Below are 49,411 nucleotides of genomic sequence, written 5' to 3' on the forward strand. Positions count from 1 at the left end.
CGCATAAAAATTTACATCAATGCTTTTTTAAGCATATTAAATTAAGACAACATTATAATGCAGAAGAGTGTCGCTTCACTTTAACCCGTTCAGATAATGAGATTTGGTTAAACCAATTGTTTGATAACATGCAAAGAAAATACCCTCAATTGGTCATTATAGATCCTAAAAAAATTCAATGCCGCGATAATGTTTGTGATTCTGATTTGAATGGGATTCCAGTGTATCGCGATGAAGGGCATATTACTGATTACGCCTCATACCAAATGGGCTATTTATACTTGCAGAACTTTGACAATCCTTTGACTTAAAAAGCTAGGGTCTGTTTTGATTTCCAGGCACCCAGCTCGAGGCTACAAAACGATATTACAAATTTTATTCTTTATTTTTACGATACAGAACCAGTGTATTCCCTATCATCTGAACGAACTCGGCATCCAGCTGTTCACAAAGCGCCTTGGCCATTTGCATTCTGTCTTCCTTTTCAGCCCCATTAATTTTGACTTTAATTAATTCATGCACTAACAAGGCGACATTGGTTTCTGCCAATATAGCCTCAGTTAAACCTTTGGCGCCAAGAAGTACAACGGGCTTTAAATGATGAGCCTTGGCTTTAAGTGATTGTTTAAACGACGTATCCACTACGATATCCCAGATAATAAAATGGTAAATTATTGCACGTTTTGCTGGGAAAAGGTAGTAAAATTCTGTATCATAGGAAAAATTGTTTTATCTTTATTCGTTATGAGTCGTACTAAAAGCAGTAAACGCTGGTTGCAAGAACATTTTGACGACGTTTATGTAAAAAAAGCGCAGGCTGAAGGATATCGAAGTCGTGCCGTATATAAACTTAAGGAAATGGATGACAAAGAGTCTCTCATTAAACCAGGCATGACGGTGGTTGATTTAGGAGCAGCCCCTGGCGGCTGGACCCAATACGCTTCAGAAAAGATGAGGGGAAGTGGTCGTCTTGTTGCATTGGACATTTTACCTATGGACGCTTTGCCTAATGTAGAGTTTATCCTTGGGGATTTTCGTGAAGATAATGTTTTGCAAGAATTAATTAATTTGATTCCGCAAAGGACTTTAGACTTGTTATTATCGGATATGGCCCCAAATATGAGTGGAAGCTCTGCAATAGATATTCCAAGAGCAATGTATTTGGTAGAGTTGGCTTTTGATTTTGCGGAAAAAATGTTAAAACCCGGTGGTAATATGCTAGTTAAAATTTTTCATGGCTCAGGTTTTGATGAATTAGTCAAACAGGCACGAGCGTCTTTTGAAAAAGTGGTAATCCGTAAACCATCTGCTTCAAGATCTCGTTCAAAAGAAACCTATTTGCTGGCAAAGGGCTATAATTTATAGTAGTTTTATATATATTTATAAATACATTTAGCGTTATTTTGGATGATATGAACTGTGCAAGAGCTATTTTGGGTCTCGCAACAAAATTGTAAGTAACTAACGAGGTTAATACATTGAACGACATGGTTAAAAATTTATTTTTATGGCTGATAATAGCGATAGTTCTTGTCTCTGTTTTCAGTAATTTTGGTCCTCGTAACTCAGTTGCTGAGAAAATTTCTTATAGCCAATTTTTGCAGGAAGTGGATCAAGGGATGGTTAACTCTGTTACGATTGAGGATAACAAAATCATCAAGGGCGTAACCAAAAATAATAAACGTTTTGTCACCTATATGCCGATGCAAGATAACGCTTTGCTAGGTGAGTTGTTGAAAAGCAAAGTAGATGTCAGTGGGCAGGAAAAACAACAGGAAAGTTTCCTTTTGCATTTATTCATTAACTGGTTCCCTATGTTGTTATTGATCGGTGTATGGATATTTTTCATGCGTCAAATGCAAGGCGGGGGCGGTCGAGGCGCTATGTCTTTCGGCAGATCAAGAGCTAGCTTATTAGGTGAAGATCAGGTTAAAGTCACCTTTGCGGATGTGGCAGGTGTTGATGAAGCCAAGGAAGAAGTTAAAGAACTTGTCGATTTTTTACGTGATCCAACAAAGTTCCAAAATTTGGGTGGACGCATCCCCCGCGGTGTTTTGCTGGTTGGTTCCCCTGGTACAGGTAAAACTTTATTAGCCAGGGCAGTTGCCGGGGAAGCAAAAGTTCCTTTCTTTACTATTTCAGGTTCTGATTTTGTTGAGATGTTTGTTGGGGTAGGTGCGTCCCGAGTACGTGATATGTTTGAGCAAGCCAAAAAACATGCTCCATGTATCATCTTTATAGATGAAATCGATGCAGTAGGTAGACACAGAGGCGCCGGCTTGGGTGGTGGTCATGATGAGCGCGAGCAAACACTTAACCAATTGCTTGTTGAAATGGATGGATTTGAAGGTAATGAAGGAGTTATTGTCGTAGCGGCAACTAACCGTCCCGATGTTCTGGATCCTGCGCTTTTACGCCCTGGCCGCTTTGACCGTCAAGTCGTTGTTCCTTTGCCTGATATTAGAGGTCGTGAGCAAATATTAAAAGTTCATTTACAAAAAGTCCCTGTAGACAGTCATGTCGAAGTAAAAGCTATTGCTCGTGGCACGCCTGGTTTTTCAGGAGCGGATTTAGCCAATCTTGTGAATGAAGCCGCATTATTTGCTGCAAGGGCTAATAAACGCAAAGTAGGTATGATTGAACTGGATAAAGCAAAAGATAAAATTATGATGGGAGCTGAAAGACGCTCTATGGTAATGGATGATAACGAGAAAAAACTTACCGCGTATCATGAAGCAGGTCATGCTATCGTTGGCCTGTCAGTTCCTGAACATGATCCGGTTTATAAAGTATCAATAATTCCTCGTGGACGAGCTTTGGGTGTCACTATGTTTTTACCTGAACAAGACAGATATAGTCATAGCAAACGCCGTTTAGAAAGTCAATTATGCAGCTTATTTGGTGGCCGAATTGCAGAGGAATTAATTTTTGGTCCTGAAAGTGTAACAACGGGCGCTTCTAATGACATTATGCGGTCTACAGAGATTGCTCGCAAAATGGTTACAACTTGGGGATTATCGGCTTTAGGTCCTCTAACTTTTGGTGAGGAAGAGGAAGAAATATTTTTAGGACGTTCTGTGAATAAACATAAGGAGATGTCCGATAGAACAGCGCAGCAAATTGATGATGAAGTTCGTGCCATTATTGATAGGAACTATCAAAGAGCAAAAGAAATATTGGAAACCAATATGGATAAATTGCATTTAATGGCGCAAAGTCTCATCAAATACGAAACGATAGATACCAATCAAATTCAAGAAATCATGTCCGGGAAAGAACCTACCCCTCCGGAAGATTGGGGATCAACAAAACCGATGGATAAGACTGAGTCAGTTAATGATACTCCTGCAAAACCTGTTAATGGTGAAACAATAGAAAATCCGGCAGAAGAACATTAATTTTATCAGTAGCTATTTATCGAGAGTACTCTGTGAATCCTGAACAATTCCTCGGTTGGCTTGAGCGAAAGAGCCAACCTAAGCCCTCATTAGTTTTTGAAAAGCCATTGATTATGGGTGTACTGAATGTTACTTCTGACTCATTTTATGATGGTGGCAAGTACCTGTCTGTGGATAGAGCTTGTGAGCATGCTTTTCAATTAATCGCTTGTGGTGCTGATCTCATCGATATCGGTGGAGAATCAACTAAACCTGGTGCTCCATCTGTCCCTTTAGAGATTGAGCTATCAAGAGTTCTTCCCGTAATCAAGCAACTTCGTGGACTTGCCGATGTGTGTATTTCTATTGATACCAATAAGCCTGAAGTGATGGAAGCGGCAATTGATGCCGGTGCGAATATGATAAATGATGTTTATGCTTTAAGAAGAGATGGTGCTCTTAAGGTCGCTGCTCAATTAGATGTTCCTGTTTGTTTAATGCATATGAAAGGAGAGCCGCGAACTATGCAAGAAAATCCTTCTTATCCAGAAGGGATAATAACGGAATTACAGCATTTTTTTGAAGAACGCATCGATAAATGTCAGAAAGCAGGGCTGAATAGGAATAAATTAATTCTTGATCCAGGCTTTGGTTTTGGAAAGCGTGTTAAAGATAACCTAGAATTAATTTATCATCTGAATGAATTGTGTTCTTTTGGGTTGCCAATTCTTTTAGGTGTTTCACGCAAAAGCACAATTGGTGCTGTGTTAAACAATGAGGTTGAGCAACGTTTGATTGGAAGTATTACGCTAGGAATATATGCAGCTCTTAAAGGCACTGCAATTATCAGGACACATGATGTAGGTGAAACGAATCAAGCATTAACTATGATTAATGCAATTTATCAGGCAGGTGAAGAAATCAGTTAATAGCTCCTGAGATTATCAGAAGATGACTGAGACCAGAAAAATTAAATAATAAGGTAGGTAAGGATGAATCAACGTAAATATTTTGGTACGGATGGAATACGGGGTCACGTTGGATTATCAAATATTAACCCTGAGTTTGTTTTAAAATTAGGCTGGGCAGTAGGCTGCGTTCTTGCAAACGGAGCAAGGAAAAAGGTAGTGATTGGTAAGGACACCAGAGTGTCTGGTTATATGCTGGAGTCGGCTTTGGAGGCAGGATTGTCTGCAGCTGGGGTTGATGTGGCGTTATTAGGGCCAATGCCTACCCCTGGAATAGCTTATCTAACGCAAACGTTGAGGGCTAATGCAGGTATCGTCATTAGTGCTTCCCATAATTTATTTGAAGATAATGGAATTAAATTTTTTTCAGCTGACGGAGGAAAACTTCCGGATATTGTAGAGCTTGCGATTGAAGCCCAATTAGAAAAACAGTTGCAAACGGTACCTTCAGCCAAACTGGGTAAAGCAACACGTATTAATGATGCGGCGGGTCGTTACATAGAGTTTTGTAAATCTACTATACCTTCCCTATCTCGACTATCCAATTTGAAAATAGTTGTGGATTGCGCCAATGGAGCAACCTATCATATCGCTCCAAATGTATTCGCTGAATTGGGCGCTGATGTAGTTCCTATAGGGGTTAAACCGGATGGCTTTAATATTAATCAAGAGTGCGGTTCGACAGCGCCTGAATTATTAAGAGAAAAGGTGCTTGCTGTTGGGGCTGATATTGGTATTGGTTTGGATGGGGATGGAGATAGAGTCATTTTAGTGGACTCTCTGGGAAATCTCGTTAATGGAGATCAAATTATTTATATCATTGCCAAGGACAGACATCAACGAGGTGTGCTGCATGGAGGTGTTGTAGGTACGTTGATGAGTAATTATGGTCTTGAATTAGCAATTACCTCATTGGGAATTCCTTTTCAACGCTCAAAAGTAGGTGACAGGTATGTTCTTGAAACGCTAAGAGAGAAAGATTGGAAGATTGGAGGTGAAACCTCAGGCCATATTGTTTGTTTGGATAAAACGACAACAGGTGATGGCATTGTAGCAGCACTACAAGTTCTTTCAATTATGGTGAAACAAAACAAAGCACTTCATGAGTTAACTGCAGGCATACAATTATTACCTCAAGCTTTAGTGAATTTAAAAACGAATAATGCTGCTTTGTTAGCGTCTAATCCTGATGTAATCCAGGCGGTTAAAAACTTGGAAAATCATCTTAATGGAGAGGGTAGAGTGTTACTCAGACCTTCTGGCACTGAGCCTTTACTGAGGGTTATGGTGGAAGGTGCTAATGAATCGATAGTTAAACAACAAGCACAAATGTTATGTGATGACATCAGTCAGATCGATAAAAAATTAACTGAGAGCCTAGCTTCCATTTGAGGATCTGCTTTTTAAAACGTGTAATGTAGGGGCTATTTCCAATAGCCCCTCTGTTTCACAGTATTAAGGTATTAATTACTTGTAAAAGTCCTGGAGTGGATCATTGTGTCTGCTTCTTCAAGTAATTGGTGAGATCTTGTTTTGAAAAAACAAGGCTTTTTTGAATATTCATATTCTTCTTGTCCTATTAACTTGCCGATTAGCATTCGGAAAAAATCTTCTATATATTCCCATGCTCGCATAAATCCTCTATGCCGTTTTAAAGGTTCATATCGGGGATCCTGGGTAATGAGAGGGATGGCTTCTTGGTTTGAGGTTTTTGAACCTGGTTGTACCATCAAATGTTTAATTGAAATAAGTGAATGGGTTGCCTGAATAAATAATTCCGCTTCCAAGGGATGACCTGTTTTTAATTTTATATACTGCTGATGAAATTTTTGTAATTCTTTTGGCCAATTCTTAAACTGTTGCTCTTCATCGACAGGTTCATCGAGAATAGGCAGAGCAGGTTTTAAGCAGAGAATGTTTTGTATATCTTGCAATGGATTGTCACACATGCGCTTGTATGCCAGTAACACGGATAAATCGTTTTGATTTTTTAATTCAAACAAGATGTCTTTTAAAAGTTGGAGTGCCTTGAGACTAGAAGTCTCATCTACAGCTGAGCTTTGTACGGCTTGATATAAACTCTTATACCACAGCTGTATTTCTTCTGGATATTGTTTTATATATCCCATGTTTTGTACATGAAATGAATCTATTTTTTGTTTAAGCAGGCTGGAAGATTGTGGCGAAGGGGTAATGTTGGGAGCAGATTCCTGGAGTTGAGGATTTGATAGCTTATCTGATTCATAGACTGAAGAAACCGACTTTTCTTTGGATGTTGTACCAATTACTAAGGAATTTACCTTTCCTCTGTCGATGGCAAGTGCCTCAGAATCTTCTTCAGATGAAATACTGATTTGATTACCTGCCTCATCAAAAAAGGATAAAATATTATCTTCTGATGATTCGTCGTGACCATAGAATAATGACAGGCCATTTGGTTTCCTGGATGCAACCGGAACCTCAGGAGTTGATGGCCTCAATGGTTCAGATGGCCTTGACTTCAGATCAACTTGTATTTCTCGCCCTTTCTCTATTTCCTGCTGTTTAACTGCATGAGCAGATTGTGTTGATTTCACGACAACTGGTGTTTCTTGCTCATTGAGTGCTTGTTGTTCTAAGCTAGACTCAGAATCTTGCTGAACCACTTGGGTGGGGTGCGTTGACTCCAGGATGACTGGTATTTCTTGTTCTATCTCTATATGCTGCTTTTTACCCGAAGATTCGGTGTCTTTCTGAATCATAGGAGAGGGGCGTGATGATTCTAGGACGATTGATCTTTCCTGCTCATTAGTTATTTGTTGCTTTTCTACAGTAACCTCTGAGTCCTTTTGAACCATAGGAGAGGGTCGTGTTAACTCCAGTACGACTGGTATCTCTTGCTCTACTTCTACATGCTGTTTTTTATCAGTAGATTCAAAGTCTTTCTGAAGCACTTGAGGAGGACGTATTGACTCCAGAACAGCCGGTGTTTCTTGTCCATTGCCTAGCTGTCGTTTTTCTAAGGTAGATTCAGACTCTTGGTGAATCACTTGATGAGGTCGTGTTGACTCCAGAACAACGGGTGTTTCTTGTCCATTATCTGACTGCCGTTTTTCGATGGGAGAAGCAGTGCTTTTCTGAACTACTTGGGTAGGGTGTATCAATTCCACAGTAAGAGGGATTCCTGTGTTGGCTTCTATTTCCTGTTTTTCCAATGGAGGATCAATTCTCTCGCCAGTCAGATTAGGTAAAGGTAATTGATTTAATTCAGACACAAGCGATTGGATTTGATTTGCGAGAGTAGATAAATCTTCTTTGATAGAGTTTATATCTTCGTTCTTTAGTGGCTGATTTGAAAGCAAACGCAATCGCTCGATAAGTGCTTTTGCTTCATTGGTTGTTTGCCCATGTTCTTTCAGAAAAAGATCAATTTGCTTGGCTGTTTCAAGATAAGATTGGCATAGTTTAATTTGGTTTTTTAACTCTTCTTTATGAGGATCACTTGTATTCAGGGAATCCTTATTTTCTTCAGCTTCTTGCAAACTTGGAAGTTGGTCATCCATTGTTGCAGGTAATTCGTATTCACTTCTTAATTGGCATATTTGTTTGCCAAGAGTAGGCATTTCATGAAGTTTTTCCAACGCTTGTAAATATTGTTCCTTTCTTTCCGAAACTTTTGGCATGAGAATGAGGAGAACCAAATAAAAATCAGCAGGTGAAGAGTCATAAGAAAGGCCACTCGGCAAAACAAAAGCGGGTATACTTTCTATCGGTATTTCATTTATCAGATCAATGGCATCGGGAACTAACTTCTTGTAAATAGATATATCCTCTTCATTTGAAGGAGTTTCTGGGATTGCTTTAATCAATAATTCTTGTTGTTTCACAAGCTCATGATGTTTGATCTTTAACTCTTTTTGTTGAGCTAATAATTGCAGGAAGCTAACGGAATCCTTAAGTTTTTGTTGGTTTTCAGAATAATTAGAGTCTGAATACCATGAAAGCCAGGAAGATGGGTTAAAATTAGATAATATTCCATCAATCTGATTTTGGTATCCCTGTATCAATCCTTGATGGTCTTCACTTTCTTGAAATTTCCTGATTAACTCTGCTTTTAAATCAGGTATCAGAGAGTGGTTAGTGACTGCAGTTTCAATGCGACTCAGTTCTTTAAGCAATAGTTCAATTTGTTTTTCTAACTCAGTCTCTTTTTTATTAATATCAGTTGCAGATAATTGCTTGGCGAATCGCTTTTGCAATTCATCCCATTTTTCGGAAGCGCGAGTTAATTTTTTGGTTTCCAGTTCTACTGCAGCTATAAATTTTTGTAAATTATCAACAGCATCTTCTTCTACATGGGGCTGGATGCCTAACTGAGATAAATCTGTCATTAAGGCATTCCATTGGTTTTTTAGCAAAACCAGATTTAATTTGGCACGAGCAGTGTCTATTTCCTTGCAGGTCTTGAAGAGATAACTGTAATGCCCGACTACGATTGATTTCTGAACCTCTCCGTATTCAGGGAATTTATAAGGAGGCGCTAATGGATTTTGTTTGGACAGGACTTCATTTGCTTTAGGTTCAATTTCTTTGTATAAAGGATTTAATTCACTTTTTGCGAGTTCAATTTTTTTAGCCAAATCAGAAATTTTCCTTTGCAGCTCTTCTCCTTTTTTCATTACCTCATCAAGTTTTTGCTTCTTCTTTCTATACTCTTCTTGCTCTTCAGCCAAACTGGAATATTCATCAACATATTTTTTAATTAACAATAAAAGACCATACTGGGATTCAAATTCTACAGGGGCTTTTCCTTCTGGCAGTAGGGTTGAACTAAATATTTGCTTTAAATTTAAGGGATTAATTGGTGGAGTCAAGCTAGAGATTTCATTCATTAAATGCAGTATGATTTCGTTCATTATAAAACCCTCCTGGTTAAATCATAGTAGGATTCTATCGGAATCAAACGACTAAGCAAGTAGAAAAATGTAATTTTTGCAAAAAAAATGGATAAATAATTCTGAAAAAAAACATAGATAAAGCTACACATCTGTGCGAAGTTTCGGTATATTGCACAGCTGCTCATTATTGGCTGTTTACTGATAGTCGGGATATAGTGGAAGGGATTTTGCCCGCCTATACTGGAAATTGTTGGAGGGAGTGTGAGACAAAAGATAGTTGCTGGTAATTGGAAAATGAATGGCCAGATTCAACAGGTCACTGAACTGGTTTCACAAATTGAGGAATTACTTGGCTTTGATTGCGTGGCACAGGTTGTCGTTATGCCTCCCAGTATCTACATACCCAAGGTGAGAGATTGCTTAAGCAAAGGGAAAATTGTGGTAGGTGCGCAAAATGTCTATCCGAAGGATTATGGAGCATATACCGGTGAGTTGTCAGCTCCCATGCTTAAAGATTTTGATTGCCGATATGTTCTGGTGGGACATTCGGAGCGCAGGCAATTTTTTCACGAAGATGAAAATTTTGTGGCGCAAAAATTCCACCATGTAAAAGAACATGGTATGATACCTGTTCTTTGTGTTGGTGAAACGCTCTCTGAAAGAGAAAATGGGAAAACAGAGCAGGTTATTGCTCAGCAGTTGCTTGCGGTAAGTGCAAAAGAGGAAGATTGTTTTCGTAATTGCGTAGTAGCTTATGAGCCTGTGTGGGCAATAGGTACAGGCAAAACTGCAACACCTGAACAGGCACAAAAAGTACACCAGTTTATTAGAGATCTGGTTAGAGAAATAAATGATAGTGATGCGCAACACTTGACGCTCATATATGGAGGCAGTGTTAATGAAAATAATGCAAAAGCATTATTTTCCATGCCAGACATTGATGGAGGGTTAGTAGGTGGAGCATCTTTGAACGCAAAACAATTTGTGGAAATTGTGAAATGTATCAATTGATATTAATGATTCATGTTTTAATTGCTGTAATTTTAATTGGCTTGGTTCTTATTCAACATGGTAAGGGCGCTGATATAGGTGCTGCTTTTGGTTCTGGCGCATCGAACACGTTATTTGGAAGTCAAGGTACTGGTGGCTTCTTGTTTAAATTAACTGGTGGTTTGGCAATGACATTTTTTATTACCAGTTTGATGCTGTCTTATATGGTTTCTACACAGCACCAAAAAGCAGACCAGTTGGCTATTCCACAACAAACTGGTGCTCCAGTCAGTTCAGTCCCAGTACCAGTTGAAAAAAATAATAAGAAATAACTAAAAAGATGTAGTGTCTTTAGGGCTGTTGTCTTTTGTGATGAACGAGGATGACAAAAATAAAAATAAGCCGAAGTGGTGGAATTGGTAGACACGCCGTCTTGAGGGGGCGGTGGCGCAAGCCGTGCCGGTTCGAGTCCGGCCTTCGGCACCATTTTAAATCGAGCAAGGTGAACTGATGCTATCTCAATACCTACCCGTTCTCGTTTTTATAATTGTTGCCTTGATTTTAGGCGCAGTAATGATAGGGGCTGGTTCTTTGCTTTCCAAGCATAATCCAGACAGTGCCAAAAACTCTCCCTATGAGTGTGGTTTTGGTGCCTTTGAAAGCTCCCATATTCCGTTTGATGTGCGGTTTTATCTGGTGGCTATTTTATTTATTATTTTTGATCTGGAAACAGCATTCTTTTTCCCTTGGGCCTTGGCATTACGCAAAATAGGGTGGTTTGGTTTTTATGCTATGATGTTATTTCTTGGATTATTGGTTATTGGTTTTATCTATGAATGGAAAAGAGGCGCCTTGGAGTGGGAATAAGTTTCTTTCATTCTTTTAAAATATTTGATGTAATCTTTAGTTTTAGCCATTACTATGGGAAGCAAAGGACGCTTTGCAAATCATTACAAAGCTTTTTGCTTTTTGAGGGACCTGGTTATGATTTTAGTTTGTTTGTAAATCCTGGTCGTCTTTTGCCAAAACAATAACTGAGATTATATTTTAAGCCATTGTAATAATGGTCATGTAAAACTGGATTATTAATTATTTAACTGCTTAGAGGCGAACTATGGCGGTTGCAGAACTAGAAAAAAAAGGTTTTGAGTTGACTACGGTCGAAAAATTGGTTGGATGGGCACGCAGTGGCTCCATGTGGCCAATGACATTTGGTTTGGCTTGTTGTGCCGTGGAAATGATGCACGTGGGGGCAGCACGCTATGATTTGGACAGGTTTGGTATTATTTTCCGCCCCAGTCCTCGTCAATCAGACGTCATGATTGTAGCAGGTACTTTATGTAATAAAATGGCTCCTGCTCTCAGGAAAGTTTATGATCAGATGCCAGAGCCACGCTGGGTTATTTCCATGGGATCTTGCGCCAATGGCGGGGGATATTATCATTATTCCTATTCAGTCGTTCGTGGCTGCGATCGCATTGTGCCAGTGGATGTCTATGTTCCTGGCTGCCCACCAACAGCAGAAGCATTGCTATACGGTATTATTCAATTACAAAATAAAATCAGGCGGAAACCTGTTTTAGAGGCATAAGCTCATCAAGGGTGCAGATTAGATGACAAAAAATGAGTATTTGATTGAAAAGCTACAAGCTGATTTAGCAAATCATATCACCGAGTTAACCTCCGCATGTGGTGAAGTAACTATTGAATGTGAGGTACAAAATTTATTGCCTGTCATGGTTGAGTTGAGAGATAGAGAGGAATTCTCTTTCGATCAGTTAATCGATCTATGTGGTGTGGATTATTTGCATTATGGTGATTATGACTGGGAAACAGAGTCTGCGACAGAGCATGGGTTTTCACGAGGTGTTGAGCGCCAGGAAGCCAAGGCCTATGCTGTAAACAAACCACGATTTGCTGTAGTCTATCATTTGTTATCAACTAAAAAGAATCATCGTCTACGCGTCAAGCTATTTATAGAAGAATCTCATTTAATTGTTCCATCTGTACACCATCTATGGAAGTCTGCTAACTGGTTTGAACGGGAAGCTTATGATTTATATGGGATTTTATTTGATGGTCATCCTGATTTAAGGCGGTTACTGACGGATTATGGTTTTATCGGTCACCCTTTCCGTAAGGATTTTCCACTCAGCGGAGAGGTGGAAATGAGATATGATGCAAAACTGCAAAAGGTAATCTATGCCCCTGTAGACATTGTGCCGAGAATTGTAGTTCCAAAGGTTATTCGTAATGATAACCGCTACATAGGTAATGAAGGTAGCAAAAATGATTGAACTAAAAAACTATACCTTGAATTTTGGCCCACAACATCCTGCTGCACATGGTGTTCTGAGATTGGTTCTTGAGCTAGAGGGTGAAACCATTGTTCGTGCCGATCCACATATTGGATTGCTTCACCGTGCAACAGAAAAACTAGCTGAGACCAAGCCTTACATTCAAAGCATTGGTTACATGGACCGATTAGATTATGTCTCAATGATGTGTAACGAACATGCTTATGTCATGGCGATTGAAAAGTTATTGGGTATAGAACCACCTTTGCGAGCCAAGTACATACGAACTATGTTTGATGAAGTGACTCGAATTTTGAACCATCTCTTGTGGTTAGGCGCTACTGCATTGGATATTGGTGCAATGACAGTGTTTCTTTATTGCTTTAGAGAGCGGGAAGATTTATTTGATTGCTACGAGGCAGTTTCAGGAGCACGTATGCATGCTACCTACTACAGACCAGGGGGAGTAGCAAGGGATTTGCCTGACACCATGCCGCAATACAAACCGTCAAGATGGCACAATGAAAGAGAAATTGAAAAAAAGAACCACAACCGTCAGGGTAGTCTTTTGGATTTTCTTTGGGACTTTACTGAGCGTTTTCCCCGCTGTGTGGATGAATATGAAACATTGTTAACCGATAATCGTATATGGAAGCAACGTACTGTGGATATTGGTGTCGTTTCACCAGAAAACGCGCTTCAATGGGGATTTACCGGACCAATGCTAAGAGGTTCTGGTATTGCCTGGGATTTACGCAAGAAACAGAGCTATGCTGCTTACGATAAGGTTGAATTTGATATTCCTGTTGGCAAAACAGGGGATTGCTATGATCGATATCTGGTAAGAGTCGAGGAGTTGAGACAATCCAATCGAATCATAAGGCAATGTATTGAGTGGTTACGAAAACATCCTGGTCCAGTAAAAGTCGATGATTACAAAGTAACGCCCCCACGTCGGGTGGTAATGAAACATGACATGGAGGCACTGATTCATCACTTTAAATTATTTACCGAAGGCTTTTGTTTGCCACGTGGTGAGGTTTATTCCGCTGTTGAAGCACCTAAAGGCGAGTTTGGTATCTATATGGTGTCAGATGGAGCTAACAAGCCTTACCGTCTGAAAATAAGAGCTCCAGGCTTTGCCCATTTATCAAGCTTTGATGATATGGTTAGAGGTCACATGTTAGCTGATGGAGTGGCTATATTAGCAAGCCAAGATATAGTGTTTGGAGAGATAGACCGTTAATTTAACGACATGTTTGCTTAAAGTGTGTTAAGAGATAATAAACGATATAAAGGTTTCGAAATGTCTGCTAATTCAGCAAAAATATTAAATCAATTGATGCCGGCAAAGCGTATGAGTGATATTGATCATTGGATATCAAAATATCCTAAAGATCAAAAGCAATCCGCAGTCATGAGTGCTCTTCGAATAGTGCAAGAAGAACATGGTCATTTAACAACGGAATTAATGAATGCAGTAGCTGAATATCTTGATATGCCACCTATCGCAGTTTATGAAGTAGCAAGCTTTTATACAATGTATGAACACAAGCCAGTGGGAAAACATTTAATTAATGTTTGTACCAATATCTCTTGCATGCTGAGAGATTCTGCTGGCGTAGTTGAACATTTAGAAAAGAAATTGGGTGTTAAGCTAGGTGGAACAACAGAAGATGGTCGATTTACTTTAAGATCAGTTGAATGCTTAGGTGCCTGTGTGAATGCGCCAATGATGCAAGTTGATAAAGATTATCACGAAAATTTGACTGCTGAATCTATAGATAAAGTATTGGAACAGTACCAATAGAAAATAAAGGTGTTTGCCATGGTTGAACTAAATCAAGTTTGTTACCGAACATTTCATTTACCAGAGCCCTGGTCGCTATCAACTTATGAAAGTATTGGCGGCTATAGCGCGTGGCGAAAAATTTTAAAAGAGCAAACATTACCTCAATTGATAATTGAAGAGTTGAAAACCTCCGCTTTGCGTGGACGAGGAGGGGCTGGATTTCCAACCGGTTTAAAATGGAGTTTTATGAATAGAAACTCCCCTATACAAAAATACGTAGTATGTAATTCTGATGAAGGTGAACCGGGCACTTGCAAGGATAGAGAGATTCTTACTTTAAATCCTCACCAATTAATCGAAGGAATGGCCATAGCTGGATATGTTATGGGTGCCACTGTAGGTTACAACTATATAAGAGGAGAGTTCTGGCTGCCCTTTGAGCGTACTGAGGCTGCATTAAAAGAAGCATATGATGCTGGATTGCTAGGTAAAAATATACTAGGCTCCGGCGTTGATTTTGATTTATATAATCATTTAGGTGCGGGCGCTTATATTTGCGGTGAAGAAACCGCATTGCTCAACTCGATTGAAGGAAAAAAGGGAATGCCTCGTTTTAAACCACCATTTCCTGCAAACTATGGATTATATGGTAAACCTACAACCATAAATAACACGGAAACATTTGCATCTGTTCCGGTAATTATGGAAAAAGGTGGCGAATGGTTTTTAAAATTGGGTAAACCTAATAATGGCGGTGCGAAGTGCTTTAGTGTTAGTGGCCATGTTAACAAACCTGGTAACTATGAAATCCCCTTGGGTACACCATTTAAAACTCTGCTTGATCTCGCCGGTGGTGTCATTAAAGGGCGAAAAATCAAAGCCGTAATTCCCGGTGGCTCCTCCATGCCAGTGCTTCCAGGTGACGTTATGCTGGGGTTAGATATGGATTATGACAGCATACAAAAAGCCGGCTCAGGCTTGGGTTCAGGCGCTGTCATTGTTATGGATGAAACGACTTGTATGGTAGATGCCTTGTATCGTATTTCTGAGTTCTACATGGATGAATCCTGTGGACAATGCACGCCTTGTCGCGAAGGCACAGGTTGGTTGGTCAGGTTGTTACACAGAATTATAAACGGTCATGGCGAGCCGGGAGACGTGGAGAAGCTAGTGAATGTGGCGAATAACATAGAAGGAAGAACCATTTGCGCTCTAGGCGAGGCGGCAGCGTGGCCGGTACAGAGTTTTGTTAAACATTTCTATGATGAATTTGAATATTTCATAAAGCATAAACGCTCGATCGTCGCAGCATAATTAAGAAGGTTAGACCATGGCTACTATTGAAATCGACGGTAAAACATTTGAAGCAGAAAACGGTAAAATGATTATAGAGGTGGCAGATGAGGCCGGCATCTATATTCCACGTTTTTGCTACCATAAAAAATTATCTGTGGCAGCCAATTGCCGTATGTGTTTGGTCGAAGTAGAAAATGGAAGGAAACCGGTTCCTGCTTGTGCTACTCCTATAACCAATGGAATGAAAGTATTTACAAAATCAGAGCAGGCTATACATTCTCAAAAGGTAGTGATGGAGTTTCTCCTGATAAATCACCCTCTGGATTGTCCTATCTGCGACCAGGGTGGAGAATGTGAGCTTCAAGATATTTCAATGGGTTTTGGCGCTGATAAATCAGAATATACAGAAACCAAACGCGCAGTGGATGATGATAATTTAGGAACTTTAATTTCTACTGAAATGACTCGTTGCATCCATTGCACTCGATGTGTTCGCTTCGGTGATGAAATTGCAGGAGTAAGAGAGCTGGGAGCTACAGGCCGTGGCGAAAAAATGCAAATTGGCACTTATGTAGAACACAGTATGATGTCGGAGGTTTCTGGGAATATCATAGACTTGTGCCCCGTTGGTGCTTTGACTTCCAAGCCTTATCGGTTTAAAGCCCGAGCATGGGAGTTGACTCAACATGACAGTGTTGCACCTCATGATTGCCTGGGGTCAAACATTCATATCCATACAAGAAATAATAAATTAATGCGTGTAGTTCCCAGAGAAAATGAATCAATCAACGAAACCTGGCTATCAGACAGAGATAGATTTAGTTATTTGGGATTAAATGCAGCATCAAGGGCAAGCAAGCCACAAATTAAAAGAAATGGGCAATGGGAAGAGGTCGATTGGGAAACAGCACTCAAATTTACTGCAGAAGGAATAAGCCGAGTTATCAAACAACATGGACCAGAGCAAATGGCTGCTTTCGCGTCCAGTTCTTCTACCTTGGAAGAAATGTACTTACTACAAAAATTAATGAGAGAACTAGGTGTTCAAAACCTGGATCACCGGCTACAACAAATTGATTTTAGAGATCAGGCATTTTTGCCTACTACACCCATAAGCACTTTACCTTACGCAGAAGTAGATCATCAGCATTCAATTGTTTTAATAGGATGCAATGTTCATAGGGAAGTACCTTTGGCAGGAACTCGAGTACGAAAAGCCTTTCGTAATGGTGCAAAAATTTATGCCATTAATCCAGTCGATTATGATTATCATTTTGATTTGGCTGAACGTGTCATTATTTCTCCATTGGAAATGCCTATGCAACTAGCTAAATTAGCGTTAGCGCTTGCAACCGATTTAGCATCGCTTCCAGAAGAAGTTCAAAAATTGTTAATAGGTTTAGAGGTAGATAAACAAACCAGACAAATTGCAAAATCCTTGAAAGAAGAAAAGGCCTGCCTGATAACAGGGGCAATAGTTGAAAATCATCCAGAAGCTTCTTTATTACGAACTTTAGTTGCAATTATTCAAAAGCTGAGTAATGCCAAATTAGTAAGGCTAACGACCGGAGCAAACAGTGCGGGCGCGTGCATTGCAGGCATGTTGCCACATAGAACAGTGGCTGGAAAATCAGTTTCAGAACCTGGATTGAATGTACAAGATGCCCTAAATTCCAAACTAAAAGGCTATTTTCTCATGGGGGTTGAGCCAGGGTATGATTTTGCAAATCCAGCCGGAGCAAGACAATCAATGTTAGCTGCAGAATTTGTTGTCCTGTTATCAGCCTATGATCACGAATCCATGCGTGATTATGCCGATGTCATTTTACCAGTCGCTCCTTATACCGAAACATCAGGAACATACATAAACATCGATAATACCTGGCAAACAGTGAAAGGCGCTATGCTCCCATTTGGCGAATCTCGGCCAGCCTGGAAAGTGCTTCGAGTTTTGGGTAATTTATTACACTGCAAGAAATTTGATTATACCTCCACTGAAGAGGTCTTGGCTGAAGTCAAAGAAGCAATGTTGATGACAATAGAGCATGAATGCAACCCCTATTATCCTGAATCACTGCCTGTCATTAATCAATCATTGGTAAGGGTTGGGGAATGGCCTCTTTATCGAATAGATGCTATTACTAGAAATGCAAAAGAGTTACAATTATGTGCCGCATCCGAATCTGCCTGTATAAGAATTCATCCATCAACGGCAGATAGATTGAAATTAGAAGAAATTGCTACTGTATCTCAAGGAGATATTGAGATAACATTGCCGCTAAAACGTGATGAGCGCATTGCGGTTGATGTGGTATGGGTGGCAAATGCAATGCCAGAAACAGTTGACCTGGGTCACTCGTTTGCTGCAATAACAATAAAGCGCTAAAAAGGTAAAAAAATGCTTCATAACATTGGCATACTAATTTGGATTATCATTAAAATTCTTGTGATAGTTGTTCCTTTACTGATTTCCGTGGCCTACCTAACCTATGCGGAGCGTAAAGTGATTGGTTATATTCAAGTCCGTATCGGTCCGAACAGGGTCGGTTTAAAAGGCTTGCTACAGCCGTTTGCTGATCTACTGAAATTAATAACCAAGGAAATCATAGTTCCTACGCGATCAAATAAATACCTTTTTGTTATTGCACCGCTTTTTGCTTTGGTACCATCATTGGTAGGTTGGGCGGTAATCCCTTTTCAAGAGGGCGTTGTCCTGGCAAATATTAACGCAGGTGTCTTATACTTGTTTGCTATGAGTTCGTTGGGGGTATATGGCGTTCTTATTGCAGGATGGGCATCCAATTCCAAATATGCGATGTTTGGTGCGTTGCGTAGCACCGCTCAAACAGTCTCTTATGAAATCGCCATGGGATTTGCTCTGGTTGGAGTACTCTTGGCAGCAGGAAGCATGAACTTGACTGATATTGTTAATTCTCAAAAGGGTGGAATGCTGCATTGGTGGTTTATTCCCTTGCTTCCTTTATTCCTGGTTTTCTGGATCGCGGGTATTGCAGAAACTAACAGAGCTCCTTTTGATTTAGCAGAAGGTGAATCAGAAATTGTTGCCGGTTTCCACGTTGAATATTCTGGCATAGGGTTCGCTTTATTTTTCCTCTCCGAATACGCCAGTATGATCCTAATTTCAACAGTTTTGGCAATTCTGTTTATGGGTGGATGGTTATCACCTTTCGAAGGCATTACGTTTCTGGATCAAATCTTTTTTGTAATACCCGGGTTTGTTTGGTTACTTCTAAAAATTAGTTTCTTTCTTTTTGTGTATTTGTGGGTAAGGGCTACTTTCCCCCGATATCGTTATGACCAGCTTATGCGTTTAGGCTGGAAGGTACTTATCCCTGTTACTATAGTTTGGTTAATAGTAACCTCCTTCATGGTGGTTGCTCATGTCAAGCCATGGTTTTGACGGTTAGAAGAGAAGCCGATGAAAAAAGTATATCATTATGTAATTCACTATGTTCGTACCTACTTACTGTTAGAGTTACTAGCCGGTTTATGGCTAACGGTAAAGTATTTTTTCAGGAAAAAAATAACAATTCAGTTTCCTGAAGAACAAACGCCACTTTCTCCTAGATTCAGGGGTCTTTTGGCATTACGCCGTTACCCCAATGGTGAGGAACGCTGCATAGCATGCAAATTATGTGAAGCTGTTTGCCCGGCATTGGCTATTACAATTGAATCAGAGCAAAGAGAAGATGGATCACGCCGTACTACCCGGTATGATATTGATATGTTTAAATGCATTAATTGTGGATTATGCGAAGAATCCTGCCCGGTTGATTCGATCGTTGTTACTCCAATTCATCACTACCATATCAGCGAACGTGGTCAAAATATTATGACAAAAGAGAAGCTTTTGGCAGTGGGCGATTTGATGGAAACACAACTCGCAGCCGACAGAGCTGCTGATGAAAAATACCGTTGATGGGGTGATTTATGCATGAATGGATAATCCAAGCAATTTTTTACATCTTTGCATTATTGACCGTATTATCGGCATTAATGGTAATAAGCCAAAACAATCCGGTTCGTTGTGTTTTGTTTTTGGTACTCACTTTTTTTACCAGTGCGGTTTTATGGATTTTAGCTGAGGCAGAATTTTTAGCATTAATCCTTATCCTGGTATATGTTGGCGCTGTCATGACTTTGTTTCTGTTTGTCGTCATGATGTTAAATATTGACGTTGAAAGCATGAAAAGTCATTTAATTAAATATCTACCGTTTGGCTTAATCATAGTTGCTTTATTGACTGGTTTATTAATGGTAGCTATTCCTAAAGATTTATTTAAAAACAGTGTGCAAATTCAAGAGAAGCCTATGAGTGTTAACTCACAATTAATGGCTTTATCCACTCAAGATGAGCTGGTTTCGCCTGAAAATGCTACATCGAACACAGAAAAATTAGGAATGGTTCTTTATACTGATTATTTTCTTGCCTTTGAAATAGCTGCGGTCATTTTACTGGTAGCGATAGTGTCTGCGATTACCTTGGTGCATAGAGGTGCTATCAGGTCAAAACGACAAGATATCACGCAACAAATTATGACTCGAAGGGCAGAGCGTGTGAAATTGATCAGTATGAAACCAGAGAAATAGTTATTGGGGAATTCTTGATGATACCTGTTTATGATTATTTAGTATTAGGGGTGATTTTATTCGGTTTGAGCCTTGTTGGTATCATGCTCAATCGTAAAAATATCATTTTATTACTTGTTTGTGTTGAGTTGATGTTATTGGCTGTGAATACCAATTTTATTGCATTTTCTCATTACTACAATGAAGTAGGTGGACAGGTATTTGTCTTTTTCATTTTAACTGTAGCTGCCGCAGAAGCAGCAATAGGTTTGGCCATAGTCATGTTGCTTTATAGGAACAGAGGCAATATTGATGTTGATAAAATGAATCATTTAAAAGGTTAAAATCGTGAGTATTCAACAAGTCTGCTTAGTAATCGTTTTGACTCCCCTTATTGGTTCTGCTATAGCAGGATTTTTTAGAAATCAGATTGGTCGAGTCGGGGCTCATACAGTAACTATTTTAGGCGTAGCTATTTCTTTAATATTTTCAATTTTTCTTGCATGGGGTTTATTTTCTGGTTCAATTCCAAATACAAATAGCCTTGTTTATCACTGGGCTAGTGGGGGAGCATTAATTCCCTACGAATTTAATATTGGCTTTTTAATAGACCCCTTAAGTGTGGTCATGTTGGTCATAGTTAATTTTGTTTCTTTACTAGTCCACGTTTACAGTATTGGATACATGGCTGATGATGATGGTTATCAACGATTTTTCAGTTATATCTCTTTATTTACATTTATGATGCTCATGTTAGTGAGTGCAAACAACTTTCTGCAGTTATTTTTTGGCTGGGAAGGAGTTGGACTCGTTTCTTATTTATTAATCGGATTTTGGTATCAAAAGGAATCTGCAATAGAGGGTAGTCTGAAAGCATTTCTTGTAAACCGTGTAGGAGACTTTGGATTTGTATTGGGGATAGGGTTAATTTTTGCTTATACTGGAAGTCTTGATTATGAAAAAGTATTTAGCAGTGCAAATTACCTGGCAAGTCAAAATATAGAGTTATTTAGCGGTTACTCCTGGTCATTGATTACCGTTATTTGTCTGCTGCTTTTTGTTGGTGCCATGGGCAAATCGGCACAAGTGCCACTGCACATTTGGTTACCTGAGTCAATGGAAGGTCCAACACCTATTTCAGCACTTATCCATGCGGCAACAATGGTGACGGCCGGTGTCTTTATGGTCGCTCGCATTTCTCCTTTAATTGAGTTGTCTACTGCAGCACTTAGCACAGTATTGGTAATTGGTGCAACAGGCGCATTGTTTACCGGAATATTGGCTTTAGTTATGAACGATATAAAACGAGTGGTGGCTTATTCCACTTTATCGCAGCTAGGTTATATGATGGTTGCAATGGGTGCTTCAGCCTATAGTGCCGGTATGTTTCATTTATTGACTCATGCTTGCTTTAAAGCACTATTGTTTCTTGGTGCTGGTTCAGTCATTATTGGCATGCATCACGAACAAGATATGCGAAAAATGGGTGGATTATGGAATAAAATGCCGATTACCTATGTCACCTATGTCATAGGCAGCCTGGCATTATGTGCTTTCCCTCCTTTTGCCGGTTTCTATTCGAAGGACACCATTATTGAAGCAGCACAACTTTCGCAGATACCTGGTAGCAGTTACGCATACTTCTGCGTGACTGCGGGTGCTATGGTTACAGCTCTATACACGTTCAGATCCTTGTTCATGACATTTCATGGCAAGCCACGTATGGATGAACATACCTTAAGTCATCTTCATGAATCTCCATGGGTAGTATGGTTACCATTAGTATTACTGGCTATCCCATCCATAGTTTTAGGTTATGTGCTTTACATGCCCATTCTATTTGATACACCAAACCTCTTAGGCTCATCAATTTTTGTTTTACCTGAGCATAATGTATTAGCAGAACTTGCGCATGAAGTGACATCACCGCTTGCAAGTGCAGTTCACTCGATTTATTCCTTGCCATTTTGGATTACTGTACTGGGAGCTGTGATTGCCTGGGTTTGCTATATCGCCGTTCCATCTATTCCTGGCTATTTGGCTAGATATTTTTCAATCATTTATTCCATTTTACTCAATAAATACGGGTTTGATCGCTTTAACGAGCTGTTTTTTGTAAAAGGAGCCAGAGGATTAGGTGTTGCTTTTTACAAAATTGGTGATCAGAAATTAATCGATGGTGCAGTAGTCAATGGTAGTGGACGCTTGGTTCGCTGGTTTTCTGGAAAAGGGCGAAAGATACAAAGCGGGTACATTTATCATTATGCGACAGTAATGGTGTTTGGATTACTGGCTTTTTTATGCTGGTTAATCCTGGACTGAAGATAAGGTGAAGGTATGCATTATTTGCTCAATTTATTAATTTGGTTACCGATACTAGGTGGCGTTTTTGTTTTGTTGACCGGAGATGATAAAAATCCGAATGTATCGCGTTATTTAACATTATTCACCATACTTCTGTGTTTAGTGCTCTGCATACCTTTAGTTAAAGGATTTGATCTGCAATCTTTTGGCATGCAGTTTATTGAGGAAATTCCCTGGATGCCGGCACTGGGTATTAATTATACTCTTGGTATTGATGGCTTATCTTTACTTTTAATCGTTTTAACAATTTTTACTAATTTAATAGTGATTTTGGCTACATGGGACAGCATTAGTAAAAGAGTTTCCCAATATTTATCAGCGTTTTTAATTATGCAAGGGCTGCTGGTTGGTGTATTTTCTGCCATGGATGCCATTGTATTTTATATTTTCTGGGAAGCAACCTTGATCCCAATGTATCTTATTATAGGTATCTGGGGTTCTGATAATCGAGTTTATGCAGCAATAAAATTTTTCTTATATACTTTTTTAGGCTCGGTTCTTATGCTGGCCAGCTTCTTATATATGGGCTACATTGCGGGTTCATTTAAGATTGAAACCTTTTATGCTATTAAATTAAGCATGACTGCACAGACATTAATTTTTATTGCTTTTTTCTTAGGTTTTGCAATAAAAATACCAATGTTTCCAGTTCATACCTGGTTGCCAGATGCTCATACTGAAGCACCTGCGGGTGGTTCTGTCGTTTTAGCGGCAATTTTGCTAAAACTCGGTGCTTATGGGTTTATCCGTTTTTCTCTGCCGATAGTACCCGATGCTTGCAGTAAGTATGCCCCTTTGATGATTGCATTGTCCTTGATTGCAGTAGTTTATATAGGTTTAATCGCTATTGTTCAGAAGGATATGAAAAAACTAATTGCCTATTCTTCAATTTCACACATGGGGTTTGTAACCTTGGGTTGTTTCGCTATCTTTGCAATTGCACGTCATGCAGGATTAAGCAATGCCGGATTAATCCTTGAGGGAGCAATTGTCGTCATGATATCGCATGCTTTTGTCTCAAGCGCAATGTTTGCTGGTGTTGGATTTATATATGATCGTATGCATACAAGGTTGCTTGCAGACTTTGGTGGAATAGTAAATACCATGCCCATATTCGCTTCTTTTTTTATGCTCTTTGCTATGGCGAATGCCGGCTTGCCAGGAACATCAGGATTTGTCGGTGAGTTTATGGTGATATTAGGTAGCATAAAGGCGGGTTTTTGGGTTGCTTTTTGGGCGGCAACTACATTGATTATTGGAGCGGCATATACGCTATGGATGTATAAAAGAGTGATCTTTGGACCTATAGCCAATGAAAAAGTAGCAGCTCTAAAAGATATATCAGGCTTTGAATTAAGTGCTTATGTATTACTTGCAATAATGGTCATTGCTCTAGGAGTGTATCCAAAACCCATGTTAGAGTTTGTGCATCAAACTGTAAGTCATACTTTGGCATTAGCTGATAAATCTAAACTCTAACAAAGAACTACGATAGCGTTAAATTGTAATCGAGTTCCTTAGCAAGGTTAAATATGATGACATTACTAGAAAATATCCATGTAGCAATACCAGAAATGATTATTTTAATTACTGCGTGCTTGGCATTGCTTGCTGACTTGTTCTTTCGTCATAAATTCAAATCCATTGCATTTTATATTTCTTGTATAGGAATTTTAGTATCAGCGTTGGTAAGCTTCCTTTTTATAGGAAGCTACAAGATATTTATATTCAACAAGTTATTTATAAGCGATGATATCAGTCATTTAATGAAACTGTTTATTGATATCACAGTACTATTAAGTTTTATCTATTCCCAAAACTACCTGGATGAACGCCAAATGCCTTCTGGTGATTATTATGTTCTGGGATTATTTTCAACACTAGGCATGATGACTCTTGTCTCAGCACACTCTCTGTTGACTCTTTATCTGGGCTTGGAATTAATGTCGTTGCCTTTGTATGCAATGACTGCTATCCGCCGAACTGATAGTGATGCCTCTGAAGCAGCAATGAAGTATTTTGTAATGGGAGCTATTGCCTCAGGCATGCTGTTGTATGGTATATCTTTGGTATACGGTGCAACTGGCAAACTTGATTTGTTAGATATTGCTAATGCGGTTGCTGTAAATTGGCAGCAACAAAACACACTGTTTGCTTTTGCAATGGTATTTATACTGGCAGGAGTCGGATTTAAACTGGCTGCAGTTCCTTTTCATATGTGGGCTCCAGACGTCTATCAAGGAGCACCAAGCTCTGTAACACTGTTTATTAGTACAGCACCCAAGATTGCAGCATTAGGGATGGCACTACGATTTTTGACTATTGGATTAGTCGATATCACCGTTCAATGGCAGCAAATTATTTTAGTAATGTCACTGCTTTCTACCGGTATAGGTAATTTATTAGCTGTTATTCAAACCAGGATCAAACGCTTGTTAGCTTATTCTGCAATTTCTCATATAGGGTATGCTTTATTTGGGGTTTTAGCTGCCAGTTCTGCTGGTTATGCAGCCGCTCTATATTATATTTTGATCTATGCTGTTATGTCAGCAGCAGGTTTTGGCTTAATTGTATTGATGTCAAATCATGGAATGGAAATTGATAGTATTGATGACTTAAAGGGTTTAAATAAAAGAAATCCATGGTTAGCGTTTATGATGCTATTAGTCATGTTTTCAATGGCGGGTGTGCCCCCAACGGTTGGTTTCTTTACAAAATTGTTGGTTTTGAAGGCATTAGTAGACGCGCATATGACTTGGTTAGCTGTAGTAGGTTTGCTATTTACAGTGATAGGGGCTTATTATTATTTGCGGATTGTTAAAATTATGTATTTTGATCAACCAGAAAATGAAGATATAGTAAGGATTAGTACAGGCAATACCATAGTTTACTCACTTAATTGCCTCTCTTTGCTGTATTTAGGTATTTTCCCAGGCGCACTAATTGCCGCATGTATTAATGCATTTGCAAATTAATTTACAAACTTTAGCAAAAGTACTTGCTTAGGGTCCCAAGTATCAGTATACTTGCCCTCAGTTGACGCGGGGTGGAGCAGCCTGGTAGCTCGTCGGGCTCATAACCCGAAGGTCGTAGGTTCAAATCCTGCCCCCGCTACCAATTTTATAAAACCCCATCATTGGGGTTTTTTATTATGTTGACTCGGATACTGTCTAAATCTAAGTCAGTTACCAGGCTTGGGCGAGTGCGCCCTTTTTTTGTTTATACATACTATGATAAATGATGACTTGATAGTGCTTTTAGAGCCTATAATTAAAAATATGGGTTATGAACTTTGGGGTTGTGAATATCTTTCCCAAGGGAAACACTCATTATTAAGAATTTATATAGATAAACCAGATGGAATAGGAATCGATGACTGTCAAGAAGTGAGTAAACAAGTCAGTGCTTTGCTTGATGTTGAAGACCCTATTCCAGGGCACTATAGTTTAGAAATATCCTCTCCTGGGATACCCCGGCCACTGTTTAGCATCTGGCAATATCAGCGTTACATTGGTTATGAAATTCATATAAAAACTTTTAAGCCAGTAAATGGGAAACGAAAATTATCAGGTATTATTGTTTCAGCATCAGAAGATACAATAGTATTGAATATTAATAATGAACATCAAGAAATACTTTTATCAAATATTGTGAAAGCAAATTTGACAGTCTAGAGAGGCGAAGAATGAGCAAAGAATTGTTATTAGTTGCTGAGGCATTATCAAACGAAAGAGGCGTTAGTAAAGACGTTATTATACTTGCCATTCAGGCTGCACTGGAATCTGCAACTCGAAAGATTCTTGGTTTGGATATAGGTGTGCGCATCAAAATAGATTCTAAAACAGGTGACTATGAAACCTTTAGGTACTGGGATGTAGTGAACGAAGATGAATTAGAGTTTCCAGATCGCCAATTGTCGCTGGAGCAAGCAAAAGAGCGGAATCCCTCAGTTGCTGTTGGCGATCGAATTGAAGAAATTATTCCTTCCATAGAATTTGGAAGAATAGAAGCGCAAACGGCGCGGCAAGTTATTATGCAAAAAGTGCGAGAAGCGGAGCGTGAATTGATCATAGACCAATTCCGCAGCAAACTTGGGCAGCTAATCTATGGAACTGTTAAAAAAGTAACTCGTGATAATGTGATCATTGATTTAGGTGGCAAAGCAGAAGCTTTCTTGCCTCGGTCTGAAATGTTACCCCATGAAATGTTTCGTCCCAATGACAGAGTTCGGGCCTATTTATATGAAATCACGCCACAAGCAAGAGGACCGCAATTGTTCGTGAGCAGAACTCGAAATGAAATGCTCATTGAATTATTCCGTATTGAAGTTCCAGAAATTGGTGAAAACATAATTGATATCAAAGCTGCAGCGCGTGATCCGGGAAATAGAGCAAAAATTGCGGTTAAAACAAATGATGGACGTATTGACCCTATCGGTGCTTGTGTTGGTATGCGTGGGGCAAGGGTTCAAGCAGTTTCAAGTGAGTTAGGTGGTGAGCGAGTTGATATCATTTTATGGGATGATAATCCTGCTCAATTAGTCATAAATGCTATGGCTCCAGCTGATATCACATCTATTGTTGTGGATGAAGACACACATACTATGGATTTAGCAGTAACGAAAGAACAGTTATCACAAGCAATTGGTCGAAATGGACAAAATGTTCGTTTAGCTAGCCAACTGACCGGCTGGACATTGAATGTCATGACAACGGAAGAGTTTGAAAGCAAGAATCAAGAGGAATCAAGTAAAATAGTTAATCTGTTTACCGGGGCGTTAGAAATTGATGAGGAAATAGCGTCATTATTGGTAGCTCACGGATTTTCTTCTCTCGAAGAAGTAGCTTATGTTCCCAAGGAAGAATTGCTCGCTATTGAAGAATTTGATGAAGAGATAGTTGAAGAGTTAAGAAACAGAGCAAATGATAAGCTGTTGGAGATGGCACTGTCATCGGGCAAAGGCTTATCTGGTACTCCAGACGATTCACTTCTCAGTATGGAAGGTATGACAGAGGATTTGGCAAATAAATTAGCAAGTAAAGGAATTACGACAATGGAAGATCTTGCAGAACAATCTGTAGATGAATTAATGGAAATTGAAGGGATTACTGAAGAAAAGGCGGGTGCTTTAATTATGAAAGCAAGAGAACCATGGTTTCAATAAACTATGGCTATCGAAAATTGACCAATACGATGCTAGATGCATTTTAAATATATTCAGCTTTATAAAAAGTTGCTGAGAGGGGATTAAATATGGCGGATGTGACGGTTAAACAATTAGCTCAAGTCGTTGGTATCCCGGTTGAGCGCTTATTGAACCAGTTACAGGAAGCAGGATTATCTTTTACTGATGATCAACAGACTGTGAATGAAGAACAAAAGAGGATCTTGCTTAATCATTTAAAAGGTAGCTCCAGCCGTGATATTAATGCTGCGCCTGAAAGAATAACTTTAAGACGTAAAAGCATGTCTCAAGTCACTGTTGGGCATGATATGCATAGTGGAAAAACAGTTAATATTGAGGTTAGGAAGAAAAAAACTTTCATAAAAAGAAGTGCAATTCCCGAACAGCCTGAGATAGAGGAGCCTGTAGCTCCACCTGTTGTTGAAGAGACTGTCCATGAAGAAATCCCTGTAGTCAATGAAGTGTCTGCAGAAAATACCAAATTGAAAGAGACAGAAGAACATCAAGTTGCCGAACCTGTAGCAGAGATAGAAGAAACAATTAGCGAAGAGGAAAGCAGTGGCTTAGAGGAAGACACGGCAGAAAATCAGGAAGCATTAACCCATACAAGTTCCGATGTTTTAGAGAATGTAGTGGATGTATCCGAGGTTGTCATTCCTGTTTCCAAGAAAGAAGAAATTAAACCAGAGAAAGCAGGTAAAAAGAAACATCTGGAGCAAGCCGATTCTGACATTTCTGAATTTAAAAAAGGCAAGAAAAAACCTAAATATCATACTTTTGAATCCGATGATGAAGAACAAGAACTTCATCGCCGTGGTGGTCGGAGTAAATTTAAAAAGAAAAAGGGAACCGAGAAGTCTGATAAATACAGAGAAGCCGAAGAATCATTAACCCATGGGTTTGCATTACCTACTGCTCCAATAATCAGAGAAGTATTGATTCCTGAGACAATTACAGTAGCTGAACTGGCAAAACGAATGTCAGTAAAAGCAGCTGAAGTGATTAAGGTCATGATGTCTTTGGGGGCGATGGCAACAATTAATCAGGTCATTGATCAAGAAACGTCTGTAATCGTTGTAGAAGAAATGGGGCATAAACCGGTTATTATCAAAGAAGACGCTGTTGAAGCTGGTTTAGGCGAGGCCATTTCCAAAGGCACAAGAACTGAGGGTAGAGCCCCGGTTGTCACAATTATGGGACACGTTGACCATGGTAAAACCTCCTTACTAGACTATATTCGTCGAACCAAGGTTGCAGCTGGTGAAGCAGGCGGGATTACTCAACATATAGGTGCTTACCATGTCAGCACACCAAAAGGCAACATCACCTTTTTAGATACCCCAGGACATGCTGCATTTACTGCGATGAGAGCTCGCGGTGCCCAAGCAACTGATATAGTCATTTTGATCGTGGCAGCTGATGATGGTGTTAAGCCTCAGACTATTGAAGCGATACAGCATGCCAAAGCAGCCAAGGTTCCAATTATTGTTGCAATTAATAAAATGGATAAACCTGACGCTGATCCTGAACGAGTTATGAATGAACTATCAGTTCAAGAGGTTATTCCAGAGGCATGGGGTGGAGATACCATGTTTGTTAATATTTCAGCTAAATCGGGCATGGGTATAGATGATTTGCTGGATGCTATTTTATTGCAATCAGAAGTATTAGAGTTAAAGGCCGTGACTGATGGTGCTGCAAAAGGAGTTGTTATTGAATCCCGTCTGGATAAAGGACGAGGTCCTGTTGCAACTGTTCTAGTCCAAAGCGGAACGCTACATAAAGGCGATATTTTATTAGCTGGTTTTCAGTATGGGCGTGTACGTGCTTTGGTTAGCGATAATGGCGATTTGGTTGATAGCGCTGGCCCGTCCATTCCAGTGGAAGTCCTCGGATTATCGGCTATTCCTCATGCAGGAGATGAAGCAGTAGTTGTACCCGATGAGAAAAAGGCCAGAGAAGTCGCTTTGTTTAGACAAGGTAGGTTCCGTGATGTGAAATTGGCTAGACGTCAAAAAACCTCAATAGAAGGTATTATGGAAAATATGACGGCTACCGAATCCAAGGTCTTGAACATTGTCTTGAAAGCGGATGTTCAAGGGTCACTGGAGGCAATTTCTGATGCATTGACTAAATTATCAACAGATGAAGTCAAGGTCGAGGTGATATCTAGTGGTGTTGGTGGAATAACGGAATCCGATGTTCATTTGGCCATTGCTTCTAATGCCATTTTAATCGGATTTAATGTGAGAGCCGATGGCACAGCTAAACGCCTTGCAGAACAAGAATCCGTATCGATTCATTATTATAGTGTTATTTATGATATAGTAGATCAGATAAAAGGTGCTTTAACGGGTATGCTTGCACCGCAATTTAAAGAAGAAATCATTGGTATTGCTGAAGTTCGAGATGTATTCAAATCACCAAAAATCGGTGCTATTGCTGGATGCATGGTTATTGAAGGTGTTGTAAAGCGTAATAATCCAATACGTGTATTACGTTCAAATGTAGTGATTTATGAAGGTACATTAGAGTCATTAAGGCGATTTAAAGATGACGTACTAGAAGTAAGACAAGGTTTTGAATGCGGTATCGGAGTAAAAAATTACAATGATGTGAAACCTGGAGATTTAATCGAGGTTTTTGAGACAGTCGAAATTAAGCGTGACTTATAGAAAATGAGTAATAATTTTAAGCGAACTGACAGAATTGCCGAAATGATTCAGCGCAAATTAGCTTTGATCATTCCTCAGGAAATAAAAGATCCGCGTTTAAAGGGTTTTGTTACCATTTCAGCAGTCAAAGTGGCTGCCGATTTAGGTCACGCCAAAGTTTATTTTACCGTTCTTAATGAAGATAAATCAGTGGTTACCAATATCTTAAATGGGGCCGCCAGTTATTTGAGAAGTGCTCTGGCAAGAAGCATTACGCTACGTACTGTGCCTCAACTTCATTTTATTTATGATGAATCGATTGAGTATGGGCAACGGCTAAGTCGATTAATTGATGAAGTAAATCCCCCTGATTCCAATAGCGATGACAACAATTGAATCTCAGGGTTCCACAGATGGAATCCTGTTATTAAATAAACCAAAAGGAATAACGTCAAATACTGCTCTCCAAAAAGCCAAACGTTTGTTTGGCGCTAAAAAAGCTGGCCACACAGGCAGTTTAGATCCCCTAGCAACTGGCATGTTGCCTCTCTGTTTTGGAGAAGCAACTAAAATTTGCCAGTATCTCCTCAATGCGGATAAATGCTATGAAACAATTGGAAGGTTCGGCATTAAAACAAATACGGCTGATTGTACTGGTGAAGTGATTTTTTGCCTTGAAAATTATACTGTTAGCAATGAGGAGTTGATTGAAACTTTAGAAAGGTATAAGGGTAAAATCAAACAAATTCCATCCATGTTTTCCGCTTTAAAACACAAGGGCACTCCTTTGTATCGGTTTGCCAGAGAAGGGATAGAGATAGAGCGCAAGGCCAGAGAGATTTTAATCAACCACTTGCAGTTGGAGAAATTTGATGGTGAACATTTTTCATTCACTGTATCATGCAGCAAAGGAACCTATATACGCAATTTAGTAGAAGATATTGGTGATGAGTTGAAGGTAGGAGCTCACATGACCAAATTGCATAGGCTCTATACTGCGGGGTTTAAAAATAATCGAATGTACACCCTTGATGAATTGCAGGATATGTCTTTATCACAAAGGGTTGATTGCTTAATCCCAATAGACCAGGCTATTCAGCATTTAACACCAGTTATTCTTTCAGATTCTGAAGTAATAGCAATTCGCCAGGGCAAGATCATTTTAAATAAAACGGATACTGGGGAAGGAGAGCATTTGCGTCTCTATAGTGAGCACTCTCAATTTATTGGTATTGGCCAAGCTTTAATTCATGGTGACATTAAGGCAAAAAGGTTAATTTCTTTTGCATTATGATTGCAATTTTTGCAAAAATTACTGTCTATGCCGTAATAAGCATGAAATTTTTTACACAAATTAATATCCAGTACTTGTTTCATTTGACATGCCTTGGTAGAATGTCCGCCTTTAAAAGAATACTTAGCTGAGTTCCAGGAGTAAATAATGTCGCTAAATAGCGCGGAAAAAGCAGAAATTATTAATGAATACAAACGCGGTGATAAAGATACTGGTTCACCTGAAGTACAAGTTTCTTTAATTACCAGTCGCATTAAATATTTAACTGACCATTTTAAAGAAAACAAAAAAGATTTTCATTCGAGACGTGGCTTGCAAGAATTAGTTAACAAGCGCCGCAAGTTACTAAAATATTTGAAGCGTAATGATCAAGACCGCTATCAAACATTAATTCAAAATCTGGGATTGAGAGATTCCTATTGATTGATGGGATTGTTGTCTCTATGGGGACGCATCAAATAATAAATCAATTTTAGAATAAAAGGCGCAGCGTTCTGCGCCTTTTTTTCTTATATTTACTTAATGGGGAACATTACGTGGCAAAAATTACAAAAGAAATAGTATTCGGTAACCATAAATTAGTCTTGGAAACAGGTGAAGTAGCGCGACAGGCTGATGGTGCCGTAATGGCAAGCATGAATGGTACACAAGTGCTAGTGACTGTAGTTTGGAAAAAGGATGGTGGTGAAAGTAACGATTTTTTCCCATTAACAGTGAATTATCAAGAAAAGTTCTATGCAATAGGTAAAATTCCTGGTGGCTTTAACAAGCGCGAAGGACGACCATCTGATAATGAAACATTAATTTCACGGTTAATAGATAGACCGATCCGACCCTTATTCCCGGATAATTTTTTTAACGAAGTACAGATAATTGCTACTGTGCTATCCTTAAATCCCGAGGTATCTCCTGATATTATTGCTATGATTGGGGCTTCTGCTGCACTTTCAATTTCTGGTGTGCCGTTTAATGGTCCTATAGGCGCTGCTCGCGTAGGTTATAAAGATGGAATTTATCTGCTCAATCCAAGTAGAAAAGAACAAGAAGAGTCTGCGCTTGATTTGGTTATTGCCGGAACAAAAGATGCTATTTTGATGGTGGAATCAGAAGCACAGGAGTTAAGTGAAGACATCATGCGTGGCGCTATGTTATATGGCCATGAAATGATGAAAAGTGTTATAAAATCAATAGAAGAACTTGCCAGAGAAGTTGGTAAGGACAAACCTGAGTGGAAGGCACCTGAAATTGATACAGTACTAAAAACTAGAATCAATGATGTAGCAAGGAATGAAGTTGAAGCAGCTTACCTTATAAAAGACAAACAACAACGATATCAACGATTAGACGAACTGAGAGAGCAAACTGTTTCTGCTTTGCTGGCTGAAAACGATGAACTAAAAGCAGACGTTATTGCCAATATGTTTGGTGAGTTAGAGCGTTCTATAGTACGTAACCGTATTCTTGACGGTGAGCCTCGCATCGATGGGCGTGATCACAGAACAGTTAGACCTATTTCTATTCGTACCAAATTCCTGGAAAGAACTCACGGTTCCTGTTTGTTCACCAGAGGAGAAACCCAAGCTATTGTTGTCGCTACTTTGGGTAATGAGCGTGATGCACAGATATTGGACGGAATTAGTGGTGAAACCAGAGACCGATTTATGCTTCACTATAACTTCCCTCCTTATTCTGTCGGGGAAACAGGGCAAGTAGGTAGTCCTAAACGCCGTGAAATTGGGCATGGCCGTTTAGCCAAGCGTGCTTTAATGGCAGTACTGCCTGATACCAATGAGTTTCCCTATGTGTTACGGATTGTATCCGAGATTACTGAATCTAATGGTTCCAGTTCCATGGCTACTGTTTGTGGAACAAGTCTGGCATTGATGGACGCTGGAGTACCTTTAAAAGCGCCAGTTGCTGGTGTGGCCATGGGCTTAATCAAGGAAGGCGAACGTTATGCTGTATTAACAGACATATTGGGTGATGAAGATCATTTAGGTGATATGGATTTTAAAGTAGCAGGTACAGAAAAAGGGATTACTGCTTTGCAGATGGATATCAAGATTTCCGGGATTACCAAAGAAATTATGGAACAGGCTCTGGAGCAAGCTTTAGAAGGTCGTATCCATATTCTTGGCGTCATGAACAATGCTCTTGCTGAGCATAGAACTGAATTATCTCAGCACGCTCCAAGAATTACTACCATGAAAGTTGCTGAAGATAAAATCCGCACAATTATTGGCAAAGGTGGAGCAACAATTAAAGGACTTATTGAAAGCACAGGCGTGTCCATAGATATTGATGATTCAGGGGTTATCCAGTTATTTTCTCCAGATAAGATGGCTTTGGAAGAGGCGCAAAAACAAATTAAAGCTCTAATTGCTGAAATTGAAGTGGGTCAGACTTATCAAGGAAAGGTAAGCAAGATAGTTGACTTCGGAGCTTTTATCAATTTACTGCCTGGTAAAGATGGGTTACTGCACATTTCACAAATATGTGCCGACAGAACACAAAAAGTTGAAGAGGTGTTGCAAGAAGGTCAGGAAATTGAAGTCTTTGTTGCGGGGATCGATAAACAAGGACGAGTGAAACTGGAGTGGAAGGACAAACCGCAAGCTGAAGCCAAAGAGAGCGAAGATGCTCCGGTATCTGCTACATTCCTTACGATGGAAGAGCAATCTGAAGAAATTAATTCAGATAATAAAATCTCTGAAGAAGAGGAATGATAAAACTGTAGTATTTAAAATTTTATTCATTATAAACTCGCAGGAGGCAAGACCTTTTTGCGAGTTTTAATTGAGTAATTATCATTTGTGTAAATGGGAACACAAATTATGAACTCTAAATAGAGTTTAAACATGAAACGATTCTCTTTTTTTTCTCTTTTATTAATAAGTTCTACTGGCTTAGGGCAAGACTTGCCTTTGAATCTTTTAAAATATCCCGCTGGATTTACTGTGAGTATTTACGCGCGGCCTGTTGTTGATGCTCGAGAAATGGCATTAGGCAGTAAAGATATTGTTTTTGTAGGTTCAAGAAATGCCGGGAAAGTATATGCTGTTATCCCTGACAAAAAAAACTCTCATGGTACTCGCGTTTTAACCATAGCTTCTGGATTGAATATGCCAAATGGTGTTGCCTTTCATCAGGGTTCACTTTATGTGGCTGAGGTTGGGCGTATTTTGCGCTTTGATAATATTGAATCTAATCTGAATAACCCTCCTAAACCAACTGTGGTTACTACAAAATTACCGAAGGAAAAAGCTCATGGTTGGCGTTTTATTAGTTTTGGACCAGATGGCAGGCTTTATATAGGAGTTGGTGCTCCTTGTAATGTCTGTTTAATGGACGATCCGCATTATGCTACTATTATGATAATGGAAGCTAATGGGCAAAATCTAGAAGTCTATGCTAAAGGAATACGTAATACAGTGGGATTTGATTGGGATCCCATTCATCACAATCTTTGGTTTACGGACAATGGGCGTGACTGGTTGGGGGATGATTTGCCTCCAGATGAACTCAATGTAGCTCCGAGAAAAGGCATGGATTTTGGTTTTCCTTATTGCTATGGTAAAAGCACAGCGGATCCTGTTTATGGCAAATTACATTCTTGTTCCGAGTTTACTCCCCCTGTTTATGAATTCCCAGCGCATGTTGCTCCTCTTGGTATGTCATTTTATACAGGTAAATTGTTTCCTTCTAATTATTGGGGACAAATTTTTATTAGTGAACACGGTTCCTGGAATCGTAGTCATAAGATAGGGTACCAAGTTATTACAGCAAAGATTAAGAATAATCATGTAACAGAGGTTAAACCGTTTATCAGTGGGTGGTTACAGGGTGAAAAAGCATGGGGAAGACCAGTCGATACGCTTGTTATGCCGGATGGGGCACTATTAATCTCTGATGATTATGCTAATGTAATATATCGGGTTAGTTATCAGCAATAAATGGATCAATTATTTTATTATAGGCAGGGATAAAGCCCCTACCTATTTATTATCTGTATTAACGAATTAAATTTAAGAATTCTAAACGGCAACTTGAATTATTGCGCATTTCACCAAGCATAACCGAAGTGGTCATGACCGAATTTTGTTTTTCAACCCCACGCATCATCATGCAAAGATGTTTTGCTTCAATTACTACAGCAACACCGCGAGCTCCGGTAATGGATTCAATACAATGAGCAATTTCGCCCGTCAATCGTTCTTGAATTTGTAGTCTCCTTGCATAAAAATCAACAATACGAGCAATTTTAGACAAACCTATTACTTTGCCATCAGGTAAATATCCAACATGGCATTTACCCAAAAAAGGTAATAAGTGATGTTCGCATAATGAGTATAGTTCTATGTCCTTGACGATAACCATTTCACTCATGTCAGAATCAAACAGAGCGCCGTTAATGATTTCATCAAGGTTCTCATTGTAACCTTTAGTTAAATAACGTAAGGCATTAGCTGCTCGTCCAGGAGTATCCTTTAGTCCTTCACGATTTATATCTTCGCCTAATTCTTTAAGCAAACTTGAGTATAATTTTTCCATAGCAAGAATTCCTAACCTGGCGGCCAAGTCATTTGACGCCCGCCAAGTAAATGTAAATGAATGTGGTAAACTTCCTGCCCCCCACCAGAATTAACATTAAAAACCAATCGATAACCCATTTCACTTAGCCCTTCAGCCTGTGCTAATTTTTTTGCTCTTATTAGAATATTAGCAAGAAGTTCGCCATCATCATCGTTTACATCATTAATAGTTGCAATATGCCTTTTGGGTATAATCAATAAATGTGTTGGTGCTTGAGGTCTAATATCGCGAAAAGCCATTATATTTTTGTCTTCAAAAACTATTGTTGCAGGGATTTCACCTTGGACAATTTTGCAAAACAAACAATTCATAGGTCATCCGATGGTTCGATTCAAAATACTATTATACATTTCATTTATTATATTGCGAACGCTTGTCTTTGCCTTTTGATGTGATTTTTCGCATAATATTACTTTTATTATTATTAAAGGGTGCGTAAATGAGTTTAATGGAAATTCAGAGCGGTCGTGATGTTCCAAATGAAGTTAATGTAATCATAGAGATTCCTATGCACGGGGAACCTGTAAAGTATGAGGTTGATAAAAAAACTGGTGCTTTATTTGTAGATCGATTTATGACGACAGCCATGTTTTATCCAACGAATTACGGTTATATCCCGAATACTTTATCAGAAGATGGGGATCCTGTAGATGTGTTGGTAATAACTCCTGTTCCTCTGATTAGTGGGGCTGTTATTTCATGTCGAGCAGTTGGCATGTTAAAAATGACCGATGAATCTGGCATCGATGCAAAAATATTGGCTGTTCCAACAACCAAATTAAGTAAAATGTATCAATCAATGCAAACTTACCAAGATATTCCTCAGCATTTATTATTATCTATCGAACATTTTTTTAAGCATTATAAAGATCTGGAAGAAGGTAAATGGGTCAAGGTAGAGGGCTGGGTAGGGCCAGAGGCCGCTCGAGAAGAAATCACATCCAGTATTAACCGTTATAATAACACAAAAAAATAATGCAGTGACTTGATCTGTGTCAGGTGTTGGGCATTGCTCAGCACCAACCTTATATCTTTAGCTATTATCACTGTCTCTTCTCACTTTCTACTACAAAACAGCAAGTTCTATTGTATAATTTGTCATTCTTAAAAGTATAAGGATATTCAGTGCAACTTCCTCTTTCTACTTTATTGGTTTTATTATTCTTCCTAATTTGCCTGTCTGCTTTTTTTTCAGGTTCCGAAATTGGCATGATGTCTATCAACAGATATAAATTACGACACTTGGTAAAAAGCAATGATAAGCAAGCCATTCGGGTTAATTCCATGCTGGCTCGGCCTGATAAGCTATTAAGTGTGGTTTTAATTGGAAATACCTTGGCAAATATCGTGGCATCAACCCTCGCCACTTTAATTGGGCAACGATTTTATGGTGATGCCGGGGTTGCTATAGCAACTGCCTTATTGACCATACTGATCCTGGTTTTTGCAGAAATGACCCCGAAAACTCTGGCTGCTATTTACCCACAACAAGTAGCATTTGCATCTTCATTACCATTGCGTATTTTACAATGGATTTTTTCTCCTTTGGTCCATTTAATCAGTTTGATTTCCAATGCAATTTTAAGATTATTTAATATATCGGTAAAACGGATGCAAAAGGAGATGCTAACTGGCGAAGAGTTGCGATCTGTGGTTCATGAGGCAGGAGGATTAATGCCTGTAGAGCATAAAAGTATGTTAATTAGTTTATTGGATCTGGAACAGGCAACTGTTGAAGACATCATGGTCCCCAAGGCTGATATTGTTGGAATTGATTTGGATTTGCCCTGGATAGAGCTTTTGGATCAATTGGAAACAGCACAACATACAAGATTACCAATTTATCATGGCTCTATTGATCATTTGGTAGGGATGATTCACGTAAGAAATATTTTAAATTTGGCATTAGAAAATAAGTTAGATATGGAAAACTTATTAAATAGTGCTGAAGTTCCCTATTTTATTCCAGAGGCTACCCCATTAAATATACAAATCCTTAATTTCAGGAAAATGAAAAGAAGAAGTTGTTTTGTTGTGGATGAGTATGGCGATATTCTTGGGCTTGTAACGATGGAAGATATTCTTGAAGAAATAGTTGGTGAATTCACAACAGATATCGCTGCTCTGAGTCGTGATATTACTCCCCAGCAAGATGGGTCAGTTATAGTCGATGCCAGTATAACCATTCGCCATTTAAATCGTATGATGGGATGGAGCCTGCCATTAATCGGACCAAGGACTTTAAGTGGCTTGATTATTGAGCATTTAGGATATATTCCCCCTTCAGACTCTTGCCTGGTTATTGACCATTATCATATTGAAATATTAAGGGTCAGCGACAATATGATAAGAGGTGTAAAGATGATTAAAGTTAATAAAAAAAGAAAATAGCTCTTATAGACATTGGTACTCAATGGTTTTGACATTATCTAAAATAGAGTTAGATTTTCCCTTCCATACTATTATGGTATGACTCATACTGTTCTCAATAAGCTTCCAGCTTGTCTCTATTTTAGTTTGCTTAAATAATCATTCATTGATGAAGCAATACAATTTATTAATTCTATCGCAATAGATTGCTTCGATGTATATATTAAGACCTTAAGATCTCATTTTGAGGGGCAAGACAAAATTCGGATAAAAAAACATCAATATATATATTTTTTGGTGCATTAGTGTTAAAATAATTCTTTCATAATATGAAATAGAACGTATGAAAATTTTGTATGTACCATTCCCCAGGAACCAGGCTGGCGATTTAAAAACAATGGTTGAGCTTTGGAAAAAAAACGATGAGCAATTTTCCGGCGATCGTATTGAAATAATTTATTTCAATGATGACATTGATTATGATCAATTTGACGAAAAAATTGATATATATATTTGTGCGCATGGTTCAGATGATGAAAATTTAAAGGTTCTTTTTAATCATTCCAATCCATTAGTTGCAGAAAGCCTCGATATACAAAAAGTGGCTGAGCGATTTGAAGGCGATATTTTACCTATATCGTATTGGATATCAGCGGTTCATCTTTATTGCTGTGGAAGCAAGAATAAAAATCAGATGATGGCTGAATTATTAGGGCACTCATTGTTGAGACCAGAAAAGCCCATTTATCACTACAGTGGGTCAGTTTCTATTGTTGACGAATATGGGAAGCAATGGAGTTTTGCAAACCATGTTAAAATACCTGTGCATTTGACAGCTAAAAGAATATTTGTTCTGAACTTTTTTGATGAAGAGCAACCTCATAGAGCTTTTGTTAAAAAAGCATTTCAAAGCAAGACTTATAAAGAGTTATTAGCCAAGAAGGAAGATTCTTTTTTTGCGAAAGTGAAAGAAAATAGAGCTTCAGTGCTTTTATCCAAACGATTAGGCAAAAAGAGCCGGGATGGTGAAGAGAACTCTTTGTTGAGAAAGGGGAATTAAAGTTTTTACCTTTGATACATTATAGTTTGCGACAATTCGTTATACCAAAAGACATTCTGTGAATGTGCGATAAACATTGAACTCAGAATAAAAGTAAGTATTTTGATATGATTATGTTGTAGCCAAGACTTATAATAAGAGGCAAAAAATAATTTAAAAGCAAGCCATTTAGTGATGGGATTGATACATGGAGTTATGACAAAATGGGATTAAATGTTTGACAAAATATTTTTTTAAGCTAATCTTGTTTTTGTGCAACGCAACATATGGAGAGTGTAATGAAAGAGCAATTTTTTCAGCCAAAAGATTTAAATAATTTGCTTCGATCTGTTGAAAAACCAATTCAGGATTTGTTGGATCTCAATCTTAAAACATTAAAAAGTGTGTCTTATGTTACTCCTGTTGAATTATTCAATGTTTTAAAACCAGAAGAAATTCTGGAAAAAAATATGAATGTATTCATTCAAAATAGTCAAAGAGCAATGAGTTACATGCTTAATGTATTTCAAATTATGGAACATCATTGGATTAATATTTATGATCAAATGGCAGAAAATCCACCTGAAAAGAAAGTTAATCCAATAATAGGCAAAGCAAGCCACAAAGCGGATACCAACGCTCCAAAATCATCAGCGAGTAAAAAATCCATTACAGCAAAAAGTAAAACAAAGTCTGTTGCTGGACAGCCAAAGTCAAAAATAAGTAAAGCAAAACCGAAAACCAGCAGCCCAACAAAAGTTAAAGTAAATACTCAAGAACGGCCGACAGTAACCAAACAACAATCGCAAATGTCTTTGTCTTCTTTGCAGAAAGACATAGAAAAACAGGGTGTGAACACTCCTGTTGAATTGAAAAACTCAGTTGCGATATTAAAAAATGAAACAAAGGATATAGCGCCTTCTAATAATAAACCCAAATAAATTGGCGCCTTATCCTGTTTTCGGTTTGATCGCTTTTTTGAGAAATAGCAGACGGTGCCTGGTAAATCAGGGATATCCAGAAGCAGGAAATTGCAGGGTGTAATGTCAGCGACAAGGATGAGGCTGGCACTGCACCAACAAAATAAATGTTCTGGGTACAGGGCTTTCAAACGTGAGGAATAACGAATAAGATAAATGAATCTGTCTCAATCGCCAGATAATAATCAATTATAATGTAGCATCACTTTCTTTAAGGGTTACAACTCGAGCTGTGAACATATAGCCGCCATTGCGAATGGTTTTAATTAAAGCCGGTTTTTTTTTATCTATTTCGATTTTTTGACGTAAACGGCTGATTTGCACATCAATCCTTCGGTCAAAAGGAACCAGGTCTGTATTCTTGGTAATTTGTAATAAAAACTCTCTATCCAGGACTCGTTGCGGTTGTTGGACAAAAGTGAGAAGCAAATCGTATTCACCAGCGCTTAATTGCAATTCTTCATTATTCTCACCGAATACTTGTCGGGAAGCTGGATAAAGTCGCCAGTTAGCAAACATTAATACTTCTTTGCCATGGTCTACTTTTTGTTGCGCTCTGATTACTCGTCGAGAAATAGCACCAATTCGCGCATGCAGTTCACGGGGATAAATGGGCTTGGTCATGAAATCATCAGCACCGGCTTCAAGCATAGCAATGCTCGATTCTTCATCAGGCCTATTATTAATAACAATTAATGGAACCGGATACATATTATAAAATTGCTCAATTGCTTCTGGTTCGTTTTTTAAAATTGACCAATTAATTAAAATGGCGGTAGGTAATCCTTTTTCAACATGAATAGGAAACAATTTCTTTTGTTGAACAATATCAAGATTAAATTTTTCAAAATAATCTTTCAGTTCTTCACTGACAGCTTCATTATCAATAAATAGCAAATAGTGGCGTTGTGACATCAATTTGCCTCAAAGGTCAAAAAATATATTGCTTTAATTTTGGCAAGTTTATTAGTTGCTTGCAATTATTTTTAAATATTTATGATTGACAGAGTTTTTTAGAGAGCAATACCTGGTTTATTTTCAAGTTTGTATTTTGGCAGTTATAAAAATTAGGCAAAGATTTCTTTTCAGTGTTATTGTTAAAGTTCAAGTGTCAGGATAATGCTTGAGGAGAAAAGGATGACTCAAAAGATACTTCCTTTATCACATTGGTTTGTTACGGATAATGACAGAGCCAAGGCTCGAATCAAATATGAATTGAAACAGTTGGAGACTCAGCTTGGCAAATGCTTTAAGCAGCAGGATGATACTGTCATTTCAAAAAACAAGTACTCGCTTTACGTGGCTTTGGCAGATAAATATTCAGATTATTTGAAATTAATCGATGTTGATGCAAAATTTAAACAGTTCGGGTGTTTGGAGATACTTAAGGAGATTGGCTATGCGGAGGCTTACAACAGGATTATGCATTTGAAACAAAAAATATCTGCAGCAGTGAATTTGCAGGAGGAAGCAAAAATTATTGCTGAGATTTCATCATTATATCAATATCTCGCTAAAGCAATTGAGTCAAATGATTTTTCAGACGGAATAAATCATTTAATCCTGAATCAGTTTGATAGACTAAAGCAGTTATTTAAGAAAGAGAGTCTTGAGTTATGGTTATCAACTTTGGTTGATATTTGGAATCATGATTCTACTTTATTAAGGGAGCCAGCCAGGCTATTTCGCAATTGGGATCTCGAAGAACAAACAATAGCTTTGGATTTTTTTTCTGAATCTGAAGTTGTTAATTTAATAAATGCTATATTCTTTTATAAATTGTACCCTGACAAGTTATTTAATGAATTAATTCATCCTGAAAAATTGGTTTCAGTACGTATGCGTCTGGGTTTTTTGCATGAATTTATAGAGCTTCTACAAAAACAATTACAGAGCAATGCGCTTCAATACGGCTTAAATCCAGGAATTGATTTCCTATTTCATGGCGATGAACTGCCTCAAGGAATTATGATCGAAGTGAATGAAGTTTATAAAGATATAATCCAATCAGCTGTTAAAAACCTTAAAGTGCTATTCACACCTGAAAATAATGAGAAAGTTACCCTGGAACGTTTACATGATTTGGGAAGAGCATACAAATTTTGGTTTAATCCTAACAGGCTAATTGATGCTGTTATGGTCTTGCAGCAACGTCTGGTGACGGAAAGTATCTCTCAAGAGGATGATTTAGAAAAATTTCATCAAGAAATGCTAATTCTATATCGTCAGCTCACCACAACAGAATGCCTCGATTTATATGGTTATTTTGCCAATAATGACAGTCGATATTTACTTTATACTTTATATTCAATTATCAATGGTTGCTCTTTAGATTGGTTACCATCATTAAATTCAGCTGAAAAAAATGCCATAGCCAGAGTATATCAAGCATTAAAGTGTGTCATGGAGGCGCTAAGAGTTGAATTAAAAAACAGGTTTGTAACAACTGAACCTTATCTATATGATTTGGGAAAAAAGGAAATTCATACCGGACGGCGTAATCGAGAGGCCGTGTTTAGAACTATTGCGATTTATGGTTGTGAAAGAATAGTAATGAGTGATTCATTAGAAAGATTGTTTAATCTCATAGAAGAACCAAATAAGCAATTTTAGTAGTAAAAATGAATTATTCAGGTGACAATTGGTTAAGTATAATCTGGCCTGTGGGTATACTGGACTTCTACTGTTTGTCTGCACAATTTTGCAGTCAATATTATAACGTGCTTTTATTGAATGGGATAAACCAGTTTTTTACCATAGAATTGTTGAAGTTGTTTCTTTAGTTTTTCTGCTGGACTTGATTTGGCAAAATCACTCTGCAGGTTATCAATCCATTCTCCAGTTGAAAGATTGAGAATAACGGGTATGTAGGCGTTGTCATCCGGATATAGGGCCAAAATCCAATCCCCACTAATGACACCGTATAGTTTTTGCTTATTAACCTGAATTAATTCATCAGGCTTCAATTCAAGTTGCCCGGTATCTGGGTTAACCTTATAGATTCTTTTTCCTAATTCAATGGCTTTTTCTTTAGTAAAATCTTGATTTGGATACATCCCGCTTTCAATAAAAAATGTGCGCTGTGGTAATGGGGTATCAGGGTTTAATACAGTGGGCAGTAATGAAATGCCATCCATTTTCTGTTTTTTTGTGATATTGAGGAAGTCAAGAATGGTTGGAGCCAGATCAAATAATGCTACTCTTGTTTTGATTTTGCCTGTTTTTGTTAGTGGCTTTCCATCTTTATAAATATTAAATGTCAGAAGACTATGGTATTGCATAGGACTTAATATATCAGAACCATGACCAGCACTTTTATCCAGTTCGGTTGCAGTTTTGACTTTAAAATACTCTGCGAGTTTGCTAGTTAGAGAGCTTTGATATTTTTGGTAACTCGTCAAACGTGAGTTGGGATAATAAAGTACTTCGCCATGGTCGCTTAATATAATGAGTAGGCTATTTTGAAAATAGCCATGTTTTTTTAAATAACAGAAAATGATTTTAAATTGATTATCTACTGCTTTCAGCGCTCTTAGGTAAAGCGCATCCCGTTTGCTGAGGCTGAATTCATTATCCACTTGATCAGGCAAGGATGCAGCCCAGGCATAAGGCCAATGCGGAAGAGCAAAATGTATGGCAAGGAAAACAGGAAAATTTTGTTGTACAGACAGTTCTCTTTTTAATTCATTTGTAAAGGTTTCCGGATAGTAAGATATAAAGCTGGCTCTATTACTAAAATTATAGGGGAATAACCAGGCGCTAATGCGAAAATTGATCAGCAAGTTCCCAAGCGGGAAATCATTATACGAGCCAAGCATGACATCATTGACACCTGTTTTGGGGCCGATGATTTTTTTAAACCCAAAATTCTTATCTATGCTATTGAATCGCCTATCATCAGTTGCATAGATTGTGTTATACCCTAGTTTATTCAAATCCCACACAATGCTGAGCTGACTTTTAACCCGGCTTCGCTCAACTAAATTTTCTTCAGCAAGATGATGTTTGGGGTATAACCCAGTTAAAATGGAGCTCCATGCAGGATAGGTTCTGGCTAAAGGGCTAATAGTGTTTGTGAATTGAAAACTGTCCATTAGCACTTTATGAAGAAAAGGCATGCTTTTAGCCGTGACACTCTCAGGACTTAGGCTGTCTATGCCCAGGATAATGATATTGGGCTCTGAACCAAGGTTAGGATTTAAAGAAGGTTTCCAATAATTATTTAACAGGATAATACAAATGCCAATGGGTAGCGCTATTGATAATAAGCGAGCAGTCTTTCGATAAAACAAATAATTTAATAAGAGTAGCCCCAGGCAAGATAAGGAAAAATAAAGCAATATTAAAAAAATATATTCGGGAATTGGTGGTGAAAATAATTTGCTAAAAATACTAAGGGGGAAATAATAGGCATTAGCACTTAATATACAGCACGCAGATAAGGACCAAATAATAGTTTGCCATTGCTCAGTAGAAAAATAATGCCAAGATCGATTTAAAACTCCTATGAGCATCAGAGTTTGAATCATGGAAATGATGATATACAGGCTGAATTGAATTATAAGAGTGCCAATAATTTCAAAATAGATCGGCAAAGGCAGTTGAATAGAACTGATGAGGCTCTCGGCATGTGAATAGAGCAGAAGCAATTGTAAACCAAAAAAGCAAAGATTAAATAAAAGAAACTGGCAGAAATATGAAAAATTTGAGTTTTTTTGTTTCATGATTGATTGTCTGCAGGACAATTGATATGCCAGTTATAAATATAACTATCAATAGTATTGATATGCTTTAATTGGTTGCGCAGAGGTTCTTTCGCGAATTGTAATAAATGTTTGATGACAGATTTTTTGGTACCACCAAAATCTTCTTCATACCAATCATATAATTTAGAAACAATTAATTTACCCTCAATCACATGAACTCCTCTGAGAGAGTTAATGTATTTGGATGCCGCATCGTTAAGTTGTTGCTCCAGTAGTGCCCCCTGATAAGCTTGTTTGCTCAGATTAGGTGCTCCTATTGTGGCATTATTTAAAGCATAATGAGTTCTTGGGTCATTCCAAATTGGGCGAATAATTCTATTATTGATATCATCCAAGGATAAATTGGTATTTTTGATAGTGATAATATTTGCTCCCCAAGGCCCAACGCTAAATAATCCGGGAGAAATATTAATTTCCTGAATGTTTGCAATGGGATAATAGTTGGCTACCGTTAAAACGGTAAGAGCATTATATAAATTGATCCAATAAGCTAATTGTTCTTGGCGATTATAATTATCAATATCGATTTGTGATAAATTTTTTATATATTCTTTTAATGAGGCCAGTTCTTTCTCATTAATATTCACGTAGTCTACCAGATTGATGTCTTCTTCATTAGTAATTACATGATGATCAAGAAAATGTTGCCATGCCTGATGAGAAATAGTTTGTTTGGAAAGCGGATTATTGACCAGCCATTTGGGCCATAAACTTCTGTGGAAGGCAGCAGAAGCTGTACTTGTTATGAAACATAAGGATAGCAGGAATAAGAGCAGTATTTTTTTTCTGAATAAGATAAATATGGAATTGGATTTAAACATTAATTACTGCTCTGTTCTTAAGGGCACTGCTTATAGTATTCCCATCTAAAAATTCTAATTCACCACCTGATGGTATTCCATGTGCTAATTGACTGATATTGACGGTTTCACTTTTTAGCAACTGATAAATAAAATGAATTGTGGTTTGGCTTTCAACACTGGGGCTTAGTGCAAGAATAACTTCCTGAATTTTTTCCCTGATAATTAATTCCTTAAGTTTGGGTAGTCCTATGTCATCCGGTCCCAAGCCATCAAGAGGAGAAATTTTTCCCATAAGGACAAAATACTTGCCTTGAAAGGAATTGCTTTGTTCTATGGCAGAAACATCCGCTGGACTCTCTACCACACAAAGCAATGTCGAATCTCGATTGGGGTTTTGACAAAGAGCACACAGAGCTTGTTCGGTGTAATTATTACACTGCTGACAATGACTAATGTGCTTCATTGCCTGTTCTAAACAGGAGGCAAGGTGCAAACCTCGTTGTCTTTGGTGTTGCAATAAATGAAACACCATCCTTTGTGCTGATTTTGGTCCCACTCCGGGAAGACAGCGAAGCGCTTCTACCAAGCGGCTTAGAGCATCCATAGCCAGGGTTACTCTCCTTCTTTACCACCCATTAAATCAGTTGGAATATTAAGGCCAGCAGTCAGTTGGCTGATTTTTTCTTTGGATGCTTTTTCAATTTTACGCACCGCATCATTGACTGCAGCAGCAATTAAATCTTCCAGCATTTCAATATCTTCATCCATTAAAGTGGGTTTGATTTTAACTTCTGTTACATCATGACGTCCATTCATCTTAATGGTAACCATACCACCACCAGATTCGCCACTTACTACCAACTGGCTTAATTGTTGTTGCGCTTCTTGCATACGCTGTTGCATTTTTTGCGCTTCTTTCATTAAGTTGCCTAAATTTTGATTAATATCCATTACAGCCTCGTTTATTTGTGGTTAGTTTAATTAAGTATTATAAGCCATCTTTTAACAGGACAATAGAATTTTTGACCAATTCAGCTGAAAATTCTTGTTTTATCTGTTGAAATACTGGGTCAGCGTGTAATGCTGCCTCCGCATGTTCTTGCTTTTTTTGGGTAGCTTTTTCTTTTTGTTGAGCTGGAGAAGCATGCACGGTGTCTTGACAGTTTAAGATAATTTTTACCGGGCTTTTATAATAATCGGTCAATGCGGTTTCAATTCGGTTTATTGTTGTGGGGGTGAATAAGGACTGGTGTCCTTTATTGACTCCTAATGTAATTTCTCGCTCTTCTTTACCAAGAAATTCAGCATTTTCTATGGCATTAAGTGCTAAACCCGACAATTTTAGCTGCGGTATTATTTCGTTCCAGTTACAGTTAATGGATTCACCGGAGTTAACGGTTTTTTTATCGTCAGTTGGTAAGGATGGGGTCTGGTGATGGACAACGGTATTAGCTGTCGTTTTAGGAACAGGCATTGGTTCAATTCCAATGAGGTTTTGCGCTGGTGTTTTATCATCAGCATTTAGTAAGTTTGCTTTATTATTTTGCTCGAATGCCAATGGTGGTGTTGCTACATGAGAGGCTGGTTTAAACGTATACATGCGCAGCATTGTCATATTAAAGCCAATGGCTGGTGTTGGAGCGAGATGAATCTCCTCACGTCCTTTAATGCCTATTTGGTAGAATAGTTGCGTGTCTTCGGCCGAAAACTGTTTTGCCAACTCTTTAATTTCTGTTCTTGGACTAATTAGCGGATTGCTGTCACCCAGACATTGATAGACGGTAATTTGATGCAGATAGTTAAGTATTTCATCAAGGACGTATTGAAAGTTCCCTCCTTCGACAATGATTTGCTGACTTAATACAAGCATGGTTGGTGCTTCTTGCCTGGCCAGGGCTTGCAAAAGCAGCAACGCGTAATCTTCTCGGGTATGTCCCAAGAGCATTTTCACATCACTTGCCAGCAATTTCATTTCACAACTGGTAATGGCCTGATCCAATAAACTTAATGCATCCCGCATGCTTCCACGGGCAGCTTGAGCTAATATGTCCAGTGCTTGTACTTCAAAATCCAACTGTTCTTCCTGGAGAATTAATTGCAATTGCAGCTTTATTAACTCAGCAGGCAAGTGTTTTAGATTGAACTGTAAACAACGCGATAAGACAGTAACAGGTAATTTTTGAGGGTCAGTCGTTGCCAGAATAAATTTCACATGTGAGGGGGGCTCCTCTAAGGTTTTTAATAAGGCATTAAAGCTATGCTGGGATAGCATATGCACTTCATCAATTAAATAAATTTTAAAACGGCCATTTGTCGGCGCATATTGTATGTTATCAAGTAAGTCTCGCGTGTCTTCAACTCTGGTTTTGGAGGCTCCATCTATTTCAATGAGGTCGATATAACGGCCTTGTTCGATTGCAACACAGGTATCGCAATGAAGGCATGGTTCTGAGGTGATACCTTTTTCACAATTGAGAGCTTTAGCTAAAATACGGGCGACACTGGTTTTCCCGACCCCGCGAGTACCAGTAAACAGATAAGCATGATGCAAACGTTGTTGATTCAGCGCATTGATCAATGCCTTATTAATATGCTCTTGGCCAACCAGTTGGGAAAATGTGCGTGGTCGCCATTTACGGGCAAGTGCCAGATAGCTCATACATGTTTCACAAGTTGGGCGGCGACTCTAAGAGCCACACCCCGGCGCCCGCATCAACTGCTACCGCTGCTCCCTTCCGGGCCTGACGGGGTTCACAATCTATCGTCGCGAGGGGACCAATAGAGTCACCATATTTGAATAGCGAAGAGTAACAAAAAAAATATTCCGACGCTAGAGTTAATCACTATTATTATTTAAGAGCAAATGTTTTTCTAATATTTAGAGAAATTAAAAAGTTGTCATTAAACAGCCTGACCTAATGAAACAGCATGTCAAATCAACATGAATGAATATTCCCTTTTTAACTACAAAATATCTGACATATAGAAATCTTAGTAATAAACTAACCTAATATAAGTAAACAGGATTTATCAAATACCATTGACAATAGAAGTAAGCAGCAATTGAGTGAAACAAAAACACTTTTCAATTTCATTATTATACAAAATAAGTTTCGACTATCTGCTTTATGATAAAAAATTTAAAAAAGTATTTGACAGGGAATCTGAAATGAGTA

At 38.5% G+C, this 49,411-nt stretch carries 44 protein-coding genes, 2 tRNA genes and 1 other RNA gene (1 of these 47 running past the window's edge); 36 read left to right on the forward strand and 11 right to left on the reverse strand.

Features of this window, described 5'->3' with window-relative positions; all coding sequences use genetic code 11:
• Positions 1-311, forward strand: partial view of an acyltransferase family protein gene (locus tag CC34_RS0112345; protein ID WP_028379024.1) — the 3' portion only. The gene continues 1,666 nt to the left of window position 1, outside the view; the window shows 311 of its 1,977 coding nt (coding positions 1,667-1,977); its start codon lies beyond the left edge, outside the window; it ends in the stop codon at positions 309-311.
• 64 nt (positions 312-375) lie between these two features.
• Here CC34_RS0112345 and yhbY read toward each other — a convergent pair whose 3' ends face one another.
• On the reverse strand, positions 376-642 hold the full coding sequence (gene yhbY, locus CC34_RS0112350; RefSeq protein WP_028379025.1) for a ribosome assembly RNA-binding protein YhbY: 267 nt from the start codon (positions 640-642) through the stop codon (positions 376-378).
• 102 nt (positions 643-744) lie between these two features.
• On the opposite strand from yhbY, the gene rlmE reads away from it, so the two are divergent.
• The 4 genes from rlmE (at position 745) to glmM (ending at position 5,737) form a co-directional block, all read left to right on the forward strand.
• Positions 745-1,365: a 23S rRNA (uridine(2552)-2'-O)-methyltransferase RlmE gene (rlmE, locus tag CC34_RS0112355; protein WP_027228772.1), complete on the forward strand. Its 621-nt coding sequence runs from the start codon at positions 745-747 to the stop codon at positions 1,363-1,365.
• A gap of 122 nt (positions 1,366-1,487) precedes the next feature.
• Positions 1,488-3,398 (forward strand): ATP-dependent zinc metalloprotease FtsH, encoded by a 1,911-nt coding sequence (gene ftsH, locus CC34_RS0112360; RefSeq protein ID WP_032833160.1) that lies wholly within the window; start codon positions 1,488-1,490, stop codon positions 3,396-3,398.
• 32 nt (positions 3,399-3,430) lie between these two features.
• Positions 3,431-4,306 (forward strand): dihydropteroate synthase, encoded by an 876-nt coding sequence (gene folP, locus CC34_RS0112365; RefSeq protein WP_027228774.1) that lies wholly within the window; start codon positions 3,431-3,433, stop codon positions 4,304-4,306.
• Between the two features lie 63 nt (positions 4,307-4,369).
• Positions 4,370-5,737 carry a phosphoglucosamine mutase gene (glmM, locus tag CC34_RS0112370; protein WP_027228775.1) on the forward strand — a complete coding sequence of 456 codons (1,368 nt, stop codon included), beginning with the start codon at positions 4,370-4,372 and terminating at the stop codon, positions 5,735-5,737.
• Between the two features lie 71 nt (positions 5,738-5,808).
• Here glmM and CC34_RS0112375 read toward each other — a convergent pair whose 3' ends face one another.
• Positions 5,809-9,240, reverse strand: coding sequence for a hypothetical protein (locus CC34_RS0112375; protein WP_028379026.1), 3,432 nt, complete (start codon positions 9,238-9,240; stop codon positions 5,809-5,811).
• Between the two features lie 243 nt (positions 9,241-9,483).
• Between CC34_RS0112375 and tpiA the strand changes: the two genes are divergently transcribed.
• The 26 genes from tpiA (at position 9,484) to CC34_RS0112505 (ending at position 35,637) form a co-directional block, all read left to right on the forward strand.
• Entirely contained in the window at positions 9,484-10,233 is a 750-nt protein-coding gene (tpiA, locus tag CC34_RS0112380) for a triose-phosphate isomerase (protein WP_027228777.1), read from the forward strand.
• The gene (gene secG / locus CC34_RS0112385; RefSeq protein ID WP_027222919.1) at positions 10,221-10,544 is read left to right on the forward strand and encodes a preprotein translocase subunit SecG; all 324 of its coding nucleotides are present in this window, start codon (positions 10,221-10,223) and stop codon (positions 10,542-10,544) included. The genes tpiA and secG overlap by 13 nt, the downstream gene beginning before the upstream one ends.
• A 69-nt stretch (positions 10,545-10,613) precedes the next feature.
• A tRNA-Leu gene (locus CC34_RS0112390) sits at positions 10,614-10,698 on the forward strand.
• 24 nt (positions 10,699-10,722) lie between these two features.
• A complete protein-coding gene (locus CC34_RS0112395) occupies positions 10,723-11,079 on the forward strand; it encodes an NADH-quinone oxidoreductase subunit A (RefSeq protein ID WP_027222918.1) in 357 nt (118 codons plus the stop codon).
• 247 nt (positions 11,080-11,326) lie between these two features.
• Positions 11,327-11,803, forward strand: coding sequence for a NuoB/complex I 20 kDa subunit family protein (locus CC34_RS0112400; RefSeq protein ID WP_010948477.1), 477 nt, complete (start codon positions 11,327-11,329; stop codon positions 11,801-11,803).
• Positions 11,804-11,825: 22 nt separating this feature from the next.
• Positions 11,826-12,509, forward strand: a complete 684-nt coding sequence (locus tag CC34_RS0112405) for an NADH-quinone oxidoreductase subunit C (RefSeq protein ID WP_027222917.1) — start codon at positions 11,826-11,828, stop codon at positions 12,507-12,509.
• A complete protein-coding gene (locus CC34_RS0112410) occupies positions 12,502-13,755 on the forward strand; it encodes an NADH-quinone oxidoreductase subunit D (RefSeq protein WP_027228778.1) in 1,254 nt (417 codons plus the stop codon). Before CC34_RS0112405 ends, CC34_RS0112410 begins: the two co-directional genes overlap by 8 nt.
• A gap of 60 nt (positions 13,756-13,815) precedes the next feature.
• Positions 13,816-14,319 (forward strand): NADH-quinone oxidoreductase subunit NuoE, encoded by a 504-nt coding sequence (gene nuoE, locus CC34_RS0112415; RefSeq protein WP_027228779.1) that lies wholly within the window; start codon positions 13,816-13,818, stop codon positions 14,317-14,319.
• Positions 14,320-14,337: 18 nt separating this feature from the next.
• Complete coding sequence (nuoF, locus tag CC34_RS0112420; protein ID WP_028379595.1) at positions 14,338-15,615, forward strand: NADH-quinone oxidoreductase subunit NuoF; 1,278 nt, start codon at positions 14,338-14,340, stop codon at positions 15,613-15,615.
• Positions 15,616-15,631: 16 nt separating this feature from the next.
• Positions 15,632-17,983, forward strand: coding sequence for an NADH-quinone oxidoreductase subunit NuoG (gene nuoG / locus CC34_RS0112425; protein ID WP_028379027.1), 2,352 nt, complete (start codon positions 15,632-15,634; stop codon positions 17,981-17,983).
• A gap of 12 nt (positions 17,984-17,995) precedes the next feature.
• The gene (nuoH, locus tag CC34_RS0112430; protein WP_028379596.1) at positions 17,996-19,018 is read left to right on the forward strand and encodes an NADH-quinone oxidoreductase subunit NuoH; all 1,023 of its coding nucleotides are present in this window, start codon (positions 17,996-17,998) and stop codon (positions 19,016-19,018) included.
• Between the two features lie 18 nt (positions 19,019-19,036).
• Positions 19,037-19,537 carry an NADH-quinone oxidoreductase subunit NuoI gene (gene nuoI / locus CC34_RS0112435; RefSeq protein ID WP_027222911.1) on the forward strand — a complete coding sequence of 167 codons (501 nt, stop codon included), beginning with the start codon at positions 19,037-19,039 and terminating at the stop codon, positions 19,535-19,537.
• Between the two features lie 11 nt (positions 19,538-19,548).
• A complete protein-coding gene (locus CC34_RS0112440; RefSeq protein ID WP_027228783.1) occupies positions 19,549-20,208 on the forward strand; it encodes an NADH-quinone oxidoreductase subunit J in 660 nt (219 codons plus the stop codon).
• 17 nt (positions 20,209-20,225) lie between these two features.
• Positions 20,226-20,531 carry an NADH-quinone oxidoreductase subunit NuoK gene (gene nuoK / locus CC34_RS0112445; protein WP_010948468.1) on the forward strand — a complete coding sequence of 102 codons (306 nt, stop codon included), beginning with the start codon at positions 20,226-20,228 and terminating at the stop codon, positions 20,529-20,531.
• A gap of 4 nt (positions 20,532-20,535) precedes the next feature.
• Positions 20,536-22,509 (forward strand): NADH-quinone oxidoreductase subunit L, encoded by a 1,974-nt coding sequence (nuoL, locus tag CC34_RS0112450; protein ID WP_027228784.1) that lies wholly within the window; start codon positions 20,536-20,538, stop codon positions 22,507-22,509.
• Between the two features lie 15 nt (positions 22,510-22,524).
• Positions 22,525-24,030: a complex I subunit 4 family protein gene (locus tag CC34_RS0112455; protein ID WP_028379028.1), complete on the forward strand. Its 1,506-nt coding sequence runs from the start codon at positions 22,525-22,527 to the stop codon at positions 24,028-24,030.
• A gap of 53 nt (positions 24,031-24,083) precedes the next feature.
• Entirely contained in the window at positions 24,084-25,526 is a 1,443-nt protein-coding gene (gene nuoN / locus CC34_RS0112460; protein ID WP_028379029.1) for an NADH-quinone oxidoreductase subunit NuoN, read from the forward strand.
• A gap of 65 nt (positions 25,527-25,591) precedes the next feature.
• Positions 25,592-25,668: transfer RNA gene (locus CC34_RS0112465), tRNA-Met, on the forward strand.
• Between the two features lie 113 nt (positions 25,669-25,781).
• Entirely contained in the window at positions 25,782-26,225 is a 444-nt protein-coding gene (gene rimP, locus CC34_RS0112470; protein WP_027222905.1) for a ribosome maturation factor RimP, read from the forward strand.
• A gap of 11 nt (positions 26,226-26,236) precedes the next feature.
• On the forward strand, positions 26,237-27,715 hold the full coding sequence (gene nusA / locus CC34_RS0112475) for a transcription termination factor NusA (RefSeq protein ID WP_027228787.1): 1,479 nt from the start codon (positions 26,237-26,239) through the stop codon (positions 27,713-27,715).
• A gap of 89 nt (positions 27,716-27,804) precedes the next feature.
• Complete coding sequence (gene infB, locus CC34_RS0112480) at positions 27,805-30,411, forward strand: translation initiation factor IF-2 (protein ID WP_027228788.1); 2,607 nt, start codon at positions 27,805-27,807, stop codon at positions 30,409-30,411.
• A gap of 3 nt (positions 30,412-30,414) precedes the next feature.
• Positions 30,415-30,786, forward strand: a complete 372-nt coding sequence (gene rbfA / locus CC34_RS0112485) for a 30S ribosome-binding factor RbfA (protein ID WP_027222902.1) — start codon at positions 30,415-30,417, stop codon at positions 30,784-30,786.
• Entirely contained in the window at positions 30,773-31,684 is a 912-nt protein-coding gene (gene truB / locus CC34_RS0112490) for a tRNA pseudouridine(55) synthase TruB (RefSeq protein ID WP_027228789.1), read from the forward strand. The genes rbfA and truB overlap by 14 nt, the downstream gene beginning before the upstream one ends.
• A 147-nt stretch (positions 31,685-31,831) precedes the next feature.
• A complete protein-coding gene (gene rpsO, locus CC34_RS0112495) occupies positions 31,832-32,107 on the forward strand; it encodes a 30S ribosomal protein S15 (RefSeq protein WP_010948459.1) in 276 nt (91 codons plus the stop codon).
• Between the two features lie 113 nt (positions 32,108-32,220).
• The gene (pnp, locus tag CC34_RS0112500) at positions 32,221-34,410 is read left to right on the forward strand and encodes a polyribonucleotide nucleotidyltransferase (RefSeq protein WP_027228790.1); all 2,190 of its coding nucleotides are present in this window, start codon (positions 32,221-32,223) and stop codon (positions 34,408-34,410) included.
• 132 nt (positions 34,411-34,542) lie between these two features.
• Positions 34,543-35,637, forward strand: a complete 1,095-nt coding sequence (locus tag CC34_RS0112505; RefSeq protein WP_027228791.1) for a PQQ-dependent sugar dehydrogenase — start codon at positions 34,543-34,545, stop codon at positions 35,635-35,637.
• 58 nt (positions 35,638-35,695) lie between these two features.
• On the opposite strand, the gene folE is transcribed toward CC34_RS0112505, so the two are convergent.
• Entirely contained in the window at positions 35,696-36,235 is a 540-nt protein-coding gene (gene folE / locus CC34_RS0112510) for a GTP cyclohydrolase I FolE (RefSeq protein ID WP_027228792.1), read from the reverse strand.
• A gap of 11 nt (positions 36,236-36,246) precedes the next feature.
• Positions 36,247-36,588: a histidine triad nucleotide-binding protein gene (locus tag CC34_RS0112515; RefSeq protein WP_027228793.1), complete on the reverse strand. Its 342-nt coding sequence runs from the start codon at positions 36,586-36,588 to the stop codon at positions 36,247-36,249.
• A gap of 128 nt (positions 36,589-36,716) precedes the next feature.
• Here CC34_RS0112515 and ppa point away from each other — a divergent pair, with 128 nt between their 5' ends.
• The 4 genes from ppa to CC34_RS0112535 all read left to right on the forward strand — a co-directional run bounded on the left by ppa (position 36,717) and on the right by CC34_RS0112535 (position 40,627).
• Positions 36,717-37,253, forward strand: coding sequence for an inorganic diphosphatase (ppa, locus tag CC34_RS0112520; protein WP_027228794.1), 537 nt, complete (start codon positions 36,717-36,719; stop codon positions 37,251-37,253).
• A gap of 149 nt (positions 37,254-37,402) precedes the next feature.
• On the forward strand, positions 37,403-38,668 hold the full coding sequence (locus CC34_RS0112525; RefSeq protein ID WP_027228795.1) for an HlyC/CorC family transporter: 1,266 nt from the start codon (positions 37,403-37,405) through the stop codon (positions 38,666-38,668).
• Between the two features lie 322 nt (positions 38,669-38,990).
• On the forward strand, positions 38,991-39,707 hold the full coding sequence (locus tag CC34_RS0112530; RefSeq protein ID WP_028379597.1) for a hypothetical protein: 717 nt from the start codon (positions 38,991-38,993) through the stop codon (positions 39,705-39,707).
• Between the two features lie 278 nt (positions 39,708-39,985).
• A complete protein-coding gene (locus CC34_RS0112535) occupies positions 39,986-40,627 on the forward strand; it encodes a hypothetical protein (protein WP_028379598.1) in 642 nt (213 codons plus the stop codon).
• Between the two features lie 228 nt (positions 40,628-40,855).
• Here the strand turns inward: CC34_RS0112535 and CC34_RS0112540 are convergent, their stop codons facing one another.
• Positions 40,856-41,581 (reverse strand): winged helix-turn-helix domain-containing protein, encoded by a 726-nt coding sequence (locus CC34_RS0112540; RefSeq protein WP_028379599.1) that lies wholly within the window; start codon positions 41,579-41,581, stop codon positions 40,856-40,858.
• Positions 41,582-41,803: 222 nt separating this feature from the next.
• Here CC34_RS0112540 and CC34_RS0112545 point away from each other — a divergent pair, with 222 nt between their 5' ends.
• On the forward strand, positions 41,804-43,279 hold the full coding sequence (locus CC34_RS0112545) for a hypothetical protein (RefSeq protein ID WP_028379600.1): 1,476 nt from the start codon (positions 41,804-41,806) through the stop codon (positions 43,277-43,279).
• A 113-nt stretch (positions 43,280-43,392) separates the two neighbouring features.
• Here CC34_RS0112545 and CC34_RS0112550 read toward each other — a convergent pair whose 3' ends face one another.
• From CC34_RS0112550 to ffs, 6 genes are all read right to left on the reverse strand, one after another.
• Positions 43,393-45,390: a sulfatase-like hydrolase/transferase gene (locus CC34_RS0112550; protein WP_027228798.1), complete on the reverse strand. Its 1,998-nt coding sequence runs from the start codon at positions 45,388-45,390 to the stop codon at positions 43,393-43,395.
• Positions 45,387-46,253 (reverse strand): DUF547 domain-containing protein, encoded by an 867-nt coding sequence (locus CC34_RS0112555; RefSeq protein ID WP_028379601.1) that lies wholly within the window; start codon positions 46,251-46,253, stop codon positions 45,387-45,389. The genes CC34_RS0112550 and CC34_RS0112555 overlap by 4 nt, the downstream gene beginning before the upstream one ends.
• Positions 46,246-46,839: a recombination mediator RecR gene (gene recR, locus CC34_RS0112560; protein WP_028379602.1), complete on the reverse strand. Its 594-nt coding sequence runs from the start codon at positions 46,837-46,839 to the stop codon at positions 46,246-46,248. Before recR ends, CC34_RS0112555 begins: the two co-directional genes overlap by 8 nt.
• A gap of 8 nt (positions 46,840-46,847) precedes the next feature.
• Positions 46,848-47,186 (reverse strand): YbaB/EbfC family nucleoid-associated protein, encoded by a 339-nt coding sequence (locus CC34_RS0112565; protein WP_011216606.1) that lies wholly within the window; start codon positions 47,184-47,186, stop codon positions 46,848-46,850.
• 37 nt (positions 47,187-47,223) lie between these two features.
• The gene (gene dnaX / locus CC34_RS0112570) at positions 47,224-48,894 is read right to left on the reverse strand and encodes a DNA polymerase III subunit gamma/tau (RefSeq protein WP_028379603.1); all 1,671 of its coding nucleotides are present in this window, start codon (positions 48,892-48,894) and stop codon (positions 47,224-47,226) included.
• Positions 48,895-48,919: 25 nt separating this feature from the next.
• Positions 48,920-49,016: signal recognition particle sRNA small type (gene ffs / locus CC34_RS1000000117155), an RNA gene on the reverse strand.
• Between the last annotated feature and the right edge of the window lie 395 nt (positions 49,017-49,411).

Source organism: Legionella pneumophila subsp. fraseri (assembly GCF_000586315.1).
Classification (GTDB): domain Bacteria; phylum Pseudomonadota; class Gammaproteobacteria; order Legionellales; family Legionellaceae; genus Legionella; species Legionella pneumophila_B.

Bases quoted from the DNA above. Each gene is read 5' to 3' on its own strand.
- CC34_RS0112405 (WP_027222917.1), top strand. From the start codon at position 11,826: ATGACAAAAAATGAGTATTTGATTGAAAAGCTACAAGCTGATTTAGCA.
- CC34_RS0112505 (WP_027228791.1), top strand. From the start codon at position 34,543: ATGAAACGATTCTCTTTTTTTTCTCTTTTATTAATAAGTTCTACTGGC.
- truB (WP_027228789.1), top strand. From the start codon at position 30,773: ATGACAACAATTGAATCTCAGGGTTCCACAGATGGAATCCTGTTATTA.
- CC34_RS0112395 (WP_027222918.1), top strand. From the start codon at position 10,723: ATGCTATCTCAATACCTACCCGTTCTCGTTTTTATAATTGTTGCCTTG.
- nusA (WP_027228787.1), top strand. From the start codon at position 26,237: ATGAGCAAAGAATTGTTATTAGTTGCTGAGGCATTATCAAACGAAAGA.
- dnaX (WP_028379603.1), bottom strand. From the start codon at position 48,894: ATGAGCTATCTGGCACTTGCCCGTAAATGGCGACCACGCACATTTTCC.
- ftsH (WP_032833160.1), top strand. From the start codon at position 1,488: ATGGTTAAAAATTTATTTTTATGGCTGATAATAGCGATAGTTCTTGTC.
- infB (WP_027228788.1), top strand. From the start codon at position 27,805: ATGGCGGATGTGACGGTTAAACAATTAGCTCAAGTCGTTGGTATCCCG.
- CC34_RS0112455 (WP_028379028.1), top strand. From the start codon at position 22,525: ATGCATTATTTGCTCAATTTATTAATTTGGTTACCGATACTAGGTGGC.
- CC34_RS0112515 (WP_027228793.1), bottom strand. From the start codon at position 36,588: ATGAATTGTTTGTTTTGCAAAATTGTCCAAGGTGAAATCCCTGCAACA.
- CC34_RS0112565 (WP_011216606.1), bottom strand. From the start codon at position 47,186: ATGGATATTAATCAAAATTTAGGCAACTTAATGAAAGAAGCGCAAAAA.
- CC34_RS0112410 (WP_027228778.1), top strand. From the start codon at position 12,502: ATGATTGAACTAAAAAACTATACCTTGAATTTTGGCCCACAACATCCT.
- nuoE (WP_027228779.1), top strand. From the start codon at position 13,816: ATGTCTGCTAATTCAGCAAAAATATTAAATCAATTGATGCCGGCAAAG.
- rlmE (WP_027228772.1), top strand. From the start codon at position 745: ATGAGTCGTACTAAAAGCAGTAAACGCTGGTTGCAAGAACATTTTGAC.
- CC34_RS0112440 (WP_027228783.1), top strand. From the start codon at position 19,549: ATGCATGAATGGATAATCCAAGCAATTTTTTACATCTTTGCATTATTG.
- nuoN (WP_028379029.1), top strand. From the start codon at position 24,084: ATGATGACATTACTAGAAAATATCCATGTAGCAATACCAGAAATGATT.
- CC34_RS0112530 (WP_028379597.1), top strand. From the start codon at position 38,991: ATGAAAATTTTGTATGTACCATTCCCCAGGAACCAGGCTGGCGATTTA.
- CC34_RS0112545 (WP_028379600.1), top strand. From the start codon at position 41,804: ATGACTCAAAAGATACTTCCTTTATCACATTGGTTTGTTACGGATAAT.
- rpsO (WP_010948459.1), top strand. From the start codon at position 31,832: ATGTCGCTAAATAGCGCGGAAAAAGCAGAAATTATTAATGAATACAAA.
- nuoH (WP_028379596.1), top strand. From the start codon at position 17,996: ATGCTTCATAACATTGGCATACTAATTTGGATTATCATTAAAATTCTT.
- rimP (WP_027222905.1), top strand. From the start codon at position 25,782: ATGATAAATGATGACTTGATAGTGCTTTTAGAGCCTATAATTAAAAAT.
- recR (WP_028379602.1), bottom strand. From the start codon at position 46,839: ATGGATGCTCTAAGCCGCTTGGTAGAAGCGCTTCGCTGTCTTCCCGGA.
- CC34_RS0112535 (WP_028379598.1), top strand. From the start codon at position 39,986: ATGAAAGAGCAATTTTTTCAGCCAAAAGATTTAAATAATTTGCTTCGA.
- ppa (WP_027228794.1), top strand. From the start codon at position 36,717: ATGAGTTTAATGGAAATTCAGAGCGGTCGTGATGTTCCAAATGAAGTT.
- nuoF (WP_028379595.1), top strand. From the start codon at position 14,338: ATGGTTGAACTAAATCAAGTTTGTTACCGAACATTTCATTTACCAGAG.
- secG (WP_027222919.1), top strand. From the start codon at position 10,221: ATGTATCAATTGATATTAATGATTCATGTTTTAATTGCTGTAATTTTA.
- CC34_RS0112555 (WP_028379601.1), bottom strand. From the start codon at position 46,253: ATGTTTAAATCCAATTCCATATTTATCTTATTCAGAAAAAAAATACTG.
- nuoK (WP_010948468.1), top strand. From the start codon at position 20,226: ATGATACCTGTTTATGATTATTTAGTATTAGGGGTGATTTTATTCGGT.
- CC34_RS0112540 (WP_028379599.1), bottom strand. From the start codon at position 41,581: ATGTCACAACGCCACTATTTGCTATTTATTGATAATGAAGCTGTCAGT.
- CC34_RS0112375 (WP_028379026.1), bottom strand. From the start codon at position 9,240: ATGAACGAAATCATACTGCATTTAATGAATGAAATCTCTAGCTTGACT.
- CC34_RS0112550 (WP_027228798.1), bottom strand. From the start codon at position 45,390: ATGAAACAAAAAAACTCAAATTTTTCATATTTCTGCCAGTTTCTTTTA.
- nuoI (WP_027222911.1), top strand. From the start codon at position 19,037: ATGAAAAAAGTATATCATTATGTAATTCACTATGTTCGTACCTACTTA.
- CC34_RS0112400 (WP_010948477.1), top strand. From the start codon at position 11,327: ATGGCGGTTGCAGAACTAGAAAAAAAAGGTTTTGAGTTGACTACGGTC.
- glmM (WP_027228775.1), top strand. From the start codon at position 4,370: ATGAATCAACGTAAATATTTTGGTACGGATGGAATACGGGGTCACGTT.
- rbfA (WP_027222902.1), top strand. From the start codon at position 30,415: ATGAGTAATAATTTTAAGCGAACTGACAGAATTGCCGAAATGATTCAG.
- folE (WP_027228792.1), bottom strand. From the start codon at position 36,235: ATGGAAAAATTATACTCAAGTTTGCTTAAAGAATTAGGCGAAGATATA.
- nuoG (WP_028379027.1), top strand. From the start codon at position 15,632: ATGGCTACTATTGAAATCGACGGTAAAACATTTGAAGCAGAAAACGGT.